Annotated in this window: 52 protein-coding genes and 1 tRNA gene (1 of these 53 running past the window's edge); 28 read left to right on the top strand and 25 right to left on the bottom strand. The window is 45.2% G+C overall.

Annotation, left to right across the window (positions count from 1 at the left end; genetic code table 11):
* A protein-coding gene (locus VM802_RS24880) for a RagB/SusD family nutrient uptake outer membrane protein (RefSeq protein ID WP_325535754.1) crosses the window boundary here: on the bottom strand, window positions 1-341 show its 5' portion. The gene continues 1,282 nt to the left of window position 1, outside the view; only the first 341 of its 1,623 coding nucleotides appear in the window; it begins with the start codon at window positions 339-341; the stop codon falls past the left edge of the window.
* 80 nt (window positions 342-421) lie between these two features.
* Complete coding sequence (locus VM802_RS24875; protein WP_325535752.1) at window positions 422-3,427, bottom strand: SusC/RagA family TonB-linked outer membrane protein; 3,006 nt, start codon at window positions 3,425-3,427, stop codon at window positions 422-424.
* A 262-nt stretch (window positions 3,428-3,689) separates the two neighbouring features.
* On the opposite strand from VM802_RS24875, the gene VM802_RS24870 reads away from it, so the two are divergent.
* From VM802_RS24870 to VM802_RS24860, 3 genes are all read left to right on the top strand, one after another.
* Complete coding sequence (locus VM802_RS24870) at window positions 3,690-5,048, top strand: 3-keto-disaccharide hydrolase (protein WP_325535750.1); 1,359 nt, start codon at window positions 3,690-3,692, stop codon at window positions 5,046-5,048.
* 107 nt (window positions 5,049-5,155) lie between these two features.
* Window positions 5,156-6,928 (top strand): DUF885 domain-containing protein, encoded by a 1,773-nt coding sequence (locus VM802_RS24865; protein ID WP_325535748.1) that lies wholly within the window; start codon window positions 5,156-5,158, stop codon window positions 6,926-6,928.
* A gap of 322 nt (window positions 6,929-7,250) precedes the next feature.
* Window positions 7,251-7,607: an MmcQ/YjbR family DNA-binding protein gene (locus tag VM802_RS24860; RefSeq protein WP_325535746.1), complete on the top strand. Its 357-nt coding sequence runs from the start codon at window positions 7,251-7,253 to the stop codon at window positions 7,605-7,607.
* 35 nt (window positions 7,608-7,642) lie between these two features.
* Here VM802_RS24860 and VM802_RS24855 read toward each other — a convergent pair whose 3' ends face one another.
* The 5 genes from VM802_RS24855 to VM802_RS24835 form a co-directional block, all read right to left on the bottom strand.
* The gene (locus VM802_RS24855) at window positions 7,643-8,428 is read right to left on the bottom strand and encodes a sulfite exporter TauE/SafE family protein (RefSeq protein WP_325535744.1); all 786 of its coding nucleotides are present in this window, start codon (window positions 8,426-8,428) and stop codon (window positions 7,643-7,645) included.
* Between the two features lie 251 nt (window positions 8,429-8,679).
* The gene (locus VM802_RS24850; RefSeq protein WP_325535742.1) at window positions 8,680-9,984 is read right to left on the bottom strand and encodes a Gfo/Idh/MocA family protein; all 1,305 of its coding nucleotides are present in this window, start codon (window positions 9,982-9,984) and stop codon (window positions 8,680-8,682) included.
* A 147-nt stretch (window positions 9,985-10,131) separates the two neighbouring features.
* Complete coding sequence (locus tag VM802_RS24845) at window positions 10,132-11,502, bottom strand: alkaline phosphatase family protein (protein ID WP_325535740.1); 1,371 nt, start codon at window positions 11,500-11,502, stop codon at window positions 10,132-10,134.
* 53 nt (window positions 11,503-11,555) lie between these two features.
* Complete coding sequence (gene eboE / locus VM802_RS24840; protein ID WP_325535738.1) at window positions 11,556-12,785, bottom strand: metabolite traffic protein EboE; 1,230 nt, start codon at window positions 12,783-12,785, stop codon at window positions 11,556-11,558.
* On the bottom strand, window positions 12,785-13,939 hold the full coding sequence (locus tag VM802_RS24835; protein ID WP_325535736.1) for a 3-dehydroquinate synthase: 1,155 nt from the start codon (window positions 13,937-13,939) through the stop codon (window positions 12,785-12,787). The genes eboE and VM802_RS24835 overlap by 1 nt, the downstream gene beginning before the upstream one ends.
* Before the next feature lie 640 nt (window positions 13,940-14,579).
* Between VM802_RS24835 and VM802_RS24830 the strand changes: the two genes are divergently transcribed.
* The gene (locus VM802_RS24830; protein ID WP_325535733.1) at window positions 14,580-16,562 is read left to right on the top strand and encodes a tetratricopeptide repeat-containing sensor histidine kinase; all 1,983 of its coding nucleotides are present in this window, start codon (window positions 14,580-14,582) and stop codon (window positions 16,560-16,562) included.
* A gap of 21 nt (window positions 16,563-16,583) precedes the next feature.
* Complete coding sequence (locus tag VM802_RS24825; protein ID WP_325535731.1) at window positions 16,584-17,222, top strand: response regulator; 639 nt, start codon at window positions 16,584-16,586, stop codon at window positions 17,220-17,222.
* 70 nt (window positions 17,223-17,292) lie between these two features.
* Here the strand turns inward: VM802_RS24825 and eboC are convergent, their stop codons facing one another.
* The 6 genes from eboC to VM802_RS24795 all read right to left on the bottom strand — a co-directional run bounded on the left by eboC (window position 17,293) and on the right by VM802_RS24795 (window position 27,234).
* Entirely contained in the window at window positions 17,293-18,213 is a 921-nt protein-coding gene (gene eboC, locus VM802_RS24820; protein ID WP_325535729.1) for a UbiA-like protein EboC, read from the bottom strand.
* 53 nt (window positions 18,214-18,266) lie between these two features.
* Window positions 18,267-19,253, bottom strand: coding sequence for a TatD family hydrolase (locus VM802_RS24815; RefSeq protein ID WP_325535727.1), 987 nt, complete (start codon window positions 19,251-19,253; stop codon window positions 18,267-18,269).
* A 13-nt stretch (window positions 19,254-19,266) separates the two neighbouring features.
* Window positions 19,267-20,163 carry an EboA domain-containing protein gene (locus tag VM802_RS24810; protein ID WP_325535725.1) on the bottom strand — a complete coding sequence of 299 codons (897 nt, stop codon included), beginning with the start codon at window positions 20,161-20,163 and terminating at the stop codon, window positions 19,267-19,269.
* A 379-nt stretch (window positions 20,164-20,542) separates the two neighbouring features.
* Window positions 20,543-22,072: an FG-GAP repeat domain-containing protein gene (locus VM802_RS24805; RefSeq protein ID WP_325535723.1), complete on the bottom strand. Its 1,530-nt coding sequence runs from the start codon at window positions 22,070-22,072 to the stop codon at window positions 20,543-20,545.
* Window positions 22,073-22,179: 107 nt separating this feature from the next.
* Window positions 22,180-23,967: a RagB/SusD family nutrient uptake outer membrane protein gene (locus tag VM802_RS24800; RefSeq protein ID WP_325535721.1), complete on the bottom strand. Its 1,788-nt coding sequence runs from the start codon at window positions 23,965-23,967 to the stop codon at window positions 22,180-22,182.
* 30 nt (window positions 23,968-23,997) lie between these two features.
* On the bottom strand, window positions 23,998-27,234 hold the full coding sequence (locus VM802_RS24795) for a SusC/RagA family TonB-linked outer membrane protein (RefSeq protein WP_325535719.1): 3,237 nt from the start codon (window positions 27,232-27,234) through the stop codon (window positions 23,998-24,000).
* A 595-nt stretch (window positions 27,235-27,829) separates the two neighbouring features.
* Here VM802_RS24795 and VM802_RS24790 point away from each other — a divergent pair.
* From VM802_RS24790 to VM802_RS24765, 6 genes are all read left to right on the top strand, one after another.
* Window positions 27,830-28,213, top strand: coding sequence for a transmembrane 220 family protein (locus tag VM802_RS24790; protein WP_325535717.1), 384 nt, complete (start codon window positions 27,830-27,832; stop codon window positions 28,211-28,213).
* Between the two features lie 174 nt (window positions 28,214-28,387).
* Window positions 28,388-28,909, top strand: a complete 522-nt coding sequence (locus VM802_RS24785; protein WP_325535715.1) for a DinB family protein — start codon at window positions 28,388-28,390, stop codon at window positions 28,907-28,909.
* An 85-nt stretch (window positions 28,910-28,994) separates the two neighbouring features.
* Window positions 28,995-29,735, top strand: a complete 741-nt coding sequence (locus VM802_RS24780) for an SDR family NAD(P)-dependent oxidoreductase (RefSeq protein ID WP_325535713.1) — start codon at window positions 28,995-28,997, stop codon at window positions 29,733-29,735.
* A 207-nt stretch (window positions 29,736-29,942) separates the two neighbouring features.
* Window positions 29,943-30,395 carry a MarR family winged helix-turn-helix transcriptional regulator gene (locus VM802_RS24775; RefSeq protein WP_325535711.1) on the top strand — a complete coding sequence of 151 codons (453 nt, stop codon included), beginning with the start codon at window positions 29,943-29,945 and terminating at the stop codon, window positions 30,393-30,395.
* An 85-nt stretch (window positions 30,396-30,480) separates the two neighbouring features.
* Entirely contained in the window at window positions 30,481-30,918 is a 438-nt protein-coding gene (locus VM802_RS24770; protein ID WP_325535709.1) for a DoxX family protein, read from the top strand.
* A 33-nt stretch (window positions 30,919-30,951) separates the two neighbouring features.
* Window positions 30,952-31,539 (top strand): YceI family protein, encoded by a 588-nt coding sequence (locus VM802_RS24765; protein WP_325535707.1) that lies wholly within the window; start codon window positions 30,952-30,954, stop codon window positions 31,537-31,539.
* Window positions 31,540-31,644: 105 nt separating this feature from the next.
* Here the strand turns inward: VM802_RS24765 and VM802_RS24760 are convergent, their stop codons facing one another.
* The gene (locus VM802_RS24760) at window positions 31,645-32,895 is read right to left on the bottom strand and encodes a DEAD/DEAH box helicase (protein WP_325535705.1); all 1,251 of its coding nucleotides are present in this window, start codon (window positions 32,893-32,895) and stop codon (window positions 31,645-31,647) included.
* Window positions 32,896-32,947: 52 nt separating this feature from the next.
* The gene (locus VM802_RS24755; protein WP_325535703.1) at window positions 32,948-33,472 is read right to left on the bottom strand and encodes a YceI family protein; all 525 of its coding nucleotides are present in this window, start codon (window positions 33,470-33,472) and stop codon (window positions 32,948-32,950) included.
* Between the two features lie 291 nt (window positions 33,473-33,763).
* Here VM802_RS24755 and VM802_RS24750 point away from each other — a divergent pair, with 291 nt between their 5' ends.
* From VM802_RS24750 to VM802_RS24735, 4 genes are all read left to right on the top strand, one after another.
* Entirely contained in the window at window positions 33,764-34,507 is a 744-nt protein-coding gene (locus VM802_RS24750; RefSeq protein WP_325535701.1) for a DUF4184 family protein, read from the top strand.
* Between the two features lie 10 nt (window positions 34,508-34,517).
* Entirely contained in the window at window positions 34,518-35,045 is a 528-nt protein-coding gene (locus tag VM802_RS24745) for a DUF1697 domain-containing protein (protein ID WP_325535699.1), read from the top strand.
* Between the two features lie 86 nt (window positions 35,046-35,131).
* A complete protein-coding gene (locus VM802_RS24740; RefSeq protein ID WP_325535697.1) occupies window positions 35,132-35,605 on the top strand; it encodes an RNA polymerase sigma factor in 474 nt (157 codons plus the stop codon).
* Window positions 35,606-35,609: 4 nt separating this feature from the next.
* Window positions 35,610-36,158 carry a hypothetical protein gene (locus tag VM802_RS24735; protein WP_325535695.1) on the top strand — a complete coding sequence of 183 codons (549 nt, stop codon included), beginning with the start codon at window positions 35,610-35,612 and terminating at the stop codon, window positions 36,156-36,158.
* On the opposite strand, the gene VM802_RS24730 is transcribed toward VM802_RS24735, so the two are convergent.
* The gene (locus tag VM802_RS24730) at window positions 36,152-37,279 is read right to left on the bottom strand and encodes a serine hydrolase domain-containing protein (RefSeq protein ID WP_325535693.1); all 1,128 of its coding nucleotides are present in this window, start codon (window positions 37,277-37,279) and stop codon (window positions 36,152-36,154) included. The two genes, VM802_RS24735 and VM802_RS24730, sit on opposite strands and share 7 nt — an antisense overlap.
* Before the next feature lie 107 nt (window positions 37,280-37,386).
* Between VM802_RS24730 and VM802_RS24725 the strand changes: the two genes are divergently transcribed.
* A complete protein-coding gene (locus tag VM802_RS24725; RefSeq protein ID WP_325535691.1) occupies window positions 37,387-38,280 on the top strand; it encodes a glycerophosphodiester phosphodiesterase family protein in 894 nt (297 codons plus the stop codon).
* A gap of 42 nt (window positions 38,281-38,322) precedes the next feature.
* On the opposite strand, the gene VM802_RS24720 is transcribed toward VM802_RS24725, so the two are convergent.
* A complete protein-coding gene (locus VM802_RS24720; RefSeq protein ID WP_325535689.1) occupies window positions 38,323-39,207 on the bottom strand; it encodes an aminoglycoside 6-adenylyltransferase in 885 nt (294 codons plus the stop codon).
* 80 nt (window positions 39,208-39,287) lie between these two features.
* On the opposite strand from VM802_RS24720, the gene VM802_RS24715 reads away from it, so the two are divergent.
* The 3 genes from VM802_RS24715 (at window position 39,288) to VM802_RS24705 (ending at window position 41,952) form a co-directional block, all read left to right on the top strand.
* Window positions 39,288-39,833 (top strand): GNAT family N-acetyltransferase, encoded by a 546-nt coding sequence (locus VM802_RS24715; RefSeq protein ID WP_325535687.1) that lies wholly within the window; start codon window positions 39,288-39,290, stop codon window positions 39,831-39,833.
* A 501-nt stretch (window positions 39,834-40,334) separates the two neighbouring features.
* Window positions 40,335-41,099: a M57 family metalloprotease gene (locus tag VM802_RS24710; protein WP_325535685.1), complete on the top strand. Its 765-nt coding sequence runs from the start codon at window positions 40,335-40,337 to the stop codon at window positions 41,097-41,099.
* A 100-nt stretch (window positions 41,100-41,199) separates the two neighbouring features.
* Window positions 41,200-41,952, top strand: a complete 753-nt coding sequence (locus tag VM802_RS24705; protein ID WP_325535683.1) for a M57 family metalloprotease — start codon at window positions 41,200-41,202, stop codon at window positions 41,950-41,952.
* A 7-nt stretch (window positions 41,953-41,959) separates the two neighbouring features.
* Here the strand turns inward: VM802_RS24705 and VM802_RS24700 are convergent, their stop codons facing one another.
* A complete protein-coding gene (locus tag VM802_RS24700; RefSeq protein WP_325535681.1) occupies window positions 41,960-43,633 on the bottom strand; it encodes a DUF6138 family protein in 1,674 nt (557 codons plus the stop codon).
* 85 nt (window positions 43,634-43,718) lie between these two features.
* Here VM802_RS24700 and VM802_RS24695 point away from each other — a divergent pair, with 85 nt between their 5' ends.
* Complete coding sequence (locus VM802_RS24695; RefSeq protein ID WP_325535679.1) at window positions 43,719-44,216, top strand: GNAT family N-acetyltransferase; 498 nt, start codon at window positions 43,719-43,721, stop codon at window positions 44,214-44,216.
* 21 nt (window positions 44,217-44,237) lie between these two features.
* Here VM802_RS24695 and VM802_RS24690 read toward each other — a convergent pair whose 3' ends face one another.
* Window positions 44,238-44,378: a hypothetical protein gene (locus VM802_RS24690; RefSeq protein ID WP_325535677.1), complete on the bottom strand. Its 141-nt coding sequence runs from the start codon at window positions 44,376-44,378 to the stop codon at window positions 44,238-44,240.
* Window positions 44,379-45,119: 741 nt separating this feature from the next.
* Between VM802_RS24690 and VM802_RS24685 the strand changes: the two genes are divergently transcribed.
* From VM802_RS24685 to VM802_RS24675, 3 genes are all read left to right on the top strand, one after another.
* On the top strand, window positions 45,120-46,022 hold the full coding sequence (locus VM802_RS24685; RefSeq protein ID WP_325535675.1) for a helix-turn-helix domain-containing protein: 903 nt from the start codon (window positions 45,120-45,122) through the stop codon (window positions 46,020-46,022).
* 69 nt (window positions 46,023-46,091) lie between these two features.
* Window positions 46,092-46,871, top strand: coding sequence for an SDR family NAD(P)-dependent oxidoreductase (locus VM802_RS24680; protein WP_325535673.1), 780 nt, complete (start codon window positions 46,092-46,094; stop codon window positions 46,869-46,871).
* Window positions 46,872-47,199: 328 nt separating this feature from the next.
* Window positions 47,200-47,400 (top strand): class I lanthipeptide, encoded by a 201-nt coding sequence (locus VM802_RS24675; RefSeq protein ID WP_325535671.1) that lies wholly within the window; start codon window positions 47,200-47,202, stop codon window positions 47,398-47,400.
* Window positions 47,401-47,554: 154 nt separating this feature from the next.
* Here VM802_RS24675 and VM802_RS24670 read toward each other — a convergent pair whose 3' ends face one another.
* A complete protein-coding gene (locus VM802_RS24670) occupies window positions 47,555-49,084 on the bottom strand; it encodes an alpha/beta hydrolase-fold protein (protein ID WP_325535669.1) in 1,530 nt (509 codons plus the stop codon).
* A 603-nt stretch (window positions 49,085-49,687) separates the two neighbouring features.
* On the opposite strand from VM802_RS24670, the gene VM802_RS24665 reads away from it, so the two are divergent.
* Both VM802_RS24665 and VM802_RS24660 read left to right on the top strand, forming a co-directional pair.
* Window positions 49,688-51,712, top strand: coding sequence for an alkyl/aryl-sulfatase (locus tag VM802_RS24665; RefSeq protein WP_325535667.1), 2,025 nt, complete (start codon window positions 49,688-49,690; stop codon window positions 51,710-51,712).
* A 299-nt stretch (window positions 51,713-52,011) separates the two neighbouring features.
* The gene (locus VM802_RS24660) at window positions 52,012-52,284 is read left to right on the top strand and encodes a DUF4242 domain-containing protein (RefSeq protein WP_325535665.1); all 273 of its coding nucleotides are present in this window, start codon (window positions 52,012-52,014) and stop codon (window positions 52,282-52,284) included.
* Window positions 52,285-52,333: 49 nt separating this feature from the next.
* Here the strand turns inward: VM802_RS24660 and VM802_RS24655 are convergent, their stop codons facing one another.
* The 3 genes from VM802_RS24655 to VM802_RS24645 are packed head-to-tail and all read right to left on the bottom strand — an operon-like array spanning window position 52,334 to window position 54,721.
* Window positions 52,334-52,741 carry a DinB family protein gene (locus VM802_RS24655; RefSeq protein ID WP_325535663.1) on the bottom strand — a complete coding sequence of 136 codons (408 nt, stop codon included), beginning with the start codon at window positions 52,739-52,741 and terminating at the stop codon, window positions 52,334-52,336.
* Window positions 52,668-53,576, bottom strand: coding sequence for an alpha/beta hydrolase (locus VM802_RS24650; protein ID WP_325535661.1), 909 nt, complete (start codon window positions 53,574-53,576; stop codon window positions 52,668-52,670). The genes VM802_RS24655 and VM802_RS24650 overlap by 74 nt, the downstream gene beginning before the upstream one ends.
* Window positions 53,577-53,590: 14 nt before the next feature.
* Entirely contained in the window at window positions 53,591-54,721 is a 1,131-nt protein-coding gene (locus tag VM802_RS24645) for an acyltransferase family protein (RefSeq protein WP_325535660.1), read from the bottom strand.
* Window positions 54,722-54,875: 154 nt separating this feature from the next.
* On the opposite strand from VM802_RS24645, the gene VM802_RS24640 reads away from it, so the two are divergent.
* From VM802_RS24640 to VM802_RS24630, 3 genes are all read left to right on the top strand, one after another.
* Complete coding sequence (locus VM802_RS24640; protein WP_325535658.1) at window positions 54,876-55,118, top strand: hypothetical protein; 243 nt, start codon at window positions 54,876-54,878, stop codon at window positions 55,116-55,118.
* A gap of 399 nt (window positions 55,119-55,517) precedes the next feature.
* A complete protein-coding gene (locus VM802_RS24635; protein WP_325535656.1) occupies window positions 55,518-56,048 on the top strand; it encodes a hypothetical protein in 531 nt (176 codons plus the stop codon).
* Window positions 56,045-56,227 carry a hypothetical protein gene (locus VM802_RS24630; RefSeq protein WP_325535653.1) on the top strand — a complete coding sequence of 61 codons (183 nt, stop codon included), beginning with the start codon at window positions 56,045-56,047 and terminating at the stop codon, window positions 56,225-56,227. The genes VM802_RS24635 and VM802_RS24630 overlap by 4 nt, the downstream gene beginning before the upstream one ends.
* 253 nt (window positions 56,228-56,480) lie before the next feature.
* On the opposite strand, the gene VM802_RS24625 is transcribed toward VM802_RS24630, so the two are convergent.
* Both VM802_RS24625 and VM802_RS24620 read right to left on the bottom strand, forming a co-directional pair.
* Window positions 56,481-56,555, bottom strand: a tRNA-Pro gene (locus VM802_RS24625).
* 419 nt (window positions 56,556-56,974) lie between these two features.
* A partial coding sequence (locus tag VM802_RS24620; RefSeq protein WP_325535651.1) for a hypothetical protein occupies window positions 56,975-57,671 on the bottom strand: 697 nt, incomplete at its 5' end.

Here is a 57,671-nt window from a genome sequence, read left to right as displayed (position 1 = left end):
GCCACGTTGCAGCTATTGATCGACTGATACAACCCGTTCCATAACTCATTGACATGTGAATAACGCGCATCCAGCTGAGAAGTATATTGATTGGCAAACTTGAAGTTACCATCAGAACCATTGGAGTAAGTATCTGTTCCAAACACAGTGAGCGACATGCCGCGCTCTGTGCTGTAGAAACTGCGCATACCTGCGTACCCGGCGTTCACAGCAGTCATGAAACCATTACGCGTATAATAGAAATCATCTGTTGTATTGGTTACCACATTTTCCTGCAACATCTTGTTACAGCCTGTTCCGGCAAGCGCCAGCAATGCTATTCCCCAGAAAATATTTTTCATAACAGTAATTTTATAAACGCTGTGATCTTCGCTTATCAGAAAAATCAAACCAATCACAAAAATCACAGTCTGATTAAAGATTAAAACCTGGCATTCACACCAAATTGCAGCATCCAGGTGGCCGGTACATCAACACCGATAGTGTTCACATCTTCCGGGTCCACACCTTTCCACGTTTGCCTGTAAGGAGCAAGGATCAACGGCTGCTTCACGCTTACATTGAAACGAAGCCCCTGCATCTGCCAGCGTTTTACGAGCGCGTCAGGCAAGTCATAGGCCAGGGTGATATTGCGGATCTTGAAGAAAGAACCGTCAAAATAACTCAGCGACTGATAGTTGCTGGGGCGTTCCTGGTTAGCATTAGGTCGTGGGAAATCGTTGGTAGGATTAGCAGGCGTAAAGTAATTCACATTCAGGTTATTGAAGCGTCCTGAAAGAGATAACATGTTCTGGTAAAAATCACTTTTAATGGTGTTGCCTATACGGGCAAATGCTACTATTGACAGCTCAAATCCTTTGTAAGAGAAGCGTTGCGTAGTACCGCCCTGCCACTTAGGCTGCGGAGTACCCAGTATCTGGCGGTCGCTTGCATCCACCTTACCGTCTCCGTTGGTATCCTCGATTTTTATTTCACCGGGCTTCACTTTGTACTGCGCAGCCTGTGCCGCTTCGCTGGTTTGCCAAATACCCGCTTTCTTGTAATCATAGTAAACATATGTAGGCTGCCCCACAAACCAGGCATTGCCTATATCAGCCTGTTTACCTCCCATCAGCTCCAGGATTTCAGATCTGTTGCGCGTATAGTTGACATCCATACTCCAGCTGAAACCTTTGGGGTTGTCGATGATAATGCCTGTCAGTCCTACTTCCCATCCCCTGTTGGCGGTAGCGCCCACGTTCTGGAGCACACTGTTGAAACCATTGCTGTAAGGCAACAGGAAAGGCATCAGCAGATCTGTAGTTTTCTGCCTGTAGTAGTCCACAACACCTGTGAGACGGCCGTTGAAGAAACTGAAATCGAAACCGGCATCAAATGATGTGGTGGTTTCCCAGGTGAGGTTGGGATTACGCAGCTGCTGCGGCACATAGCCCAGTACGCCTTTACCACCGAAAGAATAAGGTATGCGTGACAGGGCACCCTGTGTTACATAAGGGTTAATACCGGTATTACCTATACGGCCATAGCTGACGCGCAGTTTCATCATATCGATGTTCTTCTTTCCCTTGAGGAAAGGCTCGCCGGTAATATTCCAGGCGGCTGCCACAGAGGGGAAGTAGCCCCATTGTTTGCCTGGCGCGAAACGGGAGGAGCCATCCGCTCGTAAGGTAAGGGTAACGAGATAGCGGTCGTCATAACCATAGTTAAGACGTCCCATATACGACAGGATAGTCCAGGTGCCCAGGCTGCTGCCCACGCCTGTTACGTTCTGAGCTTCACCGAGGTTAAAGTATTGCTGATTCTCCACCAGCACCCCACGCACATTGGCTGTGGAACTGTCACCGCGCTGGCGCTGTACACTGTACAAGCCGGTGAAACCGATGTTATGTTTTTGTTTGATGACCTTATTGTAAGTAAGGATATTTTCAATAGTATATGCAATCGTTTCACCGCTTGTTTTGGACGCAGTAGCATTACCTCCACCAGTGAGCAGATCAGTGGTATACTTTCCGAGAAATAAGCCATAGTTATATTGAGAAATATCTGGCCCGACATTTAATCTGTATTTCAGGCCGTCAATAATTTCCACTTCACCGTATAAACTGGTAAAAAGGCGAAAACGTTTGCGTGTTTCCACACGTGCACCGTCCACGAGGTCCAGCAACGGATTAGGCAGGTTACTGTCGCCATTAGGGAAGATCACCAGGTTGCCTTTGTCATCGTAGGGAGAAGAGATGGGCAGCATACGCAGCAGTGTCTCAGAGGTACCGTAGGTTTCGCCTTTACGGTTGCTGTAGGAGCCGAGTATAGAAGCACCCACCTTAATCCGTTTCCCGATAAGCTGATCCAAACCAAAGTTCAGGTTGTAGCGTTCATAGCCTTGTAATTTAAACACACCCTGGTCTTTAAAATATCCCAGCCCGATAGAATACTTGGTCTTTTCGGTACCACCGGTAACACTCAGCGAGTGATTAGTCTGATAGCCACTCTGTACCAGGAGTTTCTGCCAGTCTGTGTTAGTGCCGTTCTTGATGCCGGCATATTCAATAGGATTGAAAATGGCCTGGTCTGAAGAGTCGGCGTTCTTATCATTGTATTTCCCGATGGTACGGTTAGCTTCCCTGCGCATATCGGTAAACTGTTCTGCATTCATCATGTCAGTTTCACCCAATGCATGCACATAGCCATAAGAGCCTGAATAAGACACTATCGGCCGGCTTACCTTGCCTCGTATCGTTGTGATGAGGATAACCCCGTTTGCGCCCCTGGAGCCATAAATAGCTGTGGCTGACGCATCCTTCAGTACTTCCATCGACTGAATGGTGCCTGTACCTATATCATTGAGGCTTCCCGAATAGGGGATGCCATCAACAACGTAGAGGGGGTCGTTACCAGCGGAAAGGGAGCGGCTACCGCGGATGCGCACTGTTGGCTCATCACCGGGCTTAGCACTGTTACTCACCACATCCACGCCAGGTGTACGCCCCTGTAATGCCTGCTGGGCATTGGTTACCGGTACATCCCGGATTGCCTGTGTAGAGACGGAAGCAATGGCGCCCGTCACATCTTTCTTTTTCTGCTGGCCATATCCCACCACCACTATCTCATCAAGTTTCTTCTGATCCTCGTCCAGCGTAATACTGACGATATTCCTGCCGTTCAGCGGCTCCTCCTTTGTTGTAAATCCGATAAAAGAAAATAGGAGCACAGCTCCCGCAGGTTCTTTTAGCTGCAGCTCAAAATGCCCGTTGGCATTAGTTTGCGTACCCACGGTCCTGCCTTTGACGGATACTGTCACGCCAACCAGCGGCGACTTATCCCTGGCATATACATTCCCCTCAATGCGGGAAACCGACTGGGCTTGCAGGAGTTGATGCAGTAGCAGGCATAGCGCAATGCACCACAAACGTGAAATCTTCATTTTCATAACGGTGTTTTTCTATAACGTTTTGTTGGCTGATAAAAACTTCTCTTCCCGAGACATACTGAGTTCCAAAATAAGATTAATTTGATTAAATGCAAACGATTGCAACAAAAATATATAACGCGGCGAATGCTTGATGGCAGGCGAGTCTCGCCCACCGGACCTATAAAAGAAAAGAAAATCTGTACCTTTTATTGCAATCGGTTGTAAAAATCAATTTCATTACTTACTTTGTAATCATATTTTTGATATAACTATGAAAAAAATGATTCTTTTATGCGGCAGCCTCCTCTGTATATACAGCGGGCTGTCTGCTCAGAAAGCACAATGGAAGCCGTTGTTTAACGGTAAAGACCTGAAAGGCTGGAAACAGTTGGGAGGACAGGCAAAATACAATGCCCAGGACGGGCAAATAGTCGGCACTACGGTGATGAGCACACCAAACTCCTTCCTCGCCACTGAAAAAGAATATGGCGATTTTATCCTTGAGTTGGAATTCAAGCTGGGCAAAGAGTTCAATTCCGGTATCCAGTTCCGCAGCCAGAGTCGTACCGACTATGAGAATGGCCGCGTATTTGGTTATCAGATGGAGATTGACCCTTCCGACCGTAAATGGAGCGGAGGAATATATGAAGAAGGAAGAAGAGGGTGGCAATATCCGTTAGAGCTAAATCCTGCTGCGCAGAGTGCCTTTAAGAAAGATGGCTGGAACAAATACCGCATCGAATGCCGCGGCAATGAAATGCGTACCTGGGTGAATGGCGTTCCTGCCGCCCATCTGGTGGATACCGCATTGCCCAAAGGTTTCATCGCGTTGCAGGTACATGGCATCGGTAAAAATGCCGCCGATGACAACAAGAATATTTACTGGAAAAACATCCGTATCATAGAAAATCCGGCTCCATCCCAGTATTCTCCATACGATAATATCTATGTGGTTAATAATGTGGATAATAATATCTCCGGCCAACAGAAGAAAAACGGCTTCCAGCTACTGTGGGACGGCAAAACGGCTAACGGCTGGAGAGGTGTCTACAAGAAAACTTTCCCTGGCAAAGGCTGGGTAATCAATGACGGCGTGCTGACCATACAACACTCCAATGGAGATGAAGAAGGCAGTGGTGGCGACATTGTTACAGATAAAGAATACAGTGCATTTGAGCTGGAATTTACGTTCAAACTCACACCAGGAGCCAATAGCGGCGTAAAGTACTTCGTCAGCGAAACCTATGAAACGGGGGGTAAGTCAGCCATCGGACTGGAATACCAGGTGCTGGATGACGAAAAACACCCGGACGCCAAGCTGGGACGCGATGGAAACCGCACACTGGCCTCACTTTACGACCTAATTACAAGAAAACAGGAAAAACGTGCCCTCTTACCTATTGGAGAATGGAACAAAGGTCGTATTATTGTGTATCCAAATAACCATGTAGAACACTGGCTGAATGGTTTTAAGGTAGTGGAATACGAACGCGGCTCTCAGGCTTTCAAGGACTTAGTAGCCATCAGCAAGTATAAAAACTGGAAGAATTTTGGTTTGTGGCCGGCCGGTCACATCCTCTTACAGGATCATGGTAATGAGGTTTCCTTTAAAAGTATCAGGATAAAAACATTAAAATAAAATATTCTAATCTTTTTTTTCATTGTTCACTGTTCTAAATAAGCATTCCGATTCTTCGGGATGCTTTCTTATTTTTAGCCCCTAATTACCTGCTTTAAATCACGGATATGCATACACTAAAAAAAATGGGCTGCCTGCTTGCCCTCGCCGGCCTGCTCACCACCTCCTGCCAGCAGAAAGCATCGCACACGGATGCCAGAGTGGTACAGGACTCCCTGAATCAGCTCGCAGCCCGCTACTACGATGAAAGTATGGCGCTGAACCCCATACAATCCACCTTTAACGGAGAAACAAAATACAATGATCAGCTGCCTGCCGACATCAGCGAGACCTACCGCACACGCCTGGACTCTTTCTATGTCCGCTACCAGCAAGCACTGAAAGGCATCGATACCGCCGCCCTCTCCGCCAATGACCGTATCACCTATGAAATGCTCCGCCGCGAGCTGGAAATCGGCCGTGAGGGGCTGCAATATCACGATCACCTGATGCCCGTGCAACAGTTCACCTGTCTGCCTATTACGTTGGCACAGTTAGGCTCCGGCTCCGCCGCTCAGCCATTCAAGACACAGAAAGATTATGAGAACTTCATGCTGCGTATGAAAGGCTTCGCAGCATGGACAGATACAGCCATCGCCAATATGCGTCGCGGCATCACCACCGGCTACGTACTGCCCAAAGCGCTGGTGGTGAAAACCATCCCGCAGCTGGCCGATCTGGCTAAGAAAAATGACAACAACATCTACTATGCCCCGCTGAAAAAATTACCTGATTCTCTCAGTGTAGCCGCCAAAGACCAATTGACAAAAGACTACCGCGCATCCATCGAACAATATGTACTGCCCTCCTACGCAAAACTACACCAGTTCATGCAGGAGGAATACCTACCTAAATCCCGTACCAGCAGCGGCATCGACAGCATCCCCGATGGCAAGGCATACTATGCCTACCTGATCCGGTACTGGACCACTACGTCCTTCACTCCCGACGAAATATTTGCATTGGGAGAAAAAGAAGTAGCACGCATCCGCGGAGAAATGGAAGCCGTGAAAAATAGTACCGGCTTCAAAGGTGACCTGCCGGCATTCTTTGCATCTGTGCGTACAGATAAAAAACTCCACATCTTTAAAACCGCTGCCGCCATCCTCGATTCTTTCAAGGCGATTGAAAACAAGATCATGCCGGGAGTGAAAAAAATGTATAGCCATTTCCCGAAAACAAAGTTCGAAATACGCCAGACAGAAGCCTATCGTGCCGCCTCCGCCTCTGCTGAATACCAGCAAGGTTCCGCTGACGGCACAAGGCCGGGGACATTCTATGTGCCCATTCTTAACCCGGCTGAGTTCTCCTATATGGGAATGGAAACGCTGTTCCTGCATGAAGCTATTCCCGGGCACCACTTCCAGATCTCACTTCAGCAGGAAAATGACTCCCTGCCTAAATTTCGTCGCTTTACCTGGATAGGCGCCTATGGCGAAGGTTATGCGCTCTATTGTGAAAGCCTGGGTAAAGAGCTGGGGCTTTATACAGATCCTTACATGTACTTCGGTCATCTCTCCGATGAAATACACCGTGCCATTCGTTTAGTCGTGGACGTTGGTATGCACCATAAAGGCTGGACCCGCGAGCAGGCCATCAAATACATGATGGACAATGAACCTATCTCAGAACAGGAAGTAACTGCTGAAATAGAACGCTACATGGCCATTCCGGGGCAAGCGCTTTCCTACAAAATAGGGGAACTCAAAATCCGTGAGCTGCGCAACAAATACACCAAAGAGCTCGGTAGCAAATTCAGCCTTCCCGCTTTCCATAACGAGCTGTTGAAAGACGGATGCGTACCGCTTTCTGTACTGGAACAGAAAATGGCTACCCTCTGATCATCCTGCCTTTCATACTAATGGCGAGCGAAGATTGAAAAGTTGATTAAATGACTTATAAAAAGCGGAGGCCCTTCCCACTCGTCTGGTGGAAAGGGCCTCCGCTTTTTATTTTCCTATATCATCATCAAAACATTAAAGAAATCACAATTAATCTTCTTCTATCAGGATAACGACAAAAATCATAAAAATATCACAGTCAAGTGTGCATTTTATTCCCTACATTTACATAGCAGTTTCAATCTCTATTTACAGCAAAATTTTCTAACTGTATCGCCCGACAAAGGCGGTATTGATTGTATATGCTTTTAAACTGACTGCTATGTTTGATCACACCCTCGATATGTGCCAGTCTTTACCGGCCGTGACCGTTGATAAGAAATGGGATAATGAACTACGATTCTTTGTTGGAGAAAAATTGTTCTGTATGTTATCCCTCGAGCCACCTCACCGCATTTCCTTCAAATGTGCGCCAGCATTGTACCACAAGCTGATCTCCCATCCGGGGATTGTGCCTGCGCCTCACCTGGCAAGGTATCACTGGGTACAGCTGAATAAGGAAGACGCACTTCCCACCAGTGAGTTGGAGTCCTTACTGCATGATGCTTATGAGCTTATTGTGAGCACGCTCCCTCCATATGAGCGGGAAGCTATTAGCAAGCTGAAGATAAGTGCATGATAATATTGATCAGATATACCTTTCCACGACAGACTTTACGCCCGCAGCGTGAAAATGATATCGTATATTCCAAAAATAATCAGCGTCAATGCAAAGATCTTTTCCAGTAAGGGTGTCTTCATTTTAACGGCTGTCTTTGCCCCCAGATAGGAAGCCGGAAAAGCAGTGAGCGATAAAAGCAATGCAATATTCCAATCGATATGTCCCAGCTGCCAGTGTACCAGCGCCCCGGGTACAGATAAAATCGCAGATAATATTACCGCACATGCCAGTGCCTGTTTGATAGGCATTTTTAATTTCTTGATAAAGAAAGAGCTGAAAAGGATCCCGCCCGCATTGGCCAGCAACCCTGACAAGAAGCCGATGAATAAGGCAGCTCCAATCAGTTTCCCGGCAGGCAAACTGCTGCTGCTGATCATTTCCTCATTAGTTACAGTTTTGCGGCTCAGGAAGGCATATAACAACGAAACCCCGATGGATACAATAAACAGAGCGGTCAGTACCATCAGGGACCTTCCGGGCAGGTAGCTGCTCATCCATGAACCGGCAATAGTGGCCGGCACTCCGAAAGCGGCGCCTAATAAGATCACCTTTCTGTTGAATAATTTTTCCTTGCTATATACAGCCGTCGCAGACAAAGTACTGGATATTGATGCCGGCAACGGCGAAGCAAGTGCAAAAAAGGGATTAACTCCCGCAAAGATCTGTAGCGCCGGCGTGCTGATAGCGCTTCCTCCTTTTCCCAATAACCCGGAAAGATAACCGACTACAATGCCGATCACCAATACAGGCAGATAATTAGATTGTTGTAAGTACTCCATGGGTACATTCCTCCGAAAACGTATAAAATGGCTGGTGTGGTTGGTAAAAAAATTACAGGTATGTCAAAAGTAGGTTAACAGGCAGGGGCAAACAAATAATAGCTATAACTATAAGTTATGAGAGATAACAAGATATTATATTTATTTACAGTCTATAAATATAATAGGGATAGGGGATTTAGAGGATTAACCACTACCTTTCAGGAACATGGTTTTTGTTTACCTGGCCCCTGAAAGCTAATAAATGAAAGCTATATTTTCGGCGCCCACCCTTTCTCATACTCACGTTGCCACAGTTTCATGGCTGCTTCATCATTCAGGATATGCCCATTAGTCGGATCTGTATGTAACACATGGCCGGTGCGCTGCGCAATATTGCCCAGGAGGCATAGCAGCGTACTGCGGTAGCCGCTATTTATTTCAGAGTTGAGCGTAGCCTTACCACGAATACTTTCGAGGAAGTTATTGATATGAACAGCATCATAAAACTCACCGGCAGGGCTAACCGTATTGGTAACATTCTGATTGGGGTTTTCGGCCTGCTTAACATCCTTAACCACTTTACTCTTCCTGTCTAAAATCTTGTAATTGTCACCCCCTGAATTATACAGGGTTCCATTTTCACCGAAGAGTGCAAATCCGCGACCACTGCCTTCCAGGGTATATGGATCGCAGCTGCGGCCTTCCCAGGAAATAGACTTGTTGCCTTCAAACTCGAAGCTAAGGGTTTGTGTATCGGGAGTTTCCCAGTCGTCCTGCGGATAAGCATAACGCCCGCCTGCAGAAGTTACTTTTGTGGGGAATTCCACATTCATGAACCAGCGGAGACAGTCCAGTTCGTGAGTTGCATTGTTACAGGTTTCGGATGTACCCCAATGCCAGCGCCAGTGCCAGTTGTAATGCACAATATTGTCGAGATAATCTCTGCGGGGTGCAGGGCCCTGCCACAGATCCCAATCCAGCCTAGCCGGCGCCGCTATCTTCTTTCCCACACCTATTGGCTTACGGTCATTCACATACCATCCACGGCCATAATGTACATTGCCAATGATACCTTGTTCTTTCACTTCTTTTACAGCCTGCTGAAGGTTGGGCCAGGAACGGCGCTGGTTGCCCATCTGCACAAGGCGGTTGTACTTTTTTGCGGCAGCTACCAGCAGTTCACCTTCATGCGGATTGTGCGCACAGGGTTTTTCCACATATACATGTTTTCCGGCAGCAGTACCCATGATAGCGGCTGGTGCATGCCAGTGGTCAGGTGTAGCAACGATCAATGCATCAAAATCCTTACGTTCCAGCAGCTTGCGGATATCCTTGATTACTGTCGGCTGGCGCTGTTGCGCACCGGCTACAGCTTTCAACCCTTTCTGGATGGCGCCGTCTTCCACATCGCAGATATAGCCTATTTCAGCACCCGGCAGCTTGGCTGCTACCTGTGCAAGCCAGTTACCCCTGGAGTTCACGCCCATTACTCCCAATACAATTTTGTTACCCGGTGCATTTTTCCCAAATATGGGGAAGTTAAGAATAGTCAAACCTGCTCCAAGTCCCGCCATAGAGCTGGTTTTTAGAAACGCTCGTCTTTTCATTGTTGACATCTTGATTGATTATATTTAGTTAGATCGAATCATCCGCAATCGGTTGCATTAAGATAGAAATAACTATTAAATGATGTCTGTTTTTAGTGTTAAACGGTAAAATGTCTATTCATCTGCGGTGAGATGATTCCAGATCACATTATACACATCAGTTGGCTGTAACTCTTTGCTGGCAAGCGGATCATGGCTGATCACCACCGGGTGCAGCGATGCATCTTCTTCCAGCCTTCCGTGAGAGCCCTTGATCAATGTGGCATCCAGCGGAATCACATTCATCAGGTAGCGGAAGCCCAGTTTCTTTTTAAGCAGTTTACCTGCTGCTTTGAGCTTAACGAAAGGATCTGCAGGGTTCATAAACATCTCCACCGGATCATATCCTGGCTTGCGGAAAATATCTACGATGCGTGCAAAATCAGGCGCTTTGTTATCGTCCAGCCAGTAGTAGTAGGTGAACCAGCTGCCGGCATCCGCCACCGCCACCAGATCCCCGCTGCGGGCATGATGAAGATGGTGCTGCCGTTTTCCTTCGCGATCCAGCACGAGCTGCACGCCGGGAACATTCTCAAGAACAGAGCGGACCTTTTTATAACAGGAAGGATCATTAATATAGATATGCGCGATCTGATGGTCTGATACTGCAAACGCACGGGAAGCACCCGGATCCAATAACTCAAGTCCTCTCTCCACTCGCAGGGTAAGCAACCCTTCCTGCCGGAATATACGGTTCAGATGCACCGGGTTGTTCACATTACTGATCCCATACTCTGACAACACAATAGGATTCACCCCCTGCTGCTGATAATAAGTGATCAGTTGTTTACATACATCATCTATCTCCTTAATCTCCTTCGCATTGCGCACCACATCCTGTCCAAATTTCTGCAGGCAGTAATCCAGGTGTGGCTGATAGATAAGCGTGAGGGTAGGATTGTATAATTTATCAGTGAGGATAGCAGCATCTGCTATCCATTGTGAAGACTTAATATTGGCTGTCGGGCCCCAGTAGTTGAATAACGGAAATGGGCCCAGTTCTTTGGTAAGATGATCTCGTAACGTATCCGGCGTTGTATAACAATCCGGGATCTTGCGGCCATCAGAAAGATAGTTAGGACGTGGAGTGAGCGAGTAATCTACATTTGCGTACATGTTATACCACCAGCACATCTGCGAACAGGTGAAGGTTGGATCCAGCCGGCGGGCTTTGTCCCATATCTTGGGACCATCTACCAGTTTATTGGATTGTTTCCAGAATTTTATTTCGCAGTCCGTTCGGTCATACCAGCCATTGCCAACGATACCATGCTCACTGGGCCACTGCCCCGTAAGATAGGTACTTTGCACAGCCGTAGTTACAGCCGGCAGCATGGGCTTCACGGTAGCCATATGTCTTTCCTGTGTATAGGCGCGCATGAATGGCATGTGCTCCAGCAAGGATGCAGAGAGCCCTACAACATCTATTACTACTGTTTTTCTCATAAATTCGTCACCGTTACATTTCCGGTATAAAGCTATAATTCCATGCGGAGATTTCAAATAGCTGCTTCACTAAAAGCCATTACCTCTTTTACCCACTTCAGTTCGCGTGCAATGGAGGCAGACATTTCCAGTTTAAGATCAGGCGGCAACACATCCCAGGTATAGGTTTCCACTTCAAAGTGTGTGGTAAAAGGCTCGCGCTTGTTGAGTTCCAGTACAGCCCTGATTTCATCCTGTGTGGAATACAGCGGATCGAACTTTTGCAGGAACACCGGCACATGAAAGTGTGCACGCAGCAAAGCAACAGAAGGATCTCCCATTTCCTCCAGCGCCGGCTGCAAATCAGGATACTGCCTGAGCCGGCCAGTCTTATCACGCATAATCACCTGGTGCAGATAAGTAGGCTCATCAAATTTCCGGAGTGCATTCACGATAGCGCTACGTTCTTCTCCTGGTTCCGGCATATATGCCATCAGTGCTGCACTTATCTGCATCTTACCCACTTTGAGTCCGTGTTCCTTTAGACTGCTGATCACATGCTGTGGCTCTTCAAATGCCAGCGCGAAATGACACACATCATAGCAGAGCTGCACATGTTGTCTTATTATATTGCTGGCTGTTATTTCGTCCACACGCAGTTTATCGCTGATGAATGGTATTCCCAATGGCAGCAGCGATTGCGTGAACCAATCTATATATTCCTGAGAATTTTCAAGGACACCATCCGGCTCCGGCTCAATGTCGAGATGCATCAGCGGGCCGCCGCTGCGATGCACGCGGGCCAAATGTTCCACCACCAGCAACATATTCAGCGTAGCGCTTTCCACAGCAGCGTTACGGTCTTCCTCACAACGATTACTCCAGTATTTATAGGAAAGCGGTGAAGTAGAAATACTTCCTTCCATACCGTCAGGTAAGAGTGCTGAAAGGATCCTGAAGAGTCGTATTGTATAGCTTACGCGGTCTGCCTGTGTCCAGTCGGGCGCATGCACCTCGTCCTTTACTACTATGTGGTGAAAACTGCCGTAAGGAAAACCGTTCATCGTAAATACGTAACAATCCTCCTGTTTCAGCCACGTTTTAAAATCATACAGATTTTCTTCTTTCGACAATTCCAGGCTGGCTGTATTGGACAGGCGTAACCCAATACCAAAAGGCATTCCGGGCGCCACCTCCTTTCTAACAGCTGGTATATACTTTTTTAACTGTGCAAAATGATCATCCCATTTTTCACCGGGATGTATATTGGTACAATACGTAAGATGTCCGTATGGTGTTTGCATTACTGTAATTTTTTGCAGATGTCAGCCGCTTCGTACAGCAGATCGTAGTCTATATCATGTATTTCTTCTCCTTTACCGATGGCGCGTAATAGCGATACGGTGAGTCTTCCGCCCAGATGCTCGCGGAATTCCTCCAGTCCGGCAGCCACAGGTGAATGTTCGGATTCCGCTCTTTCAAGCAACGAATGCCATATGGGCAGCTGCATATTTTTAAGCACCGTTACGATGCGTTTCATATCTGTCTCGCTCAGCCACCCCAACAGGAATGAATACACGCTATCGAGTGCAATACCTATGGATACGGCCTCTCCGTGGCGCAAGGTAAAGTTGGTGAGCTGCTCCAGTTTGTGTGCACTCCAGTGACCAAAGTCAAGCGGTCTGGAAGAGCCGCTTTCAAACGGATCGCCCCCCTGTCCGATGTGCTGCATATGTAGTTCTGCACAGCGGTATATCAGTTCCTGCATAGCCGGCATATCGCCATCGGTGAGACTTATCGCCTTTTCTTCTATCCAGTTAAAGAAAGAGGCGTCTCGGATAAGTGCAACCTTTACAGCTTCCACCATACCGGAGCGCCAGTCGCGTGAGTCAAGGGTAGCCAGGAATGATGTATCATTGAATACAGCGGCCGGCGGAGCAAAAGCGCCCAGGAAATTTTTCTTCCCTTTATAATTAACCCCATTCTTAACCCCAACGCCGGAATCGTTCTGCGAGAGCACCGTAGTAGGAATACGGATATGCTTAACGCCCCTGTGTGAAATAGCTGCTGCAAAACCTACCAGGTCCAGCAGGGAGCCCCCTCCGATCCCGATTACATAGGAATGCCTGTCTATCCCATATTTGTCGATAGCATCTACCAACTCAAACAATAGCGGGAGATCATTCTTAATCCCCTCTCCTCCGGTCACGGTAATGATTTCCCGCGCCAGCTGAAATCCTTCGATCCTGCCGAGATAATCACTGATCTGCCCGGACAAGTGCGGATGCTTTGCCGATACGCCTCCATCCAGGATAACCAGCAGCTTCTTACGGAAGTGCTGATCAGCGCGGGATGCCAGGAATGCTGACAAACAGTTATTGGGAGAGGTGAACAGATCAGTGGTGAAATAAACCCTGTAGGAATAATTAACGTCGAAATTTTGCTGAATGTGTTCCATTGGCTTGATCCTGTCTTCTGTCTTTTAAAAATCTATAACGTCTAAAAATACAGAATAATGTGAAAATATCAGAAAGAATAAGGCCCCGGGAACGGGGCCTATCTTTGGGGTTCTACCTGTTGGCTGTTATCAGCATAAATAAGGATGGGGTGTTAACTCGCTCTTACCGTAATACAAAGTACGTATGTTTATTACTCCCGGAAAACGGTATTTACCATTATTTCAAAAATTCCGTATTTCTACGTATACCGGAAAAATACCCGGAAAGGCGCATAAACATTATACTTCCGGATAGCCGTGGGAAAAGTACGCACCGGAGCAATAGATGTGATACCGCTAACCTATTGTGTATTAATAAAGAAATAATGACCTTTAACCTGTCTACCGGTAAAAGCAGCGTACACTATGCTGCGGAATGCAGAGAGAACGGATTGTTTGTCCAGAATTTAAAGCGCGTTTGACACCCCCACTTGTTGTTTGCCCTGTAACATCGGTTGTTATTCAGACTCCTCTTGTTGCATTTATTTTTCGATGTAAATGTCACGCACTATGCCAGGGTATTAGTGATTGTTTATGGTATATGCTACCGGGTATTTGTTAACAGGTCAACCAGGAATGGTTGTACAAGGATATTTATACAATGTATAAGCATGTTATTATCCTGTATTTTTTTCTCTCAGGCCTTTGCCTGCAGGGCCAGTCGCAACTTGCCTGGCAGCAGGACAGCCTCCGGAAAGAGATACAGCAAAAGAAAGCGGATACCAGTCTTGTGAACACTTTGTATTCATATGGCTTTAATTTTTTGCCGGACAGTCTTGAACGTGCTGCCGGTATATTCAGGGAAGCTTTGCAGCTAAGCCGTGAATTGCACTACCACAAGGGAGTAGCTGATTTCGCGTGCTACTACATGTATATACAGGATATGCGTGGTGAATATATGGCCTCGCTGTTTATGGTTCAACAGGCCGTTACTATTTATGCCTCGCTGCGCGATACCCTGAACCTGATGCGGGCAATCAGCTATTGCGGTAACGAATACCAGCAGATAAGTAATTTTCCGATGGCGGCTGGCCGGTACCTGGAAGCGCTGAAGCTAGCCGACAAAGCAGGCGATAGCCTGTTCGCCTGTATACTGACCAACAATCTTGCTTCCGTTTTCATTGCACTGGAAGATTATGAGAAAGGATTCGATTATGCGAACAGGGCCTATCAGTATGGCGTTACGTTGAAAAGCAAGAGGCGCCTTGCTTCAGCACTTATCAATATGGGAACAGCCAGGGCGCACCAGCAGCGCAATACGGAGGGCAGGAATTATTTCAGCAAAGCTATTGAGCTGGGCAGGCAGATAGGAGACAGCTCCTACGTGCTTGATGGCATCATCAACCTCGCCAGCATCTACTCCGACCTCGGTAAACACGACACTGCGCTGGCCTGCTACGCCAATTCCCTGGCCGTTTCCAAAAAATATCCATCACCGGAATATCTTACATACATCTACCTGGGTTACGGGCAGGAGCTGTATAAAATAAAAAATTACGCCCAGGCTGAAACCTATGTGGATAAGGCCATTGCGTTGTCTCAACAACATCAGGCACTCGATGAATTACGCCAGGCTTACCTTACAGCCTCTGATATATGGGCTGCACAGGGACAGTATCGCCAGGCATTTGAGCTGAGGAAAGCATACGAGATCATGAACGATTCTTTGGTGGGAGACGCTACCCGTAAAAGTGTACAGCGACTGGAGATGCAGTATCAGACCGAAAAGAAAGACCGTGACCTTGCGGAAAAAAAACTGTTGCTCATGCAAAAAGACATGCAGCTCCAACGCAAAAATATGTTAATCTTCATTTTCATTGTAGGCTCAGCGCTATTACTGGTACTGGCTTTCATTGTATGGCAACGGTTGAAACACAGACACTGGCTTCAGGCGCAGCGATTGCAGACACTGGAAATAGAGAAGACAGTACAGGTGCTGGAAGCGATGGTGCAGGGAGAGGAAAAAGAACGCACACGCCTCTCAAAAGATCTGCATGACGGCGTTGGCGGGCTGCTATCTGCCGTGAAGATGCATTTCGGAGCACTGAAGCATGAACGTATTTTCCTGCAAACAGACAGTGGCTTCAATCATGCACTCGGTATGCTGGACGACGCAATCGGCGAAGTCAGGAAAACAGCTCATAACCTGATGCCTGAAGTGCTTGCCAGGATGGGACTTTCTGGCGCGCTCCGGCTCTACTGTCAGAATGTAAGCCATTCACGTAAGCTCACTATTGGCTTTTATTCCATTGGAAAAATAGACCGGTTCAAAGGCAACTTCGAACTATCAGTATATCGTATTGTACAGGAACTCGTAAATAATATCATCAAACACTCCTGCGCAAGCGAAGCACTCGTACAACTTACGCAACACGACCAACTCCTTACCATCACCGTTGAAGATAATGGTATCGGCTTCTCGCTTCAGACAGGAGAGCAAAGCGGAATGGGGCTAAATAGCCTGTATAACAGGATCAGGGCATTAAACGGAAAACTGGACATGCATACAACCCCGGGAAAAGGAACCACCGCTTACATAGAATTCAACATCTCCATCATGCAGCTCACAGAGGTAGAGATGTAACTTATTTTAAAACTTGTTCATATGCAAATCAGACTGGCCATTACAGATGATCATCCACTTGTCATCAATGGCTTAAAAGCAATGCTGGCCCCCTATCAGCATATTCAAGTGGTGTTGGAAAGCCATACTGCTACCGCTTTACTGGAGGCGCTGCCAGAGACGCAACCTGATGTACTGTTACTCGACATCCGCATGCCGGAGATGGATGGGGTAGAGCTATGCAGACGTGTACACCGGCAATATGCAGGTATACGGATCATAGCACTCACCAATTTTATGGAATTACATTATATCCGGCAGATGCTGCGAAATGGCGCAAGTGGCTACCTGCTGAAAAACACAAACCAGGAGGCACTTGTGGAAGCTATCGAAAAAGTACATAGCGGAGAACAATACCTGGATGCCGGCATCAAACAACAGGTAGTACATGAAATGCTCACGGGTCAGCGGTCATCCGGCTTCGATATTCCACTCACGCGTCGTGAACAGGAGATCCTGAAGCTGATAGCGGAAGAACATTCCAATCAGCAGATCGCAGAATTGCTGTTCATCAGCCTGCGCACAGTTGAAACCCACCGGCTGAATATCACACAGAAACTCGCTGTAAAAAACACAGCAGGACTGGTAAGAGAAGCGCTGAAGAGAGGATTGATTGATTAATACTGCGATTGGTGTGATTGTTTTTACCTTCGTTTTTCAGAAAAATCAAAACAATCGCACCAATCATAGTTCACGTTACCGCGAATATCTTTCCGAGGAATATAGAAACCGGCAGCAGCAATAATACTGCCAGCGCAAAATTCAGGGTTGCAAATGCAGACACCCATGCGGCATTCATCACCACCAGCGCTACAATACCAGCTTTCACAGCTTTCCCTATGTTAGGACCGATGGGATCTTTCATGGCTTTCATCAGCGGATTCATCACCATCCATGCAAAGAGCAGGATAAAAGGTAAAGCTGTCAACAGCCTGTTGTGCATCACCGCGAATGTCAGCATGGTAATGAATACAGCAATATAACAAGATGCAGATATTTTAAGACTACGGGTATCTCCTCCAAACACCTCCCCACGGCTGATGTTGGTGATAGCAGCAATATATACAACCGGCACAAAGCCCACCCACCAGTATGTTGCGAGAGCGGCAGGAACGATGCTAACACCTAGCAACAGGTTGAGTCCACGACAAAGACCCATATTTACCGGGCCCAGGGCAGCACTGTGTTTACCCCATTTATCATAGATCAGCGCTGAGGCAGTAATAGCCAGTGCAATCCAGCCGGAAGCCCCGTTGAAGCGGCCTACAGCAAAAGCAGCCAGTATACCTACCAGCAACATATAACTCCCTAATATAACTGCCTGGGTTTTGGAAATAACGCCGTCAGGAATGGGTCTTTCAGGCCGTTCTACTTTGTCCAGCTCGGCATCAAACACATCGTTGAATACTACGCCGCCGCCATACAGACCAATGGTAGCGAGGCATAGGCATACAACGGGTAGCGTCATGTCGAGTGTAAGCGCGTTTAATGAAACAGGGATAAAATAACCTGATATTGCCACACCAGCCAATACGTCCGCAATGGCCGTAATAATATTGGCAGGTCGCAGCAGACGCAAGTATCCTATCAGTTTGCTAACAATGTAACTCAATGTGTGAACAGGTTTTCATGGTTAATTGCCAGCAGTAACGAAGCCGCCTGGCCTTACCGGATGATGGTTGAATTCTTATTAATCCTTGGTTGCTGACCACCGCGCAACACAGAACTTCCGTTAAATTTTTCACTTTGATCAATATTTCCTGCGATGTCAAAATCAGCTTCATTAATTTGTCCACTCTGGGCAAATGCCTTTATAGCGTTGGCGTAAGTTACCAAATGAATGTCATTCAAGTCAATACCACTTTCGTGCATTAATGCTGCAGTTTTAGGCACAGCCAACGGGTCACTGATGCCCCAGTCTGCAGCAGAGTTGACCATAATCCTTTCGCTACCATATTGTTTAACTACAGCAACCATGCGCTCATTCCCCATTTTCGTGAAAGGATAGATGGTAAAGGCTGCCCAGAAACCGCGATCCAGTACTTCTTTCACAGTTTCTTCATTATTATGGTCTACAATGATCATGTGAGGGTCAAGGCCGTGCTCGATAGCAATATCCATACTCCGCTGCGTTCCTTTTTTCTTGTCGCGGTGCGGCGTATGGATCTGAACCGGTAAACCTGCTTCCTTAGCCAGCTCGAGCTGTGCGCGGTAATATTTTTCTTCCAGGGTAGTCTGATCGTCAAACCCAATCTCCCCTACACCAACTACGCCTTCCTTATAAACAAACTGCGGTAATATTTCCATAACAGCCTCAGCCAGTTTTTCATTATTGGCTTCTTTGGAGTTGAGACCAATAGTACAATAATGTTTAATCCCGAACTGTGAAGCACGGAAACGTTCCCATCCCAGCAAGCTGCTGAAATAGTCCCGGAAAGTATCAATACCGGTGCGGGGCTGCCCCAGCCAGAAGGACGGCTCGATGATCGCCACTACGCCAGCATCAGCCATGGCCTGATAATCATCCGTGGTGCGCGATGTCATATGCACATGCGGATCAAAAAAACGCATGCCTTTTATTTTGTCGAGGTATGCAGGTGTATAAGTTAATGGCTGAAGATCTTTTTCTGTTAATTCGTGGATACCGCACATATGATTTCAATTTTCAGGTAGTATAGATTTTTTTGGCGATGAAATCCCAGGAAATGCTGCCCTCCTGTATTTCTGCAGCTATTGCAGGCGACTGTGCCAGCAGCTGCCTGGCAGGCGGAAATGCAGATTGCGCACATACCAGTCCGGCAGCGGCTTTTTCCACCTGGTCAGCAGAGTTCCAGATCCTGGTGATATCATCTATATTATGGTGATCAATAAATCGGGTGAGTAACCTCCATTGCATCGGTGACACTTTCCTTCCGGCAGCCTGGCGCTCGTGAGCAAAATCGACGAGGGTAGCTGCAAGCGCTTCATTGGCACGTTCATCCAGTCCATGAATAAGATGCAGCGGCTTTTCAGTGAAGATAGCCTTCATTACCAGCTGATTCCAGGCCGGATCGTCCAGGTAGCAGGCAGGATAAGGATTCCGAAGCATAATGGCTTCCTGTACCACCCCAATATTAGAACGGACACCTTCCGCAGCGCGCAGCTTCCATTCTTCCGGCCATGCCAGCAATGGCAACGCACTGTATAATGCTGCCAGCTCATTCATCTCTGCAGCGTTGAACAGATTCTCAATAGTACTGATGTAAAGTGTCTTATCGACACTTATTAATTGTAACAGCCACCAAACGCGCGTTAGCCGATCTAACGGCCACCCCTCTACGAAAAAGCCGGGAACGGTCTGACGTAATGCCGCCTGTTGCTCCGTAGTAACAGTAATAATTTCCTTCCCTGTAAATCTTGGAATTGCCGTAAAGGTCTGATTGAAGTGCGGTATAGCGGAAGTCTGCTGCCATGCCTGCAAACGCTGTTGCAACCACAACTGTGCTTTTTCACTACTGTTGATGTTAATGATAGTTTCCAGTAACGCGTGCACCTTCTCCTGGTCATATTCGTATTCAGCCACGAAATATCCGTTTTATAATGGTTATAATGCTGATTTCTGATTAAAAATAAACAGGATTAGCCATATTTCAGAAAATATGAAGGTAATATTTGATAAAAGGTTATAAAAATAAAAGAGAGGCATTGCTGCCTCTCCTTCCGCCATTCTAAAACCTGATTATTCATCAGGATATCTTTAAGCTACGACATCTGTGGCGACAGACGAACGCGGCACTGTGTACTCTTTACTTCCAAAATTAAGATCGAAAAGTATATGCGCAGAATATTTCAGGTGCATTATCCTCAATGAGTAGACGGATCTGTTATGCGCAAAAATTTATCGACCGTAATATACATATTATTCTCTTATTCATCCAAATAAACCATCGTTTTTATCGTTATTATCTGTTCCGGCTTTTATTCTGCAATATGATAAAAGGCTGATACTCTTTCCAATCCGGCTTATAATCATCCTGTATATTAAATCCTCTGCCATAATTACCAAGTATTATATCCAGGTCTCCATCATGGTCAATATCTTTCACGTCCATACAGATCCAGTGGCCTTCTTTTTCAACAGGCAATGAATGCGGCACAAAAGTGAAAAGTTTCTCAGTCCCTTCAAAGAAAATAAATTTCTCTCCCGGATTACTCTTCATATCAGCAAAGAATGCAATAGATGCAATATCCAACCGACCATCCTGGTTAAAATCCGCTGCTACCGCCTTTGTACAACCATTCACCGGATAAAACCATGCCAGCTTATATTTATTGTCCCCTTCGCTCAGATAGACATAAATTCCATGGTAAGGTTTAAGCACCATGGAAAAATCTGCATTATCACCGCACGTATATAGAATATCGGGCTTTCCATCTCCATTGAAATCCACCAACTGAAAACTGGTAGAACCATTCAGGGGCGGAAATCTCAACAGATTTACAGATTTGAATCCCTTGCCGTGGTCATTCTCAAACAGCCATATCCCTTCATCCGCAGCCGCAAATAAAACCATGATATCTGTCCATCCATCGTGATTAAAATCACCCGTTTCTGCATGTATTGCTCCTGGCACTTCCCAGATGGGTTGCTGTTCATATTTATGATCCGGCAATTGTTTGAGCCAGTACAATCCTCCCTGGTTGTGGCCAAAGGCGCATACTATCTGATCTGTAAGACCATCCTTGTTTATATCCGCAGGCACTGTCTGCACCGGGCGTTTCAGGAAGGGCATGATGTCCGTTACTTTACCGTCGGGATCTTCCAGGCCGAGGCAGCTGATCACTCCAGCCGAAGCATCCAGCGCACGCATGTTCCCGATCTGGGTGACAATGGCACTGTCTTTTATAAATTGCATATCCACCACTGGCGACAGCATTTTACGGGAATATATTTTGTGCAGCGTGCTGTCCCAGCAGTCAAGCGTCGAAGTCATGGCATCACTTGTATAGATGCGGCCTGACTGCGGATCACCAGCCACCAGCGTGGTTTGCGCGATCTTAGCTGTATCTGCTGGCACAGGAGGCGTTATCAGCTGAAATATGGACCAGTCGCGCTGCAGTGGCACAGGCGCTTTTGCCGGCGTCAGTTTCTCAGGCGCAGCTGTTTCATACCAGGCCACCAGCTGTAACCAGTCGTTGAATGGAATCTGCGGTGGCCGTTCATTAGGCTGCGGAGGATAATACTGTGTTTCACTCCATACGTGTATCCCGAGTTTGGGCGCCATAGCGGGGAGCACATGCTTCGTCCAGGTCTCTTTATCCAGTAAAGCGGGCGATACAGGCAGATGACAGCCGGAACAGTATTTATCTGCCAGTGCCTTCCCTTTTTCTTCTTTCGTAGGAGTATGACAACTACTGCTGATCACATAACCTGTTACTGCCAGGAAAGCAGCAGCTATGCCGTAGCGTTTCATCTTTGGTTGATCGGTCATCCGTAATATTTTTTGACGGCAGGATGAAAATACTAAAATGATTGATAAAACAAATGCAGCTGGAAACTCAGCTGCATTTGTTTTGTAAGGCAATGTATGGCAAGTAATCAGTACTGCGGGTTCTGTTGCAGAATGCGTTGTCCGCCTACCATGGTCAGATCGATCTGGCGCTGCGGAATCGGGAAATACTCGTTCTTCCCTTTCGTAAAGGAGCCGCCTCTCAGATCAGTAGGGTAACTGGCCCCCCCCGTTTCATATTTGATAAAGTCGTTCAGCACTTTATCAGCAACGCCCCAGCGCACCAGGTCGAAAAAGCGATGACCTTCTGTAGCCAGTTCCAGCTTGCGTTCGAAGTAGATGGCTTTGAGCGCATAATCAAGACTTGCAAAAGCGGGATACAGCCCAATCTTGTAGTTCGCAGCCATCTTTGTATCATCAAAACCCTGCATCGGTTGTGAGTCATCTTTATATTTATGCAGCCAGGAGGTGGGATGATCGGCAACACGGCTGCGCACTCGGTTCACGAGGTTCGTTGCGCCAGCCAGATCGCCTTGCTGAGCATGGCACTCAGCCGCCATCAGGAGCACGTCGGCGAAACGGATGAGCAGTACGTTGATCGCAGAACCAGGCGCCCAGGAATGTGCATCTTTGTACTTATCCTGGTTGAACTGCCAGTACACCATTTTCTTTGTAGCGTAAGGCCCGGCATATGCCTGATCACGTATCCAGTTAGCCCCAGGATGGTTACCCCAGTCATGATAAGGTAAGCCACGGCGACCCACCGTCCAGTCCAGGCGGGGATCCAGTGTACCTGCTTCTGGTGTGAATGCAGTAGCAGAAGGAATACCCTGATCGTTCTTCACCGGATTGCCGTTGTAATTATCCAGGTCTGGGAGACCGGTAGTAGGATCAGTGCGATAGGAGTTCACGAGATCTAATGTCGGCTGATAGAAGCCACAGCAACCGAACGGACTGTTATAAGGGAAGTTGAGCATATCTCCCTGGTTAGCGTTGGCGATGCTGTTGGTACCATCATTAGCAGACATCTGGATCGCAAATACGGATTCCGAATTATTTTTCGTAGCGGCGTTGAAATTATCCTGGAAAGCGTCTATCAGTTTATATCCAAGACCATTGGAGGTCTTACCCTGTGCAATCGCCTGATCGAATAACGGTAACGCATCTGCGTACTTTTTCTGATAGAGATATGTTTTCGCAAGATAGATCTGTGCGGCCCACTTATTCGCACGGGCTACATCCCCCTGCACTTCCGGCAGTTTTTCCGCAGCAAATTTAAAATCAGCCTCAATAAACGGCCATATCTCCTTATCGTTCTTCACGCGCGGATCGCTGGTAGTATCGGAGACATAAGGCACTTTGTTGAACAGTTTCCTCAATTCAAAATAATAATGGCCTCTGAGGAAGCGCGCTTCTGCCTCCACCTGCGTTTTCTCCGCATCGCTCATATCCTTGGCCAGACGCATTTTCTGCAATACAGTATTGGCTCTCGCAACACCCTCATACACGGCCCTCCATTTTGTATTGAAGAAACCATTGCTGGGATCTACCGTAAACTTAGCAATGGGGTCAATACCTGGCTGGTCGCCGCTAAAGCTGCCCTTGTGGCAATCGCCTCCGGCCACACTGCCGTAAATCCAGTTGGTAGGTGCAGCTTCCCACGGGTTGCCGCCACCAAGGGCCGCAACGCTCTGCTGCTGGCCATCCAGCGCGGCATAAGCGCCCACCAGCAGGAAGGTAACACCTGCTTTATTTGCTACAATCTCTTCACTGAGCAGCCCCTGCGGATCACGCTCCAGGAAGTTTTTACTGCAGCCTCCTGCCATAGCGGCAAAGGCCAGGGCTATCATCACACTTGAATATCTTAGTATTTTCATCTTTCTCAGTTTTTACTTTTCAGGAAAAAATCAGAATGTAACATTTACACCTACCAGGTACTGGCGCTGGTTTGGATAAGCACCTTCATCCACACCGAAGTTGGTTGTGCCACCGGTCACTTCCGGATCTATACCAGAATACTTTGTAATAGTGAACACATTGGCCGCCTGCACATATACCCTGAATTTTTCGATACCAACGCGTTTCAGCACAGAAGAAGGTAATGTGTATCCCAGCATAATATTCTTTGCGCGCAGGTAAGAACCGTTTTCAACAAAGTAAGAGTTAGGCACATTAGATGTACTGAAAGAAGGAGTAGTTTCCTGTATCGGCGCTTTTGCATTCTGGCGTGTAGGCAGCCAGGAGTCATACAGCGCAGTTTTACTTTTCGCGCCTTCAAAGGAAGGATAGAAGTCTGTCCACCATTTCACCTGGTTCCAGATCTTGTTACCCTGCACACCGTAGAGGAACATGCTGAAATCCCAGCTCTTGTAGGTAAGGCCGATGTTCAGACCGTATGTGAACTTAGGATTGGGATTACCCAGATAGGTACGGTCTGCCTCAGTGATGCGGCCGTCGCCATTCACATCTGCATACTTGAAGCGACCTGGTTTGGTGTCGGTCTGGTATACAATGGTATTATCCTTATAGCGGTCCTGTGCCGATTTGTTGGCTGCATCTATCTCAGCCTGGCTGTTCCAGAAACCATCCACTTTATAACCGAAGAACTCACTGATAGATTGGCCTACCGCATTTCTGATGATGAAAGTACCGTTAAAACGGCGCTGTTCCTGATCGAAGTAAGGGGCAGCATCGGAGATTTTTACGATCTCGTTGTGATAAGTCGTGAGGTTACCGGTAACATCCAGTTTGAGATCCTTCTCAAGATCTACTTTACCGGTTACAGAGAAGTCAAAACCTCTGTTCTTCATCTGCGCCACGTTCACGTAAGGAGCGGTTGCTACACCGTAAACACCCGGCAGTTCGGGATTGTAGAGCAGGTCTTTCACATCCTTGCGGTAGTAATCTACAGTAAACTCCAGTGCGCCCTTAAAGAGCGTTGCATCGATACCAATGTTGGCGTTGACGTTACTTTCCCATTTGGCGTTGGGGTTACCGATCTGACTGCGCTGAAAACCTTGCTGAATGGTATTGGTGGTACCTCTGAGATCATAGAAAGAAGACGACCTGTTAAAGCCATAAGCTGTAAAAACGTTACTCGGAGTCACGTTGATCTGGTTACCCATGATACCGTAACCACCACGGAGTTTCAGATCGGAGATCCAACTGATCCCTTTCATGAACTCCTCCTGAGATATACGCCATGCAGCGCTCACGGCAGGGAAGTTACCATACCTGTTGCTGGAACCGAACCTGGACGAGCCATCACGGCGGACGAGTGCTCCCAGCAGATAGCGGTCTTTGAAGGCATAATCCACTCTTGCGAAGAGTGAGAAGAGACCATCAGTAAAATTATTGCTGTAGTTGGTGGGCGTACCGGTACCGGTACTCAGGTTGGTGAAGTTAGGATCGAAGGTGAAATAATCGAGGGAAGTACCTCCCACGTTACGTCCCTGATTATTGTAGGCTTCTGTACCTATCAATACTTTCAGGTCATGCGCGTTATTGAAGTTCTTATGATAAGAGAGCGTATTGGTCCATGTCCATGTGTAGCCGTTGCCGCTATTTTCCGTATAGGAGTTCACTTTGTTATTCTCTGCATTCTCGTACTCCGGATAAGTGAAGGAGTGATTGTTGAAGGAATAGATCTCTCCACCGAAGCTGGTACGCAGCGTGAAGTTTTTCATGATGTCTGCTTCCGCGAACACGTTGCCCAGCAATCTGGTGGCCAGTGTTTTAGTGGAGCCGAAACGATCCTGAATAGCAACAGGGTTACGTGCGTTACCAAGGCCTTTACCGAAACTGCCCGCATAATTGCCTTTGATGTCGTATACAGGAATGATAGGCATCTCACGGAAAGCCATACCAATACCACTACCTTCAGCAAGGATACCTATCTGTGGGTTGTTGATCACAGAATACTCAAGGTTTTCTCCTACTCTGATATGATCTGTAACATTGAAGCTGGAGTTAGCGCGAACAGAATATCTTTTATTATAGGTATTCTTGAGTGTACCCTGCTGATTGAAATAATAGAAAGAGAAGAAATAACTGCCGATGTCGCCTCCGCCTGACACCGCGAGATTGTGACTGGTGATAGGCGCCGGTTTGAATATTTCATGAAACCAGTCTGTTCCCGATTTGTTAGCCTTTACAATCCTGTAGAATTTATCAAGATCACCGGCATTTTTATAATTGGGATCCACGAAATATTTTGAAGGATCCGTAGCAGGATCGCCTTCCATAGTACCAACAGGAGCAATATAATCCGGAAGACGCGGAGTGGCCCCGCTACCATATTGCTCATCTTTATACACCGGATTGGGAGTGGTATTGGCGATGGCCATCCATTTGAGATTAGCCTGCTCCTGCGGATTGAGGATATTCCATACATTACCGCCTTTGGGCCGTTGTGTACCATAGTACCCATCGTAAGATACTTTCACTCTACCAGTACCTCTCTTGGTAGTGATCACAATTACACCGTTGGCAGCACGTGCACCATAAATGGAAGCTGCGCCGGCATCTTTAAGTACTTGCATGGTGGCCACATCATTAGGATTAAGGTCTGCCAGTGAAGAAATGGGCACACCATCTATTACGTAGAGAGGTGTGTTGTTCTGAAAAGTATTGGAGCCCCTGATCTTTACCTGTGGCTCTTGTCCCGGCTGACCGGTACCGAGTACTGTGATACCGGAAACCTGTCCCTGCAGCTGGTTGGTGATCTGCGCTGTAGGTTGCTTGGTGAGGTTCTCCACTTTCACCACCGAAACAGCGCCTGTAAGGTCTTTCTTTTTCTGGCTGGCATAACCTGTAACCACTACTTCCTCGAGGGATCCCACTTTCTCTGCTAATGAAATGTTGAGTGGTCCGGTGCCGGCTACCGCTTCCTGCGGATCATAGCCCACAAAGGAAAAAAGGAGTGTTTCGCCGGACTTCGCCTGTAGCGAGAAATTACCGTTAGGATCTGTGGCGGTTCCGCGATTGGTGCCCTTTATAGATACTGACACCCCTGGCAACGGATTGCCTGACGCTTTATCTGTCACCTTTCCCGAAACTTTCGTTTGTGCGAGAACGTTATTTGCGCCTAATAATAGCAGGATGCCGCATAGCAGGGCAAGCCCTTGATAGAATTGTTTTTTCATAACGTGTGTAAGGCTAACGTTTAAGAAAAATTGTTAAAAAATAGAGTACCTGTCTTTTATATCATTGGCCGCAGGCTTGCATTATTTGCATACAATACCCGTTACTGCTGCGGGCGCAACAGTTCGTGGGTTTATATATGTAGGCGCTATCTTCCGTTTCACCAGTGCTGGCATCACCGAAAACGAAGAAATAATAATTGTCAGCCCGACAGTTAAAAAATATAACCACGGATTAGGATGTATATACGCTGGTATACACGGAAATACATCACAGGATAGCCCTTCTGGCGTGAGAGCAAACTTTGATCCCCTTTGAGTTAATTTTAAACGTTAAAAAATAAATTAGTGAGAGACTCCTTTAATTTAATATCACTTCCGTCTTCTTGTAGATTTTGGTCCTCACGTGGAATTTTATTACTTAAAACCGAATATATAACAATATTTTAGCTCAAACAAGTGTTGTTTTCACACTTAACTTAATTTTTTTTCCACTGTATGTAATTATGCAGGAAAGATAAAAAAGTATTACCTCTTATCATTTAAAAATACAGGTAGTTCTACTTTTGTGTATGTTTAATGCGCCAATTTTTGAGAAATGAAAGTGTTTAATATTTTCTTTTGTGTAGTGTTCGTCATTTTTGCCGGCCTTCAATATAATGATCCGGATCCTTATGTATGGATGCCTATTTATCTATATGCAGCCCTTTTCTGCGCACTGGCAGCCAGGCGAAGGTTTTACCGCAAATGGTACCTCGCAGGCATACTGGTATATCTGGCGTATGCTGTATATCTTTTCTTTGCAAAAGATGGTGTGGAAGACTGGGTAGTCAGTCATCATGCGGAAAATATCGCGCAGACCATGAAGGCCACCAAGCCATGGATAGAAGAAACCCGCGAATTTTTCGGACTGGCGATCTGCATGGCTGTGCTGGGCATCAACTACTGGTACGCCGGTAAAGCCAAACATGCGAATAGCTAACTGTACCGGCTATACGACCAATCAGCACCAACAGATTCAGGCGGGACCTGGTAGGTAACAGGAGTCAAATTGTAGAAGAGATAACAGATATTGTCTGATTTCACAGAAAATGACGTTGTCTCTTCATCCACATTTTTCAAATTCCTAATTTCCCTTCAAATAAAATTTACCACCATGAAACAATCTGCCATTACCCCGGATCCACAGTACTATAGCCGTTACATAAACCATGTCCCAGACCTCGATCTGAGTGATGCCCTGGAGCAATCATTACAGACACTCCTGGCACTGGACCCCGCAAAACTTGAACCACTGGGCAACTACGCCTACGCTCCCGGCAAATGGACACTAAAAAATGTATTTCAACACATCACAGATACAGAACGGGTGTTTACCTATCGCACATTATTGTTTGCCCGTAACGATCAGACCACGCCAGCGCCTTTCGACCAGGATGAATATGCCGGGAACACCTTTCTTGACGAACGAAGCCTGAAAGATGTACTGGATGAACTAATTGCAGTACGCATCAGCACCATCGCCCTCTTCAAAAGCTTTTCAGACAAGATACTGCTGAAAACCGGTAAGAACTGGAAATATGAAATGAGCGTACTCGCTATGGGCTTCACCATTGCAGGACACCAGATCCACCATCTTAATATCATCAACGATAAATACCTGAACGGTGGACACTAACATTTAAGTTAGTTCTTAACAATTAGTTCCTGTCTTCTTTTCTATGTGCCGCCAGTCTAGCTTTGCAGGCATAAAATCAATTTTTATGAAAAGACTGGAAAATAAAACAGCACTGGTAACCGGCGGTAGTCGTGGTATGGGAGCAGCGATCGTAAAACGTCTTGCAGCAGAAGGTGCAAACGTGGCATTCACATACGTGAAAGGAGCCGCGCAAGCTTCAGCTATTGTAAAAGAACTTGAACAACAGGGATATAAAGCACTGGCTATTGAAGCAGACAGCGCTGATCCCCAGGCCTTACTTGCTGCTGTAGAGCAAGCTGCTGCTGCATTTGGCCGCATTGATATACTCGTGAACAATGCCGGTATCTATATCGCCAAGCTATTTACCGATTACACCCTGGAAGATTACAACCAGACAATGGCGGTGAATACACAGGCAGTATTTGTGGCCTCTCAGGCCGTACTGAAATATATGGGCGTGGGCGGCCGCATCATCACGATCGGCAGCAACATGGCAGACCGTATCATAGGCTCCCATGGTGTATTGTATGGTATGAGCAAATCGGCGCTCACTGCCTTCAATAAGGGATTATCCCGTGAAGTCGGCCCACTGGGCATTACCGCCAATCTCGTGAATCCCGGCCCCATAGATACCGACATGAACCCGGCCGACAGCCAGGTAGGCGATATGCTGCGCCCCCATATTTCCCTGGGGCATTATGGTAATGTAAGTGATATAGCTTCGCTGGTAGCTTTCCTGGCATCTCCGGAAAGTGCATTCATCACCGGAACTGACATCGTAATAGACGGAGGTTTCTCCAGTTAAGATTGCGTAAAAGAAAATCATAAAGAAGGCCTGTCGCAGTTAAACTGTGGCCGGCCTTCTTTATTTATACTATATCCCGTCAAATAACCATTCTATCCACTCTCATCATCCAGAGCTAATAGTCCTGGTAAAAAAATCATAGCCTTTTTTGGTAGTCTCAAAAATGTGCTTACCTTTGTTGTATATACAACAGTTGTAATTGTAGTTATGAGACTTGAGGATGAACTGAAACAGACGAAATTCAAGGACGAACACCAACGTGCTATGCTGAATATAGTATTTACAGCAAACTGGCTGGAAGTAAGCATTTCACAGGTTCTGAAGCCATATGACCTGTCTTCGCAGCAATACAACGTCCTGCGTATACTGCGTGGAAGCCGGCCAAGCCCCCTGAATCTGCTGGACATACAGGAACGGATGATGGATAAAATGAGTAACGCTACAAGACTGGTAGAAAAACTGCGGCAGAAAGGCCTGCTAACACGCAAACAGTGCGAATCCAACCGCCGCAAGGTGGAAATCAGGATCACTGACAAGGGTATGGACCTGCTGACAGAGCTGGACCCCCTGATTGACAGCAATCATAAACAAATGACTAAAAGGATCTCCAAGGAAGATGCAGCTACTTTAAGCGCGCTGCTCGACAAACTACGTGATTGATTTTTTTTGCCACAACAGTTGTATATACAATATATGTTCAGACCTACATAACTTAATATTTATACTTTACACTAAACACACCCATATGTTAAAACGTTTATTATTTCAAACAGACGATAACCTTACTTCATTCATAGTTCGTATTGCCCTTGCGCTGGTAATGCTGCCACACGGCCTGCAGAAATTGTTAGGCGCATTTGGCGGCTACGGATTCAAAGCCACCATGGGCTACTTCACCCAAGAGGGAATCCCGGCAATACTCGCGTTTCTGGTGATCATCACAGAGAGCATTGGTGCACTGCTGATACTGGTTGGATTTGGTACCAGGTTATGGGCATTAATGCTTACAGCCATCATGCTGGTAGCGATCAACATGCATGCAGCCAATGGATTCTTCATGAACTGGTACGGCGCACAAAAAGGAGAAGGATTTGAATATCATCTGCTTGTATTAGGTATCACCCTTGCCCTGATCATTAAAGGAGCTGGCCGCTGGTCAGTAGACCGTCAGCTCAGCAAATAACAATTACACTACCTTTTTAAATCAAAGAATAACATGAAAAAAGCACTATTCTCTACTGCCCTCCTGGTACTTGCAGGCCTGGCTTCCTTTGCACAGGTGAACTGGAAAGCAGATCCGGCACACTCCAGCATCGTATTCAGTGTAAAACACCTCGGTGTCAGCTTCATACAGGGACACTTTGCAAAATTCAGCGGTACCGTTGAAACCACTGACAGCACTAACTTTCAGAATGCCAAAGTGGAGTACACCGCAGATGTGAACAGCATCTCCACCGGTGTAGATCAGCGTGACGGTCACCTCAAAACCGACGACTTCTTCAATGCTGCGACTTATCCTGAAATCAAAGTAAAAAGCATTTCCCTCAAAAAAGTAACCGGCAATAAATATATCATGCTTGCAGATGTAACCATCCGCAACACCACCAAACGTGTACCCTTCGATGTTACCTATAATGGTGTGGTGAGAGATCCATGGGGTCTGTGGAGAGCAGGTTTTACAGCAAAAGCCACTATTAACCGTCTGGACTACGGCATGAAATACAACGACAAACTGCCTTCCGGCGTGGATGCCGTTTCACCTAAAGTGGAAATTACCGTGAACACAGAAATAGTGAAACAATAGTTTGTAGTGAATAGCGTGTTTTGGAAACGGCTCCGGTATACCGGGGCCGTTGTTGCATCTTCATAAAAAAAGCACCGGAATCCGGTGCTTTTTTTATGAAGTCTTCTATTTTTTCTTCTTCTTTTTCTTTTTCAGCATCCCCATCTCTTTGTTATGCTCGTCCAGCAACAACTGCCAGTTATCATTGGGAACATCTTCGGAGAAACTGATGGTTTCGCGGTAATCATCTTTAGCGATCTTCATTTCTGTAATCTCCTTACCGAGGAATTTCTGGATCTCCGCGAGAATAGGCTTCTCTTCTGTGCTGCAGAAAGAAACGGCCTGCCCTTTCTGTACGCCACGACCGGTACGGCCAACACGGTGTACATAGTTTTCCGGCACATCAGGCAGGTCATAGTTGACTACGTAGTCCACATTGGGGATATCAATACCGCGGGCATTGACATCAGTAGTAATCAGCACTTTAACTTCTCCCTTCTTGAATTCATCCATGATAGAAAGACGGTCGTCCTGCTCTTTACCGCCATGCATAGTGAGTGTTTTGACACCTATACGTTGCATGGCATTGAATACGCGCTCCGCCCGCACCTTAGTGCGCACAAACACCAGTATCTTATTGTCCGGGAACTCCCGTACCAATCGTTCGAGGAAAAAGCGTTTGTCATCCATTTCTACATAGGCAACTGCATGACTAACATTCTTCGAAACCGGGTCCTGTGGGGAGATCTGGATACGTATGGGGTTATTCACTACTGAATATGCAAGATCTTTGATGTCCTTGTCGAGAGTAGCGGAGAAAAATAGTGTCTGATGGGAGCGGGGAATATGCTTGATCACATCGCGGATATCGCGGATGAAGCCCAGATCCAGCATGTGGTCCGCCTCGTCGAGCACGAGGGTCTGTACATTGCTGAGGTCAAGGTGCTGCTGATTGATCTGATCGAACATACGGCCAGGCGTAGCTACCAGTACATCTACACCTTGTTCGAGGATTTTGATCTGAGGCCCCTGATCAACACCACCTACCAACGCCAGGATGGAGAGCTCGGTATACTGAGCAATTTGCTGGAATACTTCAGCGATCTGGATAGCCAGCTCGCGCGTGGGGACCATTACGAGGCATTTAACCTCGTACTTCCCTTTGTAATACCGACGGTCTTGCTGCTGCAGACGATGCAGCAGGGGTATGGCAAAAGCTGCGGTTTTACCGGTTCCCGTCTGGGCAATGGCCATTACATCGTCTCCTTTCAGGATGGATGGAATGGCCTTAAATTGTATATCTGTAGGGCGTTTGAAGCCCAATTCAGCTAAACTTTTCTTTATCTCCGGAGAGATATTATACTGCTCAAATTTCATTGCTGTCTATGATTGCGCCGGATAAGCGCCAGCACAAAGATAGAACATTGCATTATGACTTCACGAGCTGTATTTCCATATTCAGTTTAACCTCATCGCTGAGAACGATGCCGCCAGCTTCTGTAGTGGCATTCCAGCGGAGGCCATAGTCTGCGCGGTGTATGCGACCTTTCAGCGTAAAACCCGCTTTATGCTGTCCCCAGGGATCAACAGTAGTCCCGCCATGCAATACCTCCAGTTCTACCGGGTGAGTCTGGTCTTTAATAGTAAGATCGCCCAGCAGCTTGTATTGTTCGCCATCAATCTTCTTCACTTTCTTCGATACAAAGCTGATCTTGGGGTAATTACCCGAGTCAAAAAAATCGCCATTCTTCAGATGTTCGTCTCTCTGCCTGTTCTGTGTGTCGATACTATCTGCATCTGCTTCAAAGGAGATAGTCGCATCATGAAAGTCCTCACTGTCTGTCTGTACCGATCCGGTGAAACGCGTGAAATAGCCACTCACATTTGTAATCATCAGATGCTTTACTTTGAATCCAATTTCGCTGTGTGATTCATCAATTTTCCAGTTAGTCATAGCACATTGTTTTTTAGAAATTTTCAAAGACTCAACAAATTTAAATCCTAACAACATGCAGATGCTTGGATAAAACACCGGAAATGATGGACAATTTGCAATGACTGCTTATATGACGATTTCAAGCCAATTAAACAAACCCATATAATTCAATACCAGTAAGGATTACAAGATATTAAACACCAACATTAGAAAGGCCTTAAAATTTAGTTAAAATATCTGCTACTGTTATCTGGCTGGTCGTTCTTCCATTTAAAATTTATCTATAACTTTAGCCGGAATTAAAGACCCATGCCATTTACTATCTCACATACTGCTATTGTAGTACCCCTCACCTGCAGGCCCTATAAATACCTTTCGGCAACCGGGCTACTGATCGGGAGTATGGTCCCGGACTTTTTGTACTTTTTCCTGCTTGATCCCTATTTTTACTATGGCCATACCTGGTGGGGCATTTTCGTATATGATATACCGTTAGCACTACTGGTCGCATTTCTGTACCATCTGCAGGTAAGACCAGCGCTGATCAACTTTGCACCGCAGTGGGCCGGCTCAAGGCTCAACAGCTTCCGGTACTTCAACTGGAATACCTATTTCCGGCAACATTTCCTGGTGGTCATTTTCTCTGTGATCTATGGCGCACTGACGCATATTTTCTTGGATGCATTTACACACGGTGACGGCTTCTCTGAAGTCCTGCCCGTACTGGAAAAGGATGTGCCTGTATTGGGAAGAACGATCAAAATGTGGTATCTCTGGCAATATATCAGTTCTGTAATTGGTCTCCTTATCCTTTTTTTCTTCTTCCTGAAAATACCATTATCACACATACGAAAACCTGTCAGACCCTCTCGCAAAACATCGTTCTGGCTACTCACCTTTCTACTAAGTACAGTAATACTCCTGTTGAATCATCAGCTGCATTATATCCCAACCTTCCGCATTGACTACCTCGCAGTAATCATGGGCGGCCTGCTTTACAGCTTTCTCATCATGATACTGATTACAAAAAAGATTAACTTAACAGGGAAATAAATATCTGACAGTGGCAAAATATGTAGCATTTCTCCGTGCCGTAAATGTTGGTGGCAGAACCGTAAAGATGGATGTGCTCAAAGAGCTGTTCATCAAAGCGGGATTCAAACAGGTGAAAACATACATACAAAGCGGCAATGTAATCTTTGAAAGCGGCGCTGGCGACACACCAGCCATGGAGGCGAAAATAGAAAAGCTACTGCTGCAGGAGCTGGGCTTTGAAGTACCTACCTGTATCAGAAGTTTCGGAGAAATGGCAGATGTAGTAAAGAACAACCCATTCAACGATACACCACCAGACGATGAGGTACAAGTGTACATTGCCTTCCTCCGCACTATACCAGGACCAGATACACCTAAAATACTACAGACACTCAATAATGCAGCTGAAACCTATCATCTTTCTGGCAAGGATATATATATTAAAACCATCAAAAACCTGATGCAGAAGCCTTTTTCCAACGTCAACCTGGAAAAGAAGACCGGTGTAATATCCACCACGCGTAACCTCGCCACCGCCACCAAAGTGATATTATAAAAAATCTGTGCCCCCGTGTAAGTTTTTCTCTCCTGCAGCAACTAATAGGATATGTATTTTCTCTGTTATCACCTAAACTGCTGTAAATGGACAAAGACCAGTTTCTGTCAATTATAGTACAAAACCAGGGCACACTTCATAAGATATGCCGTCTATACCGCGATACCCCTGAGGATCGGGAGGACCTTTTCCAAGAGATGATATATCAGCTATGGAAATCACTCCCATCATTCAAAGGCGATGCACAGGTATCCACCTGGTTGTACCGCGTTGCACTGAATACAGCACTGACAGCATTCCGCAAGCGGGGCCTCTCCATTATCTATACACCAGATGTTCCCGAACCCTCGCCACCAGTTAATGACAACAGGGCAATACTCGAAGAACAACTATTTGCAGCACTCAACCAGTTGGGCGATGCGGAGAAAGCGCTCATCGCCATGTACCTCGATGGACTTAGCTACCAGGAGATGGCTGCTATTACCGGGACAGATGAGAATTATATTGGTGTAAAACTGAATCGTATCAAAACAAAGATCAAGAACATACTAAAGTTATAAACCCATGACACAAGATCCACTGAAAGCCGCGTGGGATAATATCTCTACCGCTTTCTCCAATGAAGGAGCGCTGAAAGAAATCATCAGCAGAAAAAATGGTCCTGTACTAAAGGCTATCAGGCGTCAGCTTATATTCGAAAGTGGCTGCTATACAGTTTTTCTTGCCGTATACTACGATTTCTTTGACGGCCATACCAGACCTTTTTACCTGAATGCTGTCCTGGTAACAGCTATCTTGCTGATGTTACTGCATAATGTAGCAGGTTACTTCCTGGCAAAAGTGCAAACAACAGATAACAGCCTTACTAAAGGAGTTGCTCTGCAACTCCGCCACCTGAAACAATATGCAGGTATGTCTATTGCCTCCAGGCTGTTGGGCATCACTGGCCTGCTTATCTTCTTCACGGCCGGTATTCACTGGAGCAGTAACAAATACCAGATACTAGGCGCAGCCATAATAATAATACTGTTCCAGCTCCTATTATTGTGGCAGATCTGGAGTAAACGGATTAATAAGCTCCAGGACACACTTCGTGAATTATCCGGTCAGTAAAAGAGATCTGTTTCCGGCCACCTGGTGGCGGGGTTATTAACAACACCCCATAGCAGACCATCTAGATCATTGAAAAAGGCTTTATCTGTACGTGTATTGCAAAGCAACACCCAGTTAAAGCCTTTGGCCGAACGAATGATTTCACTGGCGGTTCCCGGTAGAGAACCCACATGCCACCAATTATGATAGGCATTCACAGCCAACCCCAGCGCATAACTCGGATTGGCTGTTGATGCCGTAGTAAGCGCTTTTATAGAAGCGGCACTGATAATATCAGGAAAAGTGCTAAAACCATCAATGGCAGCCAGGAATTTTGCCATATCAGTTGCAGAAGCAACCCAGCCGCCATGTGCGTCCATACGCACCAGATCAAAACCATAAGGATTCTCCCCATGTTGCCCGTAATACTTCACTTCGCCGTCTTTTTTGTCTGCCAACGTATTGCCGCCAATCTGCATATCGTGTATCCCTAAAGGAGCCAGCACATTGGCTTTCACATACTGTTCATAAGACATACCGCTTATCTTCTCTATTACCCGTCCCAACAGGCAATACCCGAAATTAGAATAGGCATATACTGCTCCCGGTTTGTTGATCAGCGGCTCATTGTCGATTACTGCGGAGATCAGGGAATCTTTACTATAACCGGCATAATTGAACATAGGGTCTCTTGTGCCGGCGTTGCTCCAGCCGCCAGCGGTATGTTGCAGCAAATGCCGGATGGTAACTGATTCCAGCGTATCACTATACAAATGCGATCCATAGCGGGTTCCCAATATGTTTCCTTCGCCAAAAACTTTATCATCCAACGATAACCTCCCTGCTTCTGCAAGTTTTAATATAGCTACTGCCGTTATACTCTTCGATACACTCGCCAACCTGAAAAGGCTTGCAGGAGTTACCCGCTGATGTTTCTCTTTATCGGCATAGCCATATCCGCGACAGTACACCAGCTTCCCGTTGCGGGTAACGGCAACCGTCATACCTGGAACTTCATAGCTGGTCATAAACTGTCTTACTGCCTCGTCCAACTGAGGAATACCCGCCGTGTCAGGCGCACACGCAGCATGGCTGCAAAGAGAACGACTTATCCACAAAGTGAAGATCAATAATGCTTTCATACATTTATCTTAGTAGTCAAAGATAACAAATGAATAATGCAACCAGATCAGGTTCCCATCCGAAAAGATGTAACTTGCGGTTTACCGGAAAATAAAACATTGCTTACATGAAACGTATCCTTTACTTATTGCTGCTGGGCAATATTGCTACCGTCAGTTATGCTCAGCAAAAAACCGATGTGGAGGCACACCGCGGCGGTATGGGGCTCATGCCTGAGAATACTATTCCCGCCATGATCAATGCTGTGAAACTTGGCGCGCGCACCCTCGAACTGGACTGTATCATCACCGCCGATAAGAAAGTCGTGGTTTCACACGACGCCTATATGTCCGCTGAATTTATGCGTAAACCTGATGGCTCAGATATCAGCAAGGATGAAGAAAAGTCACTGGCACTGTTTTCCATGAGTTACGACAGCATCAGGAAATATGACGCCGGTACTAAACCACATCCACGCTTTCCACAGCAGCAGAAAATGAATGTATCAAGGCCACTGCTCGCAGACCTTATCGACAGTGTGGAAGCTTATGTAAAAACACATCACCTCAAACCTGTACAATACAACATGGAAACCAAATCATCTCCCGATGGTGACGGTACCTACAACCCCACACCGGATGTATTTGTGCCAATGTTGATGGATGTGATAAAAAAGAAAAAGATAGCTGACCGTGTAATCATACAGTCTTTCGATATAAGAACATTACAGGTACTCCACAAGTCTTTACCGAAACAGCGCACAGCGTTGCTGATCGGCACCAAAGACGGCTTCAATGACAACATTAGCAAACTGGGATTCATTCCTACTATTTACAGCCCCAATTACCTGCTCGTTACACCTGACCTGGTAAAGGCCGCCCATGCAAAGAACATTCAGGTAATCCCCTGGACCGTTGATGAACCAGATACGATGCAACAGCTGCTTTCTTACGGTGTGGATGGTATCATTACCAACTACCCGGACAGACTTATCAACATCGCTGGTAGCTACCAGCAATAAATATCACCAGTCCGGCCGCCCTTAACAGTAGCCGGACTGATTCTACACAATATCTGTCGCATTTCTATCGAGCTTCCTGACCTTCTCCAGATACACCATCATTTTCCTGTCCAGCTCCTGCGGATAGGAAAAGCCCAGGTTATCCGCTATCGCAGTTCCCAGCTCACGGACCAATTCTGCATAAGCAAACAGGGCGTTCCAATTCCCTTCTATATCTGCATCTGAGAATGTGGCCAATGTCTTATTCCAGGTATTACTGTCGAGATACTTCTTAAATAACCTTCCGTATTTATTCGTTGTAACCTGCCAGCTATGCTGCATAGCGATATACCACTCAATGATGTACTGTAGCTTCTCGAAGCGCATCATAGTTTCTGTCATGAGTTTGGCATAGAAAATCTCATCGCGCCAGAGACATTTAGCAGCATAAGACATATCCCACCATACTTCAGTGATCACGTGAAGATAACGCTGTTCATCAGGCGGCTGAATAGTGAATGACTTATAGGATGGCGGAGGTAGCATTGCTGTGAGCCCATCTTTATCAAGCAGTACTTCATAGCCAATATCCCAGTCTTCATGCAATAAAGGTAATTCTGCGCGATTGTTGAACTGCTCGATAGAAAATATAAGGAAATCTATTTTCGTATAGTCGTCATAGAGGACCATACGGGAAGCACACGCACCATCAAACACTTCTTCTTCCTCCACAATTACAGCCATTATGTCGCCAAAGGTGCTGAGCCAGCTGTCGTCGGCAAGAAAGGCAGTATGATCTTCCACAACGAGATCAATATCATGGTCGGTAAACAGATCTACGGGCGCAGTGGGGTTGGCACGGGAACTTGTCAGCAGCATAGCTCTCACAGCGTTATGCTGTTGGCCCCAGCTAATCAGTTCACGCAGCAGTTGTTGTTTGCCTTTCATACAAAATACAGGTCTTGAAATATAAAGTTATAAAGTAGGCTGATGAATACAACTCCAAAGTATTGTTTCATCTTTGCAATATGAAGCGCAATTACTTATTCAGATCTGAGCGATTGGGATTCAGACACTGGCAGGATGATGACGTAGCCGTTTTTACGGAGATGAACAGGAATCCTGATGTGATGGAATACTTTCCGAAAATGCTGACGCCGGAAGAAACCGCCGGTATGGTGGAAAGGATACATACGCATTTCAGAGAACACGGCTATGGATTGTATGCTGTGGACATTCTTGCCACGGAAGAATTCATCGGTTATATTGGATTTACGCATCCACGATTCCATGCGTTCTTTACACCATGCATAGAAATAGGCTGGAGGTTGAAAAAATCAGTATGGGGACAGGGCTATGCCACCGAAGGGGCTATAAGATGTTTACAGTTCGGATTCCATGAATTACAGTTTGCGGAGGTATATTCTTTTACAGCAGTTATCAACCATAGATCTGAAAATGTGATGAAAAAAGCTGGAATGGAAAAGGTAGATGCTTTTGAACATCCGGCTATTGAAGAAGGGAATCCCTTGCGAACACACGTGTTGTACAACATTGCAGCCGATCACTTATAGGTCTCATTTCCCTCCAAAAAAAAATTTCGTCTTATGATTATGTTATTGTAATATTGTATAGATACCAAAATCTGTTAGCAGTACTGAGGGTTCCCTACTCAGGGAATAATAAAACCAAAGGACGCCTTATTTTATAACAACAAAATTTTTAGCACACTGTTTCCATTGCAGATCAACTAGTAATGAGCATATATACAGGCTTAGAAGCCTGATGAGGTCAGTCGCGAATGGATGCCGCGAACAATTCCGTATCATTGAAGACTAGCTCCGATGACCTTGTGCTGTGCCACGGGATGTTTCTGTCGTTAATCACGTATTCAGCCACCTGATCGGGAGAATTTCTGTCAAAATATAACAACATCTGTTTCCACGTCTTCATAAGACGTCGGTCATTGTTGTAATCATTTCGATTAACAAACAAACTATATTAACCCATGCAGTGAACTTATAGCACTGCAATATTTTTATTGTTTACCTCTAATTCAACCTAAATCAACACTCATGAAAAAACACATTAAGATCCTTGCATTCTTGGCCCTGGCCACTTTTACCATCACTTCATGCAGCAAATCAAACGACGAAGCCAAAGCACCAGCTCAGGACAATGCACAAAAAGTACTGGCATACATTGAAAACCTGGGCTTCCCTAAAGGTAGCATCCGCGAAGAAAAAGATGAATTCATTGTAGAAGAAGACATCATCTTCTCTAAAAACATGCAGGTGCCTGCCGACCTGGGCAAAGGCGCCAAAACTGAACAATACTACACTGGTAGCACAGTTAGCGTTGCCAATAGCAAAAACATCCGTCTGAGAATAGACGCTTCCATGACCAGTATGACAGCCGAAATCAATTCAGCTATCAATCAGTGGAACACTGTTCCCAATTGCACTATCAAGTGGGTTATTGCACCAGCAGGTGGAGCCTATGATGTAACTATTCAGGATTACAACCTGGGCTCCGGCGTTTGCGGCCAGGGTACTTTCCCTTCTGGCGGTGTTGCAGGTAACCTGATTAGAATCAACAAAGCCTACATCGCCGGCAACAGTTTCGCACAACGTCAGAGAACCATTACACATGAAATGGGTCACAATGTATCTTTCAGGCATACCAACTGGGCTTCTATAGGCGAACCTTCTGCAACGCAGGTTCCTGGTACTGGCACCTCCGATGCCTCTTCTATCATGAACGGTGGCCAGTGCGGCAGCGGCGCTACTGTATTGTCTGCAAGAGACAAACAAGCAGCGGCTGTTTTATATCCGCTGTAATAGTAACGGCATTTCATCTGCCAGCATATAAAAATTCCCCTGCTGATCTTCTCAGGACATCAGCGGGGAATTTATTTCAGTCCCTCTCAATATGCTAACCATGAAACAGCTCCTTCCCATCCTCTCGTCAATAATATTCGCAGTCCTTATTATTACTGCATGCAAGAAATCAGACAACGATATACAGTCCACACCCGGTCATTCAAGGCTGGTGCTCGATTACATCCGCCAACTGGGATTCTCCATTGACAATATCCGTGAAACAAAAGATGAGTATATAGTAGAAGACGATATCGTATTCTCGAAAAACATGCAGTTGCCTGCAACACCACTCACAGAGCAATCGTTTACCAGTAACAGGGTAAGCCTTATCAACGGCAGACACATAACATTGAGAATTGATGCATCAGCAGCGGTACTCGCCAATGAGATCTATGCCGCCATCCAGCAATGGAACACCGTGCCGAATTCATCGCTCTTTCTGACGCCGGTTGTATCAACCTCAAGTTATGACATACTGATAAAAAATACGGTAACAACCGGTAATACATGTGGCTCCGCAACATTCCCTTCATTCAATGGAAAGCCAGGAAACAGTATCGTCATTGACGTGCTGTATCTCAGAACCCTTCCTGTTGCACAACGACAAGCATCTATTGCACATCAGATAGGACATACCATTGGCTTCAAACATACAGACGGTCCTGGCGATCCTTTTATTGGGCCAATATCGCCGGGTATTTTAGGGCCAGACTCCTTATCGATTATGAACAGCTGGCAATGCGGCTCCGCCATCACCGTATTGTCTGCAAAAGACAAACGGGCCACAGCTTATCTGTTTCCCGCCCCATAACAACCAATCACCCGCCGACTCTTTTATTTACTACCCCCATTATTTCATTCAGGCATGGCTGCAGCTCGCCTTTCTTTCTGGCAGCGGCAGCCAGCTTTTCTTTACTACCCCAGATGAAGAAAGCCACATGCGCTGCATCATGGATTTCCAGTGATTGTATACACCTGATCAGGGTTTCTAGGTTCTCTTTTGTCTCAATGTCCTTCAGCTCCCTGATAGGCGCATGATCGGGAGCATGTAACAAACAGGTCACCAACACGGGGATAATATCAGGCCCGATGCCATACTGCTTTATGAGCTGAACCGCAAAGTAATATTGCACCTGCTGATGCTCATCATCAACATTTTCAAAGTATTTCTCCAGGAGCGGAAACCAGGCGCGGTCAACAAGAGCCAGCCCCAAAGCCGCATAGGTACCGGGTTTACAACATTGTTCCGCGTCCACATCGGTATACCATTCATAAGGCTTGACTGTCAGCGCTACATATTGTGCCAGCTGGGGGAATAACTCCGGATACTGCAGTGCATTGGCGAAAAAGCAATGTGTTTGTGATTTTCCGAGCGATTTAACAGGCAGATAATTTTTTGCTTTGGCTTTCAGCCGTATTTCATAACTGCCAGGAAATCCTTTACTGAACAAATGATTAATAAAATCAAGTGCCTGTGCGTATGCATTTACACTTTCTTTTTTTATATTGATAGAAACGAATCCGAGCACATCATTGGCTTTGCAAACCACTTCATCGTTGGTAAGCGACATCTCTGCTGGTTCGAAGCTATCGCTGCCATATTGCAGAATTTTCGCAGCACTTTTGCTTCCAAGCTCCTGCGCTTTTTCAATAAACTGTAACCCTGTGGACCGCTCAAAGCTGGCCCCATACCTGATGATCAGAATGGCCGCATAGATCAAAAGGTCAAGCTGATCGCCCGTAGCAACCGGTCTTTGCGAGACATCTTTAAGCGTGTAGGTGACCTGCATCCAATCTCCTTTGTCGATGTTATAGAACAACGGAAAGATGTACCTATCGGCCCACTGTTTTAAGGCATAGATGATATAATATCTGTGCTGGGCCTGCGTCTCCTTATTCTGCTGATTCAGCTGTAGTATCTTGTTAAAGATCGCTGTAACACGCTGTGTGTCCGGAGTACCGGACAGTGCACTATCCAGCAGGTGCGGAGCGAGGAAGAAAGTATCTATATCTTTGGTAGGATAAGTGCCGTCGACGATCTTCTTTTCAAGATACTGGCTGATATTATTCAGCAGCAATTTCTTCTTATCCTCATTCACTTCATTCAGCACAATCACTGTCAATTTACCGGTATCCAACCGGAACCGCCCACGGATAGTGAATTTAAAGTCTAGCAGGTGATGACTGTTATATGGCGCCAACGCGGCATGCAATTGATCGTTCAGAAAGGGCAGCAGCCCATTCACCTCTTCTTCCGTCAGCGTATCAATGGGAGTACCTGGATGTTCCCAGTCAGCGTCGCTGAAATCATCATCAGAAGTATATACCTCAATATTCCCACGCTTATATTCAAAACGTACAAAATCGTATATCCCCGCCTGTAAAGAGCTTCTACCGGGAGGCTCCTGATGCCTGGCCGCCAGCTTTTCCAATACTGTTGTAATAGCCCGTGTAATATCGCCGGTGATGATCGCTGTTTTGTTCTCTGCCATTCCCGAATATTTAATTGCTGACAAAATAATTAAAATATTCTCAGACATGCAGACAACATCCGGTGTAAAATTTTAAATTGCCATCATGAGCAATACCCTGAAAACAAACCGTCTTTCATTGCAGCCACTGACCACCGGGGATGCGGTATTTATCTTTGAGCTGGTGAACACCAGCGAATGGAAAACCTTTATAGGCAATCGCAATGTCAATACGCTGGAAGATGCCGAAAACTATATCCGTGGCATCATCAGCAATCCTGACGTTAACTACAGCGTTGTAAAAATAGATGACACCGGCGAGTCTGTAGGTATTATCACCTTTATCAAACGGGCATACTTACCTCATCATGATATAGGCTTTGCATTCCTGCCGTCATATACCGGCCAGGGACTGGCCTTCGAAGCAGCTGCACTGTTTATCAGCAACCTGAAACGAGAAGGCATCCATCAGCAGCTGCTTGCCACCACCTTACCGGAAAACACCCGGTCCATCAAGCTGCTGGAGAGACTGGGATTGAAGCAAAAAAACGAAATAACAGTGGGCCATGAGAAGCTGCTGTTATTTGAAATGATACTTATCTGACGTATTTTGTTATGTAGATACTTAAATACCAGCATTCATCATAAACACCATAGCAGCACTGGTCAGGAAAAGCGGCTCCCTGAACATCTCCAGCTGCCGGCCATTCAACATCTTCTTCCGCGCAGGTATAGAAGGCAACAGTAACCCAATAGTAGCATCCATTGTGTGAACAGGGCGGGATTCGAACCCGCATTCATAGGAACAACATTATCAGTATGCCCGTCGCCGCTGGCTACGACGCCTCGCTAGAAATGCAGGAAAATCGCAAGGTCTACTGATGTCGTTAATCTGCATTAACTACCTATGGCGTTACCTTTCCGCCACCTGCTCCTTAGTATATGCTTTTGGAGGGTAATGCAAATATTATGCACACCCGGTGGTATCCAGCCTGTACTATGCTATTGGCTCGTTCTTTAATGGCATCATCGGACATTCGTCCTGAACGGGATTTTGGGGTAACTATTTATGATAACAATCTTTATAGTTGATTGTTCACGCTAAACCGTTTCTTTTACCTCTCTGGTTGTAACAGATTTTACTATGCTGGTCAACACAAATACACATATTGTCATCTTTACGGAAAGCGGACTGACATTCTTCTTTTCTTTGTACCGTTAACGGAAACCATTGCTAATATTACATACATGCGTAACATTCACCCGTAAAAACAGTTTCGAGTTCAGCAATTATTAAGATATAGGCAAACATCTCAGGTTCAACCAGTGCTATTTCGCATAGTCATGGGAAATAAAACGGCACAATTAACCTCGGTGCAGGTTTTATTACACGGACGGGATAGGAGTAGGGATTTCATCCTATTTCCGTCCGTTATACTACTGTCTCTGTGAATAGGAAAGGTAAAAAGTCGTTCAGCATTTGTTTGAATTGCATAATTTTACTGTCATGAAAAAGAAAGAATCCATAGCCGATTTTTTTGATTTGCACGGACAAGCTTACAATGCCGGTATATTTAATATTGAACGATTGGAAGAATTTGGATGTAATACCAGCTATCAGCCGGTGAACAGACGGGATTTTTACAAAGTCTCCCTAATGACAAAAGGTGGCGGATTATTGAGCTATGCGGAAAAAACGATCCGGATAGCTACGCCTTGCCTTACGTTCTCCAATCCAATGATCCCATATTCCTGGGAACCTATAGAGACTGAGCAGGCAGGCTATTTCTGTCTCTTCAAAGAAGATTTTATTGATGGGCATCTGAAATACGGAGGGCTGGACCAGTCTCCATTATTCAGGATCGGCGGAAGTCATGTATTCTTCCCGGAGGCTGATAAAGTGACATTTCTATCCCAGCTGTTTGAAACCATGCTGCAGGAGAAGGTTTCCGGCTACCGGAATAAATATGACTTGCTGAAAAGCTACCTGCAAATCGTTATGCATGAAGCCCTCAAGATGCAGCCTTCCGGATCTTACGAAACACATATCAATGCACCGGCACGTATCAGCACCCTATTCTTCGATCTGCTGGAACGCCAGTTTCCGCTGGAACCTCCACACCAGGTAATCGGGCTGAAAAATGCCAACGAGTTTGCCAGCCAGCTGAATATACATACCAATCACCTGAACCGGTCACTGAAGGAAACTACCGGCAAAGCTACCTCCGCATGGATAGCAGAAAGAATAGTCCGGGAAGCCCGGGATCTGCTGTTGCACAGTGATGCGGATATATCTTCCATTGGCTTTAGTCTTGGGTTTGAACATCCATCCAACTTCATCATCTTCTTTAAAAAACAAACCGGCCAAACTCCCAGTCAGTTCCGGAAGGAGCCTGTTTCCATTTCATAACTAATTATTTGATCCGCATAACTACGACAATAGCCTCCTTTCTATTTTTGCTGGCATAAACTAACAGTCATGAATACACTGAAAAATAAAACAGCACTAATAACAGGAGGAACAACAGGGATCGGATTAGCTACTGCAGCATTGTTTCTGCGGGAGGGTGCCAGGATAGTAATTTCAGGCCGCCGTGAAACAGAAGGACAAAAAGCACAGGCTATGCTACGGGAAATCAGTCCGGATGTGTATTTTATAGCGGCAGATGTATCACAGGCGCAAGACGTCGGGCAACTGGTGTCGCAGACCGTATCACTTTTCGGAAGCCTGGATATTGCATTCAACAACGCCGGTATAGAAGGCCGTTTCGTTCCTATCGGTGAAGCAGCTGAAGCAGACTACGACCAGGTAATGGATATAAACCTGAAAGGAGTGTGGTTGTCATGCAAATATGAAATAGCACAATTCAAGAAACAGGGCATTGGCGGAGTGATTGTCAACACTTCCTCCTGGCTGGCGAGAGGTGCCTTTGCAGGATCTGCCATTTACTCCGCCAGCAAAGCCGCCGTGGATGGACTCGCCAGAGCCCTCGCTGTAGAATGTACCCCACAGGGCATCCGTATCAACAACATACAACCCGGCTATATTGAAACTCCCATGTTTGACCGTTTCTTTACACCAGAAACACTGACAGACGCCAAAGCAGCGCTTAGCAGACACGCTCCGATAGGCAGGCTGGGCTCCCCGGATGAAGTAGCAGCAGCAGTGTTATGGCTCGCCAGTCCGGCTTCATCATTCATCAGTGGCGAAAGTATACTCGTGGATGGCGGCTTGGCTATAGGTGGGCAAAGATTGTAAAACCCATATCAATAAAGCGAGAGCGCTATTCGAAATGAAAAACGCGCTCGCTTTTGTGAAAGATCAGCATTAAACAGATACAAACTACTTATATTGAAAGCATATCAAAGATCAGCCGTCACTGCAAAAATGCTACATTAAAACAACTTGAAAAGAATACTACACAACCATTATAATCCTCTACCCGCCTACATTACGGCAATCCTATAAAATAGGGTCGTTAGTCAAAATAAGAGCGAAAGTTTATTTATATTTAAATAACAACCCATTTGATAGCATTGTTAGCCAATTATTCAAACCTATTCAATCAACCTTTAAATCCACAATTATGAAAAAGAAAAAAGTTGCCCTCAACAAAAAACTCGTCCTCAACAAAGAAATGATTGCTGTACTGAACAACATGCAACAAGAACGGCTGGCAGGTGGTATTGACACCAGGCAAACATGCGGTAATTGCACCAGTGATGCAAACCCTACACGCTGCGCTACTGACTGCAACACCCATTGCCCGAATCTTATGTGCAATTAAAATGATTGAAGGTATTATCACGCAAGCCTGCTTTGGGGAGCAGGCTTGTCTCATTGAAGGAGAATTTGTTGTACTCAGCCCTCCACACAAGGCCGGATAGTCCTTATAGTTGAAAGCACTCGAAAATGAACTGGCGGATATAAAATAGTAGTACCTATTTGTAGCTGTATTGCAAATTAAGTGGTATCGGTTTTGGATTTTTAGTGTTTAGCGTACTTGGCGTAAGGTAGGTCATCTTTAAGTTAAAGTCTTCGGTTTTATGTGGGTATTCTAGTCGTAGGTGATAGAATCCTTTCTTCAAGGGCAGTATATAGGAGTAGGTCCGGCTACTGTAGTCTCCCTGCCAGTCTATAAGCAACTGGTTGTTAAGATATAGTTTTGAACCGGTATCTGCGTCCAGCACAAAGATGTAATACCCCTCTTCAGTTGTTTCCAGCAGTCCATCAATGAGTAGAACATAATCTTTCTTCCGCGGAAATTTATTGGTATCAAAATCTCCATTGGTTAACCCGGTCAACTGAGGTTTCAGGTCTTTCAGACCCTGAAATTTGTCCCATTGTACTTCATAGTAAGCATAACGGAATCCTCCGGATTGTATATTCCCAGGCTTTGACAATGGCAGCAAGGCCTTTCCCTGGATAAAATCACCGGATCTCATTTTATCGTAACGCGCCCGGTTTGTAAACTGCTTCACATAGAGCCTGGCAGCAGCTGTTAAACTGATCTCGCGCTGCATTTTATCGGACAATATTGTCGGAATTGTTCCGTCAAGCGTATAATATGTTTTTGTTGTATCGCTGAAGTACCACACTTTAACGGGCTCGCCTTTCTGCACAATACCATTCATCGGATGAAATTCAATCTGTCCATTGTTCCAGCTATAGGAGAATTTCAATCCATCGTAAATGCCTTTTAGTCTTATAGAACTGTGTGTTTCATCAGGGTAGTTGACACTTTTCCAGCTCAATCCGGTAGGAGCCTGTCTCTTTAGAACAGCATTCATACTGTCAATCTTCATACCTTCCCCTTCTTTTCCTTCTCTGCCACTTATATACAATGTTGCGTTCAAACCTTCCATAGCTGGCAATTTAGTTGCTGCTATCCGCTGTATATAACAGTTATCCCACCATAGGCTGGGATCCACTGCGATGTACGATTTAAATGTCTGAGGCGCATTCAACAGGGCATTGATAACAAACATCCCCCCCAGTGAATGCCCCCAAAGCGTATTGTCTCCATTAGAGGGATATGTTTTATTGATGTAGGGAATCAATTCGTCTTTGATAAATCCCAGAAATTTCCCCGCACCACCGGAGGTCTCCCAGTTGTCGATCCTGGTTGGTGTAAGATCTTTGTTGCGGTCTATTCCCATTATACTTACAACTATTGTCTTCGGGATATAGCGCTCATCTTCTAAAAACCGCTGTATTTTCATGATCAGTCCAGTATTCCAGTTACCACCATCAAGTACATACAGCACATCATATTTATCAGTGCTGTCAGGTTTGTAACCTGAAGGCAGGAATACTTGTATGAATCTCTTTTGCTTTAAGATGTCTGAATTCAGGGAGTCCAGTATACCGGTGTCAAATACTCTCCTTACCGTATCCTGCGCCCGAACATTCCCTACCGAACTGACAACTATTGCGAGAAGGATAAAAAAACGGAACAGTCTATTCTTCATCTTGATTGACTTTTGCTATTTAGTTCAATCTACCAATAAGATGGGATTTGTCGAAGGATTTTACGCAGTTTTTGTATGATCGGTTGAATGCATGATAACTTAGACAGAAAACCACCCCGGATCTGTCACATTTTAGCTTTCTGCATTGTCTTATAAGTGGAAAGAATGCCCTTACTATAATGAAAAAGAAAGAGCCGCCCTTGCGTATGCCGAAGCAGTAACCAACATACACTAACAGGGCGTTAACGACACAATATTCACATCATTGACTCAACATTTCACCACAGCAGAGATAGCCGACCTCACAATGGTTATTGTAAATATCAATAGCTGGAACCGGATCAATGTTGCATTTAGAACTACTCCAGGCGATTATGAAGTAGGCCAATTCGATTAATTACAAGGTTGTCAACATTTCTTTTTCGAAAACATACCTAAAAATAAAAGCCGCGTCTCAAAGCAGATCTCACTGCGATACCACTACTATGCCTCCGCACTATCTTTATCAGATACCATATCAGCGCGCGATATGATAATAGTACCCCATGGACTAGCCACTCATGCAGGCAATAAGTATTAGCACCCTCAAAACAACATTTTCCTATGAGAAAAACGCTTATTCTGATTCTGGCCGGAATAATGGCCTGTAGTTCCACCATTGCTCAGGGCAATCGTAGCCACAAACCGGCTACAGTCTTTACCCGCAATAACAACAAAATGATACTTCAGCAGCTCAACTTCAATACTTCCCAGGATTCAGTTAACGCCAGTAACGGCCTTATCAGGCAATGGCCAGACCTCCTGATAGGTGGTGGCAGTAACGTTCCCGCCTGGAATATGGCCACCTTTAAATTTCTAAAAGACGCCACTCCATACAATGCACCAGCAACAGTAAATCCAAGTTTATGGCGGGAAGCTCAGTTGAATTACCTACCCGGCGTTTTTAAGGTAGCAGACAGTATTTACCAGGTTCGTGGTTTTGATCTTTCCAACATGACCCTTATCAAGGGGAATAGTGGTTGGATAGTAATTGACCCGCTGTCATCAAATGAAACAGCAAAGGCCGCATTCGACTCCATCAATAATGTACTGAACATAGATGCAGTAAAAAGACATATATCGGTTGTTATTTTTACACATAGCCATGTAGATCATTATGGAGGTATAGACGGAATTAAACCTTACTTCATTGCAGATACTAAAATTTATGCCCCCGATGGGTTCCTGGAGCATGCCATCAACGAAAATACAATTGCAGGTAATGTAATGGGACGCAGAGCCTCCTACATGTACGGTTACTTGTTACCCAAAGACACCACTACATTAGTAGATGCTGGTTTGGGCAAAGGAATACCTGCCGGTGCCAATAGCATTTTGAGTAATAATGTATCCATCAATCAGAGTATACTTCAACCCGCTATAGACACACTGGATGGAGTTGTTACAAAATTCTGGATTACACCTGGAGCCGAAGCCCCGGTGGAAATGATGTTTTACTTTCCGGGTTTGAAAGCGCTCTGTGCATCCGAAGAAGTCACACATACCATGCACAATGTTTATTCCCTTCGTGGTACCAAAGTACGTGATGCACTAGGGTGGAGCAAGTTCATTGACTCTACCTTAGCCATTTACGGAGACACTGCACAGGTAATGTTTGCCAGCCACCACTGGCCAGTCTGGGGTAAAAAAAACATCAGAAAGTTACTACTGGTACAACGGGATATGTATCGTTACATTCATGATCAAACATTGCGTTGGGCTAATCAGGGATACACTCCTCTTGAAATGGCAGACTCAATCCGGATGCCGAAAAGTCTGGATACTATATTTGCTAACAGAGGCTATTACGGTACTCTCAATCACAATATCAAATCAGTATACGATTACTACCTCGGAGGATGGTTTGATGGGAATCCCGCCAATCTGCACCCTCTTACACCAAGAGAAGCAGGTAGGCATTATGTAGAGTTTATGGGGGGTCGGGATTCAGTAATGAGTAAGGCCCAACGCTCATTTAATAAAGGTGAATACCGTTGGGTAGCTACGGTTTTAAATCACCTCGTTTTCTCCAATCCTGCGGATAGTATGGCCCGCTTTCTGCTGGCCGATACCTATGAACAATTGGGTTACCAGTCAGAATCAGCCCCATGGCGCAATTTTTATCTGACAGGCGCTCAGGAATTACGTTTCCCCGAGGCTATTCATAAGTTCCCCTCAATACTCCCTTCCAATGAGATATTGAACACAATGCCACTATCTCAGTATTTTGACTTCCTGGCTATACACCTGGTTCCTGATAGGATAGCTGATGGAACAACTTATTTATTCCGGATTATATTAGATAGTGTACCACAAAAAATTTATCTCTCTCTGGAAAACAAAACCATTAATTATCAAATACTACCACCTAACTCAGCAACATTACCGCAACTGAACGCCACTATTTCGCTACCTCGTAATGTAATGGACACCATTATTCAATATGGGCCAACAGCAGGTGCCCAAGCCATGCACACAGCAGTGAATAACAACCAGGCCAGCATAACAGGACCCAATCCCGGATACTGGTACAAATTCATTTCATTCCTGGATAAATTTAATTTCTGGTTTAATATTGTTACACCATAGGCATGCTTCTGGCAGAATAACTTAATAAGCATAATCGTAAATCAGTTAACGTTTCAGATTATATAATGGCTGACCCAAAAGTCCATCTTTACTTTTGGGTTAGCCATTATATCGCAAACAACGTAATCGTTTTGTGTCTGGGCCTTTAGGCAGTTTGCGGTGCCCCTGAAGGATCTTTGAAAATAATTGCTTATATTTAGGTGCACATCTTACTACTCCTTTGACCTCCCGCAAACACCAGAGCCTATAAAAAGCCCCGAAAACGAGCACGATGTAACTTTAAACTAAAACCTAAAATTATGCCTAAGTATGTCATCGAACGCGAAATTCCTGGCGCAGGTAAATTGTCAGCGGAACAATTGAAAGCCATCTCACAAACTTCATGTGGCGTTCTAAGCAATATGGGACCGCAAATTCAATGGGTGCATAGTTATGTGACAGGCGATAAGATCTATTGTGTCTATATCGCACCTAATGAAGAAATGGTCCGTGAGCACGCAAAGCAAGGGGGATTCCCTGCTAACTCTATTAACGAAGTGGCTACCGTTATTGATCCTACAACTGCGGAGTAAACCTTAGGAACATCTGTTTCTCCCGATTGTATCCTGGCAAATGCCAGTCTCAGTTCTTATTCAACTGAAAATAAGTCGCCATATCAATGAAGGGTAAGTTTATAAAACCAGTCTGGCGCAGAAGTGTCACCAATTGGCCACGATGGTACGTAGAATGGTTTATGACATGTGCTACCGTTTGCCCAAACATCATTTGACCCATACGGCTGTTCCTTGGGCATTTGAAACTGACAGTTTGTAAATAATTATCTTCCGGATAACTGTCAACTAATGTCTTGATATCGGCGGATGACTTATACCAAATTTCAAGTAATGAATAAAAAATGGGGCTGACAGATGACAAGTGAAAGGTTTTATTACTGAAAAATAGTTCCCGTCGACTGTCATTTGCTTTTATCGGATTTAAAAATATGTTGAGAAAACCAATATAAGTTATTATCCCACTCAATGTTGTCATGTGCATGATTATCCACGTTCCAGATGTGGGGAATACCTTTTTCTGTGAGAAACTGATGGACTTTCTGACTAATCCACAAAAGCCCGTCTTTATTACCGCATGCTATCCAAAGCAGTTTCAGCTTTTCCCGGGCAGCGTTAATATCGGGAACCAATTCCACATTTGTATACATGCCACCGAACTTGTTTGTGTTAGGCGCCGAAGAAAACCCTCCTATGTAGGCAAAAGTTTCCAGATTATGCAAACCTATATTTAATGATTGCCCCCCTCCCATAGATAACCCTGCAATAGCGCGATGCTCACGGTCACTATGTGTGGAATAATGTGAATCGATATAAGGAATTATATCTTTCAATAAATCCTCTTCAAATGGCTTCCCATAACCTGCAAAACCATTCTCCCTTCCTGAACGGTTTGCTTTTGATGTATCTGTTACTGTCAGCCTGGAATCGCAGTTTGGGAAAACCACAATTACTGGCTGGATTTTACCTTCTGCAATCAGGTTGTCTATAATATTATCGGCCTGGCACCATTCAGTCCACTGGCGAAAGTCTGCCCCTATACCGTGCAACAGATACAACACAGGATATTTCGTATGGAGGGAATATCCAGGAGGCGTATAGACGCTCATTTGCCGAAGTTTCTCTAGAGTTTTCGAGCTATATTGAACAACTGTCAACTTCCCTTTAGGTATATTGTTACGTTGAACATCAAATCCGGCTGGAGGATCGGAGAACACAGGCACGGTGTCCACCTTTAAAAAGACTGAATCTGTCTGCGCCAGGCAGATATGATTGGCAATAATAAATACCAACGAAATGAGGAAATGTTTCATGTGATAGCTAGTAGTTAATCTCTTGATAGAATTAATGTAAACTTCCTTTTAAGCCGCAAGAATGGTTTCTCAAAAAAGTGGTATGACAACATGGCAATAATTACAGTTACAACAAAAGCAATTATAAAACCCACATCGTTTCGCCATTCGTACACACCAATCAATTTACTGAAAGCACCCAATTCCTTCTTATATATTTGATAAACAAACCAGAACATCGTTATATGGAAAACATACATTCCATAGGATATACGACCGAGGTAGGCCAAAGCCCGCGGCATAAACTTTTCTTCAGCGCCATACAAAGACAAGAAGAAAAGTATTACTCCTGTAAGAATCAGCCCCCAACCACTAATTGCCTGCCAGATTGTTGAAAGATGTGGGGCGTCTGCATGAACTTCACAAACAATCGATGCAATTAACCAGCAGGCTACCCCTGCAATGAACATGGCAATTCGTGCCATGGCTGGCCATTTAGGTCGCATTCCCTTCAGGTAAAGGGAGAAAAGGGTACCTGCTGCAAAGAATTGAAATTGTACAAAGCTATTTGTCCATTCGCCGCTAAATTCTTTCGTGGGCCTTTGCGCATAATAGATGACAGCTGCATACGCTATGAACAGTGCCAGATAGGAAAAAATGAACAACCCCCGTTTGCCTGTAAAAAAAATAACCAGAGGAAGCAAAATGTATAATTGTTCTTCGACAGAAATACTCCAAAGCGGATTAATAGGATAACACCAAAGCCATCCCTTAAATGTAATATACCAGTTGCCGGAAAAAAAACTAAATGCAAACTGTGCATCGGAAGAAATTTGTCCAAACTTATGTGAAAACTGTGTAACCATTACCATTCCAAAAAAGAAAGTGAAATACAGCGGCCAAATACGTAGTATTCGTCGCATATAAAATGATTTAACACTAATTGTCCCCAATAACTCCTGCTCCTTAGTAAGCAATTCTGTAATTAAAAAAGCACTAAGAAAAAAGAAAAGCGGAACCCCGAAAACACCAACCAGGCTAAGATGATAACCCCAATAATATGCTGCCGGATCGATAGGCGCAAGATCTAATCTATGTGTAAAAAACACAAAAAGAAATGCGCAAAAACGCAGGACATCCAATTCTGGCCTATAATACCTTGTCATTATCATTACTTAATTAAGCCTCCAAATCTACTTTGACCCTGTGATTAAGAAGGTATCCATTTGTTGCAGATCAGGGGTTGAAATGTTGCAATACCCGCCCGATACATCCATTCCTACGATGCCTCATTCACTGCATAAGTGAAAAACCATACTGATGAATGTTCTTTCCCAACTGGTAGTTGCGGGTCAGGTCTCCATGAAAGGCTTTACAGGATTGGCTGGTGGTTATGACGTAGGGGTAACTCCACGTCGGGGAATTTCAGTGCCGGTTGAACCAGCTGAATCAATAGGGGCAACTTCTATGACAGCAGATGTGTTAATGCAATGGTGTGACTTCGCAGTTTTAGCCGTACCAGTAATAGGTTTACCCGAATATGCTTCAGATTCGCCCGCATAATACCGGTGCGTACACAAGCGCTGAAGGATGTAAACATAGTGAGGCATAGCAAACAATATCTATTCTAAAACAAAAAATCTCCTCAGGTTAAGCATTCTCGTTTCTTAAGCCGGGATAGCTGAATTTACACCTACAATCCTTTTCACCGAAAGTGAAATGCAATGACGATCTGCAACACCAAGATATATAAATATGCTAAAACCAAAAAAGGCTCACTCTTAAGAGCAGGTTTTTGATTTTCTTAAGTCAGGGAACGCGACAAATTTCGAACTTTTTTATTACGGATCTAATCAAAATAGAAACATTAAAAAACCATCAAAAATCACAAAACACTAAAAATCAACAACTTATTTTTAAAATTTGCTTCACACATGAAGTATACCTAACTTGTAGCTATATATGGTTTCCTTTTTTGAAAAAATAATAGCAATACTCCATGAGCTCAATATCCCATATATGCTTTCAGGTAGTGTGGCGATGAGTTTATATATCGTTCCAAGAGCAACAAGGGATTTTGACTTTATTATACATCTTGAATCTAAAGATATCGATCGCTTTATTGCAAATTTTGAAAATGGGTATTATTGTGACAGAGATGCTATACAAGATGCAATAAACCGCAGAAGCATGTTTAATATTATTGATCATGCATCTGGTTTTAAAGCGGACTTTGTTGTTTTGAAGCCTGATCCATTCAGGCAAATGGAATTTAGCAGACGGGTACAGATAGATTTTCTAGGTCAAATAGTCTACGCTGTTACGGTTGAAGATCTGCTTATTTCTAAACTCATATGGATTCAGACATATCAATCTGCAATACAAACAGAAGATATCAAGAATCTGGCTTCACTCGAAACTCTGGATTGGAACTATATTAAAGGCTGGGTTGACAAACTTAATTTGAACACCTTTAATCTTCTTAAAATATGACCGATACGCCTGAGCATATAAAACAATTGCAGCTTAAAATCTGGCTTTCCAAGTCTCCAGGGGAAAGACTTAGACAAATGATGGAAGACAATACAGCTTTACATGCCTTTTGGAGAGCAGTGAAAGAACCAAAAGGAAAAACATTTAACCATACCTCTCTGCCCAATCCAAATCAGTAAATACTTTTGTTTGTCCAACCGGTTAAAAGGCAGTAACTAAATAGTTTATCCTGCTAAGGGATTACATTTCAGAAATGTGATAAAAACAAACAAAGTAGCATTGCTGCTGCCTTGTTCAATATTGTCGGCGCAACAAGATGCGTACTTACAACATTCCTGCTTTCGGCGAAATGTGTTGACGATCTACAATACCCCGATATATAATTAAAACAAAAAGGCCCGCTCTTAAGAGCAGGCCTTTTGTTTTCTTGAGTCGGGGCGGCAAGATTCGAACTTGCGACCTCCTGCTCCCAAAGCAGGCGCGATAACCGGGCTACGCTACGCCCCGAATCCCTTCTCAGTCCACATTTCAGATCTTTTAGATGCCCTTGTAGCTGTCTGTATCTTCGTTTGTGGAGTGCAAATGTAGGAATAAGTTTCATATAAAAACAAATTTTTGAAACTATTTTTTGAAAAATTATTCCGCATACCACACACAACACAGTACCACAAGGGGTTACAGCGCTGCAATTTATTTTTCACCCCCCTGCAATTCTAGCACACATCTCGATTTACGAACCCATTTTCCATTGAGAGAAGTCGGTGATACAAAGAATTTTCAGCTGTTTATTATCCTGAGCATGCACAACAGCGGATAAAATGAGCAATAGTAAAACCAGTTTATGGCGCCTATCCTTTATAGATCAACAGTTCAACAAACCCTTGCCATAAAAATGGCCCTTTAGCCCAACAACAAAAACACCAAATCTACATATCGTTATTTCTCTTGTGATACTTCTTCGTTACTGCTCCCTGTTCCTTGCTCTTCCGCTTTCTGGTATCTTCAATCACCTCATCGTTTAAATCATCCTCATCGCCTGAATACTCACTCACTTCAGACGTGCTATTACTTTTTTCAAAAACCATCTCTTCAGAAACTTCTTTATCGGAAATCTTACTTTCTGAATCCTCAGCGTTACCTTGTCCTTCTAGCAAACGGATTTTCCTATTCAATGCGTCTCTTTTTCTATATAAGTCTGCAAGCAATTTCCTTCGTTGCTTTTCTTTCAATGGCTTCATCTTTTCTCTTTCGTCATCAGAGTCGTCTTCTGGGTCAGAGAATATATTAGCATCTTGTTTTCCTCGATTAACATTTCTGGCCACAATGTTCAGGCCATCTACCTCCTCTATATAAGCTAATGCAGATATTTTAGCGTTACCTTTCTTAACTGTAAATATCCCACTGTCAAACCTTAGCATGGCAGCTATTTTTCTGAGTACTGGTATATTGGTCAATGCACCCGAAACAGTAAGGCGACCTGTTTTAATAAATTCTCCTACCTTATTGTAAACTGCAATTCTCTCCTGGCTGCCTTCTTCCTTAGTATTATAGTTCTGACTTGGCATAGCGCCAAAAGAAGTCTGAAACTTCCCACCTGAAAACAAAGTTGAATAATTTTCGGCC

The sequence above is a fragment of the Chitinophaga sp. genome (assembly GCF_035538455.1).
In the GTDB taxonomy this organism is placed as follows: Bacteria; Bacteroidota; Bacteroidia; order Chitinophagales; family Chitinophagaceae; genus Chitinophaga.
This window is presented reverse-complemented; position numbering and strand designations above follow the sequence as displayed.

What these genes read in the sequence shown, in the direction of transcription:
- VM802_RS24875 (WP_325535752.1), bottom strand. Translation starts at nt 3,427, where the DNA reads ATGAAAATGAAGATTTCACGTTTGTGGTGCATTGCGCTATGCCTGCTA.
- VM802_RS24870 (WP_325535750.1), top strand. Translation starts at nt 3,690, where the DNA reads ATGATTCTTTTATGCGGCAGCCTCCTCTGTATATACAGCGGGCTGTCT.
- VM802_RS24865 (WP_325535748.1), top strand. Translation starts at nt 5,156, where the DNA reads ATGCATACACTAAAAAAAATGGGCTGCCTGCTTGCCCTCGCCGGCCTG.
- VM802_RS24860 (WP_325535746.1), top strand. Translation starts at nt 7,251, where the DNA reads ATGTTTGATCACACCCTCGATATGTGCCAGTCTTTACCGGCCGTGACC.
- VM802_RS24855 (WP_325535744.1), bottom strand. Translation starts at nt 8,428, where the DNA reads ATGGAGTACTTACAACAATCTAATTATCTGCCTGTATTGGTGATCGGC.
- VM802_RS24850 (WP_325535742.1), bottom strand. Translation starts at nt 9,984, where the DNA reads ATGGCGGGACTTGGAGCAGGTTTGACTATTCTTAACTTCCCCATATTT.
- VM802_RS24845 (WP_325535740.1), bottom strand. Translation starts at nt 11,502, where the DNA reads ATGAGAAAAACAGTAGTAATAGATGTTGTAGGGCTCTCTGCATCCTTG.
- eboE (WP_325535738.1), bottom strand. Translation starts at nt 12,785, where the DNA reads ATGCAAACACCATACGGACATCTTACGTATTGTACCAATATACATCCC.
- VM802_RS24835 (WP_325535736.1), bottom strand. Translation starts at nt 13,939, where the DNA reads ATGGAACACATTCAGCAAAATTTCGACGTTAATTATTCCTACAGGGTT.
- VM802_RS24830 (WP_325535733.1), top strand. Translation starts at nt 14,580, where the DNA reads ATGTATAAGCATGTTATTATCCTGTATTTTTTTCTCTCAGGCCTTTGC.
- VM802_RS24825 (WP_325535731.1), top strand. Translation starts at nt 16,584, where the DNA reads ATGCAAATCAGACTGGCCATTACAGATGATCATCCACTTGTCATCAAT.
- VM802_RS24815 (WP_325535727.1), bottom strand. Translation starts at nt 19,253, where the DNA reads ATGTGCGGTATCCACGAATTAACAGAAAAAGATCTTCAGCCATTAACT.
- VM802_RS24805 (WP_325535723.1), bottom strand. Translation starts at nt 22,072, where the DNA reads ATGACCGATCAACCAAAGATGAAACGCTACGGCATAGCTGCTGCTTTC.
- VM802_RS24800 (WP_325535721.1), bottom strand. Translation starts at nt 23,967, where the DNA reads ATGAAAATACTAAGATATTCAAGTGTGATGATAGCCCTGGCCTTTGCC.
- VM802_RS24795 (WP_325535719.1), bottom strand. Translation starts at nt 27,234, where the DNA reads ATGAAAAAACAATTCTATCAAGGGCTTGCCCTGCTATGCGGCATCCTG.
- VM802_RS24790 (WP_325535717.1), top strand. Translation starts at nt 27,830, where the DNA reads ATGAAAGTGTTTAATATTTTCTTTTGTGTAGTGTTCGTCATTTTTGCC.
- VM802_RS24785 (WP_325535715.1), top strand. Translation starts at nt 28,388, where the DNA reads ATGAAACAATCTGCCATTACCCCGGATCCACAGTACTATAGCCGTTAC.
- VM802_RS24780 (WP_325535713.1), top strand. Translation starts at nt 28,995, where the DNA reads ATGAAAAGACTGGAAAATAAAACAGCACTGGTAACCGGCGGTAGTCGT.
- VM802_RS24775 (WP_325535711.1), top strand. Translation starts at nt 29,943, where the DNA reads ATGAGACTTGAGGATGAACTGAAACAGACGAAATTCAAGGACGAACAC.
- VM802_RS24770 (WP_325535709.1), top strand. Translation starts at nt 30,481, where the DNA reads ATGTTAAAACGTTTATTATTTCAAACAGACGATAACCTTACTTCATTC.
- VM802_RS24765 (WP_325535707.1), top strand. Translation starts at nt 30,952, where the DNA reads ATGAAAAAAGCACTATTCTCTACTGCCCTCCTGGTACTTGCAGGCCTG.
- VM802_RS24760 (WP_325535705.1), bottom strand. Translation starts at nt 32,895, where the DNA reads ATGAAATTTGAGCAGTATAATATCTCTCCGGAGATAAAGAAAAGTTTA.
- VM802_RS24755 (WP_325535703.1), bottom strand. Translation starts at nt 33,472, where the DNA reads ATGACTAACTGGAAAATTGATGAATCACACAGCGAAATTGGATTCAAA.
- VM802_RS24750 (WP_325535701.1), top strand. Translation starts at nt 33,764, where the DNA reads ATGCCATTTACTATCTCACATACTGCTATTGTAGTACCCCTCACCTGC.
- VM802_RS24740 (WP_325535697.1), top strand. Translation starts at nt 35,132, where the DNA reads ATGGACAAAGACCAGTTTCTGTCAATTATAGTACAAAACCAGGGCACA.
- VM802_RS24735 (WP_325535695.1), top strand. Translation starts at nt 35,610, where the DNA reads ATGACACAAGATCCACTGAAAGCCGCGTGGGATAATATCTCTACCGCT.
- VM802_RS24730 (WP_325535693.1), bottom strand. Translation starts at nt 37,279, where the DNA reads ATGAAAGCATTATTGATCTTCACTTTGTGGATAAGTCGTTCTCTTTGC.
- VM802_RS24725 (WP_325535691.1), top strand. Translation starts at nt 37,387, where the DNA reads ATGAAACGTATCCTTTACTTATTGCTGCTGGGCAATATTGCTACCGTC.
- VM802_RS24720 (WP_325535689.1), bottom strand. Translation starts at nt 39,207, where the DNA reads ATGAAAGGCAAACAACAACTGCTGCGTGAACTGATTAGCTGGGGCCAA.
- VM802_RS24715 (WP_325535687.1), top strand. Translation starts at nt 39,288, where the DNA reads ATGAAGCGCAATTACTTATTCAGATCTGAGCGATTGGGATTCAGACAC.
- VM802_RS24710 (WP_325535685.1), top strand. Translation starts at nt 40,335, where the DNA reads ATGAAAAAACACATTAAGATCCTTGCATTCTTGGCCCTGGCCACTTTT.
- VM802_RS24705 (WP_325535683.1), top strand. Translation starts at nt 41,200, where the DNA reads ATGAAACAGCTCCTTCCCATCCTCTCGTCAATAATATTCGCAGTCCTT.
- VM802_RS24700 (WP_325535681.1), bottom strand. Translation starts at nt 43,633, where the DNA reads ATGGCAGAGAACAAAACAGCGATCATCACCGGCGATATTACACGGGCT.
- VM802_RS24695 (WP_325535679.1), top strand. Translation starts at nt 43,719, where the DNA reads ATGAGCAATACCCTGAAAACAAACCGTCTTTCATTGCAGCCACTGACC.
- VM802_RS24690 (WP_325535677.1), bottom strand. Translation starts at nt 44,378, where the DNA reads ATGGATGCTACTATTGGGTTACTGTTGCCTTCTATACCTGCGCGGAAG.
- VM802_RS24685 (WP_325535675.1), top strand. Translation starts at nt 45,120, where the DNA reads ATGAAAAAGAAAGAATCCATAGCCGATTTTTTTGATTTGCACGGACAA.
- VM802_RS24680 (WP_325535673.1), top strand. Translation starts at nt 46,092, where the DNA reads ATGAATACACTGAAAAATAAAACAGCACTAATAACAGGAGGAACAACA.
- VM802_RS24675 (WP_325535671.1), top strand. Translation starts at nt 47,200, where the DNA reads ATGAAAAAGAAAAAAGTTGCCCTCAACAAAAAACTCGTCCTCAACAAA.
- VM802_RS24670 (WP_325535669.1), bottom strand. Translation starts at nt 49,084, where the DNA reads ATGAAGAATAGACTGTTCCGTTTTTTTATCCTTCTCGCAATAGTTGTC.
- VM802_RS24665 (WP_325535667.1), top strand. Translation starts at nt 49,688, where the DNA reads ATGAGAAAAACGCTTATTCTGATTCTGGCCGGAATAATGGCCTGTAGT.
- VM802_RS24660 (WP_325535665.1), top strand. Translation starts at nt 52,012, where the DNA reads ATGCCTAAGTATGTCATCGAACGCGAAATTCCTGGCGCAGGTAAATTG.
- VM802_RS24655 (WP_325535663.1), bottom strand. Translation starts at nt 52,741, where the DNA reads ATGACAACATTGAGTGGGATAATAACTTATATTGGTTTTCTCAACATA.
- VM802_RS24650 (WP_325535661.1), bottom strand. Translation starts at nt 53,576, where the DNA reads ATGAAACATTTCCTCATTTCGTTGGTATTTATTATTGCCAATCATATC.
- VM802_RS24645 (WP_325535660.1), bottom strand. Translation starts at nt 54,721, where the DNA reads ATGACAAGGTATTATAGGCCAGAATTGGATGTCCTGCGTTTTTGCGCA.
- VM802_RS24640 (WP_325535658.1), top strand. Translation starts at nt 54,876, where the DNA reads ATGAATGTTCTTTCCCAACTGGTAGTTGCGGGTCAGGTCTCCATGAAA.
- VM802_RS24635 (WP_325535656.1), top strand. Translation starts at nt 55,518, where the DNA reads ATGGTTTCCTTTTTTGAAAAAATAATAGCAATACTCCATGAGCTCAAT.
- VM802_RS24630 (WP_325535653.1), top strand. Translation starts at nt 56,045, where the DNA reads ATGACCGATACGCCTGAGCATATAAAACAATTGCAGCTTAAAATCTGG.